This is a genomic window from Tsukamurella pulmonis (assembly GCF_900103175.1).
Taxonomy (GTDB): domain Bacteria; phylum Actinomycetota; class Actinomycetes; order Mycobacteriales; family Mycobacteriaceae; genus Tsukamurella; species Tsukamurella pulmonis.
This window is the reverse complement of sequence record NZ_FNLF01000002.1, coordinates 2,997,223-3,053,598: the sequence shown is the minus strand read 5'-3', so window position 1 is coordinate 3,053,598 and position 56,376 is coordinate 2,997,223. Positions and strand designations below refer to the sequence as shown.

At 69.5% G+C, this 56,376-nt stretch carries 55 protein-coding genes, 2 pseudogenes and 1 riboswitch (2 of these 58 cut by a window edge); of the genes and pseudogenes, 32 read left to right on the top strand and 25 right to left on the bottom strand.

The genetic code is table 11. The features are described 5' to 3' along the window. On the bottom strand, window positions 1-300 hold the 5' portion of the coding sequence (gene asnB, locus BLQ62_RS14945) for an asparagine synthase (glutamine-hydrolyzing) (protein ID WP_068568722.1). The gene continues 1,665 nt to the left of window position 1, outside the view; only the first 300 of its 1,965 coding nucleotides appear in the window; it begins with the start codon at window positions 298-300; its stop codon lies off the left edge, out of view. Between the two features lie 231 nt (window positions 301-531). Between asnB and ctaC the strand changes: the two genes are divergently transcribed. The 3 genes from ctaC (at window position 532) to BLQ62_RS14930 (ending at window position 2,907) form a co-directional block, all read left to right on the top strand. Continuing rightward, on the top strand, window positions 532-1,638 hold the full coding sequence (gene ctaC / locus BLQ62_RS14940) for an aa3-type cytochrome oxidase subunit II (protein ID WP_068530164.1): 1,107 nt from the start codon (window positions 532-534) through the stop codon (window positions 1,636-1,638). 3 nt (window positions 1,639-1,641) lie between these two features. Continuing rightward, window positions 1,642-2,073: a cytochrome c oxidase subunit 4 gene (locus tag BLQ62_RS14935; RefSeq protein WP_068530172.1), complete on the top strand. Its 432-nt coding sequence runs from the start codon at window positions 1,642-1,644 to the stop codon at window positions 2,071-2,073. 111 nt (window positions 2,074-2,184) lie between these two features. Further along, entirely contained in the window at window positions 2,185-2,907 is a 723-nt protein-coding gene (locus BLQ62_RS14930; RefSeq protein ID WP_068568720.1) for a hypothetical protein, read from the top strand. A gap of 1 nt (window position 2,908) precedes the next feature. Here BLQ62_RS14930 and BLQ62_RS14925 read toward each other — a convergent pair whose 3' ends face one another. The 5 genes from BLQ62_RS14925 to ctaE form a co-directional block, all read right to left on the bottom strand. After that, window positions 2,909-3,472, bottom strand: coding sequence for a nitroreductase family protein (locus tag BLQ62_RS14925; protein WP_068568718.1), 564 nt, complete (start codon window positions 3,470-3,472; stop codon window positions 2,909-2,911). 76 nt (window positions 3,473-3,548) lie between these two features. Then, window positions 3,549-5,174 carry a cytochrome bc1 complex cytochrome b subunit gene (gene qcrB, locus BLQ62_RS14920; RefSeq protein WP_068534165.1) on the bottom strand — a complete coding sequence of 542 codons (1,626 nt, stop codon included), beginning with the start codon at window positions 5,172-5,174 and terminating at the stop codon, window positions 3,549-3,551. Next, window positions 5,174-6,355 (bottom strand): cytochrome bc1 complex Rieske iron-sulfur subunit, encoded by a 1,182-nt coding sequence (gene qcrA / locus BLQ62_RS14915; RefSeq protein ID WP_068534244.1) that lies wholly within the window; start codon window positions 6,353-6,355, stop codon window positions 5,174-5,176. The genes qcrB and qcrA overlap by 1 nt, the downstream gene beginning before the upstream one ends. Next, the gene (qcrC, locus tag BLQ62_RS14910) at window positions 6,352-7,272 is read right to left on the bottom strand and encodes a cytochrome bc1 complex diheme cytochrome c subunit (RefSeq protein WP_068534164.1); all 921 of its coding nucleotides are present in this window, start codon (window positions 7,270-7,272) and stop codon (window positions 6,352-6,354) included. Before qcrC ends, qcrA begins: the two co-directional genes overlap by 4 nt. Before the next feature lie 38 nt (window positions 7,273-7,310). Next, complete coding sequence (gene ctaE / locus BLQ62_RS14905; protein ID WP_082756929.1) at window positions 7,311-7,925, bottom strand: aa3-type cytochrome oxidase subunit III; 615 nt, start codon at window positions 7,923-7,925, stop codon at window positions 7,311-7,313. A 149-nt stretch (window positions 7,926-8,074) separates the two neighbouring features. Here ctaE and BLQ62_RS14900 point away from each other — a divergent pair, with 149 nt between their 5' ends. The 4 genes from BLQ62_RS14900 (at window position 8,075) to BLQ62_RS14885 (ending at window position 10,978) form a co-directional block, all read left to right on the top strand. After that, the gene (locus BLQ62_RS14900; protein ID WP_139061842.1) at window positions 8,075-8,521 is read left to right on the top strand and encodes a hypothetical protein; all 447 of its coding nucleotides are present in this window, start codon (window positions 8,075-8,077) and stop codon (window positions 8,519-8,521) included. A 23-nt stretch (window positions 8,522-8,544) separates the two neighbouring features. Next, window positions 8,545-9,591, top strand: coding sequence for an anthranilate phosphoribosyltransferase (gene trpD, locus BLQ62_RS14895; protein ID WP_068534160.1), 1,047 nt, complete (start codon window positions 8,545-8,547; stop codon window positions 9,589-9,591). Next, on the top strand, window positions 9,588-10,055 hold the full coding sequence (locus tag BLQ62_RS14890; RefSeq protein ID WP_231857749.1) for an aminoacyl-tRNA deacylase: 468 nt from the start codon (window positions 9,588-9,590) through the stop codon (window positions 10,053-10,055). Before trpD ends, BLQ62_RS14890 begins: the two co-directional genes overlap by 4 nt. 71 nt (window positions 10,056-10,126) lie before the next feature. Beyond that, a complete protein-coding gene (locus BLQ62_RS14885) occupies window positions 10,127-10,978 on the top strand; it encodes an HpcH/HpaI aldolase/citrate lyase family protein (RefSeq protein WP_068534158.1) in 852 nt (283 codons plus the stop codon). Window positions 10,979-10,984: 6 nt separating this feature from the next. On the opposite strand, the gene BLQ62_RS14880 is transcribed toward BLQ62_RS14885, so the two are convergent. Together BLQ62_RS14880 and BLQ62_RS14875 are read right to left on the bottom strand one after the other, a co-directional pair. Continuing rightward, window positions 10,985-11,260, bottom strand: a complete 276-nt coding sequence (locus tag BLQ62_RS14880; RefSeq protein WP_068534156.1) for an Lrp/AsnC family transcriptional regulator — start codon at window positions 11,258-11,260, stop codon at window positions 10,985-10,987. Between the two features lie 33 nt (window positions 11,261-11,293). After that, window positions 11,294-13,123 carry a DEDD exonuclease domain-containing protein gene (locus tag BLQ62_RS14875; protein ID WP_068534238.1) on the bottom strand — a complete coding sequence of 610 codons (1,830 nt, stop codon included), beginning with the start codon at window positions 13,121-13,123 and terminating at the stop codon, window positions 11,294-11,296. A gap of 118 nt (window positions 13,124-13,241) precedes the next feature. On the opposite strand from BLQ62_RS14875, the gene BLQ62_RS14870 reads away from it, so the two are divergent. The 4 genes from BLQ62_RS14870 to BLQ62_RS14855 all read left to right on the top strand — a co-directional run bounded on the left by BLQ62_RS14870 (window position 13,242) and on the right by BLQ62_RS14855 (window position 16,671). Beyond that, on the top strand, window positions 13,242-13,454 hold the full coding sequence (locus BLQ62_RS14870; protein WP_068534154.1) for a hypothetical protein: 213 nt from the start codon (window positions 13,242-13,244) through the stop codon (window positions 13,452-13,454). Window positions 13,455-13,575: 121 nt separating this feature from the next. Beyond that, a riboswitch (cyclic di-AMP (ydaO/yuaA leader) is annotated at window positions 13,576-13,725 on the top strand. Window positions 13,726-13,814: 89 nt separating this feature from the next. Beyond that, window positions 13,815-14,420, top strand: a complete 606-nt coding sequence (locus BLQ62_RS14865; RefSeq protein WP_068568715.1) for a C40 family peptidase — start codon at window positions 13,815-13,817, stop codon at window positions 14,418-14,420. A 61-nt stretch (window positions 14,421-14,481) separates the two neighbouring features. Continuing rightward, complete coding sequence (locus BLQ62_RS14860) at window positions 14,482-15,525, top strand: NlpC/P60 family protein (RefSeq protein WP_068568712.1); 1,044 nt, start codon at window positions 14,482-14,484, stop codon at window positions 15,523-15,525. Between the two features lie 15 nt (window positions 15,526-15,540). Continuing rightward, window positions 15,541-16,671, top strand: coding sequence for a glycosyltransferase family 4 protein (locus BLQ62_RS14855; RefSeq protein ID WP_068534235.1), 1,131 nt, complete (start codon window positions 15,541-15,543; stop codon window positions 16,669-16,671). Between the two features lie 170 nt (window positions 16,672-16,841). On the opposite strand, the gene BLQ62_RS14850 is transcribed toward BLQ62_RS14855, so the two are convergent. Next, on the bottom strand, window positions 16,842-18,644 hold the full coding sequence (locus BLQ62_RS14850) for an AMP-dependent synthetase/ligase (protein WP_068534150.1): 1,803 nt from the start codon (window positions 18,642-18,644) through the stop codon (window positions 16,842-16,844). Between the two features lie 122 nt (window positions 18,645-18,766). Here BLQ62_RS14850 and BLQ62_RS14845 point away from each other — a divergent pair, with 122 nt between their 5' ends. The 11 genes from BLQ62_RS14845 to BLQ62_RS23400 all read left to right on the top strand — a co-directional run bounded on the left by BLQ62_RS14845 (window position 18,767) and on the right by BLQ62_RS23400 (window position 28,873). Further along, window positions 18,767-19,168 carry a hypothetical protein gene (locus BLQ62_RS14845; RefSeq protein WP_068534148.1) on the top strand — a complete coding sequence of 134 codons (402 nt, stop codon included), beginning with the start codon at window positions 18,767-18,769 and terminating at the stop codon, window positions 19,166-19,168. Then, window positions 19,161-19,625, top strand: a complete 465-nt coding sequence (locus BLQ62_RS14840; RefSeq protein WP_082756927.1) for an SRPBCC family protein — start codon at window positions 19,161-19,163, stop codon at window positions 19,623-19,625. The genes BLQ62_RS14845 and BLQ62_RS14840 overlap by 8 nt, the downstream gene beginning before the upstream one ends. Further along, window positions 19,625-20,851 (top strand): ArsA family ATPase, encoded by a 1,227-nt coding sequence (locus BLQ62_RS14835; RefSeq protein WP_068534146.1) that lies wholly within the window; start codon window positions 19,625-19,627, stop codon window positions 20,849-20,851. The genes BLQ62_RS14840 and BLQ62_RS14835 overlap by 1 nt, the downstream gene beginning before the upstream one ends. Beyond that, on the top strand, window positions 20,844-21,290 hold the full coding sequence (locus BLQ62_RS14830) for a hypothetical protein (RefSeq protein ID WP_068568710.1): 447 nt from the start codon (window positions 20,844-20,846) through the stop codon (window positions 21,288-21,290). Before BLQ62_RS14835 ends, BLQ62_RS14830 begins: the two co-directional genes overlap by 8 nt. Beyond that, the gene (locus BLQ62_RS14825; protein WP_068568708.1) at window positions 21,287-22,237 is read left to right on the top strand and encodes an ROK family protein; all 951 of its coding nucleotides are present in this window, start codon (window positions 21,287-21,289) and stop codon (window positions 22,235-22,237) included. The genes BLQ62_RS14830 and BLQ62_RS14825 overlap by 4 nt, the downstream gene beginning before the upstream one ends. Before the next feature lie 71 nt (window positions 22,238-22,308). Next, window positions 22,309-24,105, top strand: a complete 1,797-nt coding sequence (locus tag BLQ62_RS14820) for an ABC transporter substrate-binding protein/permease (RefSeq protein ID WP_414929937.1) — start codon at window positions 22,309-22,311, stop codon at window positions 24,103-24,105. Between the two features lie 44 nt (window positions 24,106-24,149). Further along, complete coding sequence (locus BLQ62_RS14815) at window positions 24,150-24,896, top strand: amino acid ABC transporter ATP-binding protein (protein WP_068568932.1); 747 nt, start codon at window positions 24,150-24,152, stop codon at window positions 24,894-24,896. Window positions 24,897-24,980: 84 nt separating this feature from the next. After that, a complete protein-coding gene (locus BLQ62_RS14810) occupies window positions 24,981-25,691 on the top strand; it encodes a lysophospholipid acyltransferase family protein (protein WP_068568706.1) in 711 nt (236 codons plus the stop codon). Between the two features lie 11 nt (window positions 25,692-25,702). Continuing rightward, window positions 25,703-26,179, top strand: coding sequence for a polyadenylate-specific 3'-exoribonuclease AS (locus BLQ62_RS14805; protein ID WP_068534138.1), 477 nt, complete (start codon window positions 25,703-25,705; stop codon window positions 26,177-26,179). Window positions 26,180-26,195: 16 nt separating this feature from the next. After that, complete coding sequence (locus BLQ62_RS14800) at window positions 26,196-27,593, top strand: class II 3-deoxy-7-phosphoheptulonate synthase (RefSeq protein ID WP_068568704.1); 1,398 nt, start codon at window positions 26,196-26,198, stop codon at window positions 27,591-27,593. A 350-nt stretch (window positions 27,594-27,943) separates the two neighbouring features. Beyond that, entirely contained in the window at window positions 27,944-28,873 is a 930-nt protein-coding gene (locus tag BLQ62_RS23400; protein ID WP_139184213.1) for a restriction endonuclease, read from the top strand. Between the two features lie 1,247 nt (window positions 28,874-30,120). Here the strand turns inward: BLQ62_RS23400 and BLQ62_RS14790 are convergent. Together BLQ62_RS14790 and BLQ62_RS24175 are read right to left on the bottom strand one after the other, a co-directional pair. After that, on the bottom strand, window positions 30,121-31,431 hold the full coding sequence (locus tag BLQ62_RS14790; protein ID WP_231857762.1) for an ATP-binding protein: 1,311 nt from the start codon (window positions 31,429-31,431) through the stop codon (window positions 30,121-30,123). A 342-nt stretch (window positions 31,432-31,773) separates the two neighbouring features. Then, window positions 31,774-31,971: pseudogene (locus BLQ62_RS24175) on the bottom strand (translation initiation factor IF-2 N-terminal domain-containing protein); the annotation flags it as partial. 168 nt (window positions 31,972-32,139) lie between these two features. Between BLQ62_RS24175 and BLQ62_RS23395 the strand changes: the two are divergent. Next, window positions 32,140-32,220, top strand: a pseudogene (locus tag BLQ62_RS23395) (3-deoxy-7-phosphoheptulonate synthase); the annotation flags it as partial. Here BLQ62_RS23395 and BLQ62_RS14785 read toward each other — a convergent pair. Next, on the bottom strand, window positions 32,217-33,191 hold the full coding sequence (locus tag BLQ62_RS14785) for a hypothetical protein (RefSeq protein WP_068568701.1): 975 nt from the start codon (window positions 33,189-33,191) through the stop codon (window positions 32,217-32,219). The pseudogene BLQ62_RS23395 and the gene BLQ62_RS14785 overlap by 4 nt on opposite strands. Before the next feature lie 138 nt (window positions 33,192-33,329). Between BLQ62_RS14785 and BLQ62_RS14780 the strand changes: the two genes are divergently transcribed. After that, on the top strand, window positions 33,330-35,204 hold the full coding sequence (locus BLQ62_RS14780) for an acetate--CoA ligase (protein WP_068568699.1): 1,875 nt from the start codon (window positions 33,330-33,332) through the stop codon (window positions 35,202-35,204). On the opposite strand, the gene BLQ62_RS14775 is transcribed toward BLQ62_RS14780, so the two are convergent. The 3 genes from BLQ62_RS14775 to pknB are packed head-to-tail and all read right to left on the bottom strand — an operon-like array spanning window position 35,201 to window position 39,281. Next, window positions 35,201-36,310, bottom strand: coding sequence for an ElyC/SanA/YdcF family protein (locus tag BLQ62_RS14775; protein WP_068568697.1), 1,110 nt, complete (start codon window positions 36,308-36,310; stop codon window positions 35,201-35,203). The genes BLQ62_RS14780 and BLQ62_RS14775 overlap by 4 nt on opposite strands. A gap of 41 nt (window positions 36,311-36,351) precedes the next feature. After that, window positions 36,352-37,050 carry a GTP pyrophosphokinase gene (locus BLQ62_RS14770; protein ID WP_082756983.1) on the bottom strand — a complete coding sequence of 233 codons (699 nt, stop codon included), beginning with the start codon at window positions 37,048-37,050 and terminating at the stop codon, window positions 36,352-36,354. A gap of 50 nt (window positions 37,051-37,100) precedes the next feature. Next, window positions 37,101-39,281, bottom strand: a complete 2,181-nt coding sequence (gene pknB / locus BLQ62_RS14765; RefSeq protein WP_068568695.1) for a Stk1 family PASTA domain-containing Ser/Thr kinase — start codon at window positions 39,279-39,281, stop codon at window positions 37,101-37,103. A gap of 97 nt (window positions 39,282-39,378) precedes the next feature. Here pknB and BLQ62_RS14760 point away from each other — a divergent pair, with 97 nt between their 5' ends. Next, window positions 39,379-39,759, top strand: coding sequence for an Rv2175c family DNA-binding protein (locus tag BLQ62_RS14760; protein WP_068534226.1), 381 nt, complete (start codon window positions 39,379-39,381; stop codon window positions 39,757-39,759). A gap of 167 nt (window positions 39,760-39,926) precedes the next feature. Here the strand turns inward: BLQ62_RS14760 and BLQ62_RS14755 are convergent, their stop codons facing one another. The 7 genes from BLQ62_RS14755 to BLQ62_RS14725 all read right to left on the bottom strand — a co-directional run bounded on the left by BLQ62_RS14755 (window position 39,927) and on the right by BLQ62_RS14725 (window position 47,147). Further along, window positions 39,927-40,238, bottom strand: coding sequence for a hypothetical protein (locus tag BLQ62_RS14755; RefSeq protein WP_068568693.1), 312 nt, complete (start codon window positions 40,236-40,238; stop codon window positions 39,927-39,929). Between the two features lie 285 nt (window positions 40,239-40,523). Further along, entirely contained in the window at window positions 40,524-42,044 is a 1,521-nt protein-coding gene (locus BLQ62_RS14750; protein ID WP_068534126.1) for an alpha-(1->6)-mannopyranosyltransferase A, read from the bottom strand. Window positions 42,045-42,101: 57 nt separating this feature from the next. Continuing rightward, window positions 42,102-42,914, bottom strand: a complete 813-nt coding sequence (locus BLQ62_RS14745; protein WP_414929936.1) for an iron ABC transporter ATP-binding protein — start codon at window positions 42,912-42,914, stop codon at window positions 42,102-42,104. Then, window positions 42,911-43,939: an iron chelate uptake ABC transporter family permease subunit gene (locus BLQ62_RS14740; protein ID WP_170842916.1), complete on the bottom strand. Its 1,029-nt coding sequence runs from the start codon at window positions 43,937-43,939 to the stop codon at window positions 42,911-42,913. The genes BLQ62_RS14745 and BLQ62_RS14740 overlap by 4 nt, the downstream gene beginning before the upstream one ends. After that, window positions 43,926-44,948, bottom strand: a complete 1,023-nt coding sequence (locus tag BLQ62_RS14735; RefSeq protein ID WP_231857748.1) for an ABC transporter permease — start codon at window positions 44,946-44,948, stop codon at window positions 43,926-43,928. Before BLQ62_RS14735 ends, BLQ62_RS14740 begins: the two co-directional genes overlap by 14 nt. Further along, window positions 44,945-45,952, bottom strand: a complete 1,008-nt coding sequence (locus BLQ62_RS14730) for an ABC transporter substrate-binding protein (protein ID WP_231857747.1) — start codon at window positions 45,950-45,952, stop codon at window positions 44,945-44,947. Before BLQ62_RS14730 ends, BLQ62_RS14735 begins: the two co-directional genes overlap by 4 nt. A 106-nt stretch (window positions 45,953-46,058) precedes the next feature. Then, window positions 46,059-47,147: a polyprenyl synthetase family protein gene (locus BLQ62_RS14725; RefSeq protein WP_068534120.1), complete on the bottom strand. Its 1,089-nt coding sequence runs from the start codon at window positions 47,145-47,147 to the stop codon at window positions 46,059-46,061. 23 nt (window positions 47,148-47,170) lie between these two features. On the opposite strand from BLQ62_RS14725, the gene metF reads away from it, so the two are divergent. Then, window positions 47,171-48,103 (top strand): methylenetetrahydrofolate reductase [NAD(P)H], encoded by a 933-nt coding sequence (gene metF, locus BLQ62_RS14720; protein WP_068568689.1) that lies wholly within the window; start codon window positions 47,171-47,173, stop codon window positions 48,101-48,103. Here the strand turns inward: metF and BLQ62_RS14715 are convergent. Genes BLQ62_RS14715 through BLQ62_RS14705 form a run of 3 tightly spaced genes read right to left on the bottom strand, consistent with a single transcriptional unit; the run spans window position 48,100 to window position 51,030 of the window. Beyond that, window positions 48,100-48,810 carry an LppM family (lipo)protein gene (locus BLQ62_RS14715; protein ID WP_139184212.1) on the bottom strand — a complete coding sequence of 237 codons (711 nt, stop codon included), beginning with the start codon at window positions 48,808-48,810 and terminating at the stop codon, window positions 48,100-48,102. The two genes, metF and BLQ62_RS14715, sit on opposite strands and share 4 nt — an antisense overlap. Next, window positions 48,807-50,402, bottom strand: coding sequence for a phytoene desaturase family protein (locus BLQ62_RS14710; RefSeq protein WP_068568685.1), 1,596 nt, complete (start codon window positions 50,400-50,402; stop codon window positions 48,807-48,809). Before BLQ62_RS14710 ends, BLQ62_RS14715 begins: the two co-directional genes overlap by 4 nt. Window positions 50,403-50,415: 13 nt before the next feature. Then, complete coding sequence (locus BLQ62_RS14705) at window positions 50,416-51,030, bottom strand: GNAT family N-acetyltransferase (protein WP_068534112.1); 615 nt, start codon at window positions 51,028-51,030, stop codon at window positions 50,416-50,418. A gap of 229 nt (window positions 51,031-51,259) precedes the next feature. Here BLQ62_RS14705 and BLQ62_RS14700 point away from each other — a divergent pair, with 229 nt between their 5' ends. The 6 genes from BLQ62_RS14700 to BLQ62_RS14675 all read left to right on the top strand — a co-directional run. Further along, a complete protein-coding gene (locus BLQ62_RS14700) occupies window positions 51,260-51,673 on the top strand; it encodes an SAV_6107 family HEPN domain-containing protein (RefSeq protein WP_082756915.1) in 414 nt (137 codons plus the stop codon). Between the two features lie 106 nt (window positions 51,674-51,779). After that, window positions 51,780-52,199, top strand: a complete 420-nt coding sequence (locus BLQ62_RS14695) for a DUF3040 domain-containing protein (RefSeq protein ID WP_068534218.1) — start codon at window positions 51,780-51,782, stop codon at window positions 52,197-52,199. A gap of 762 nt (window positions 52,200-52,961) precedes the next feature. Beyond that, window positions 52,962-53,393 (top strand): division/cell wall cluster transcriptional repressor MraZ, encoded by a 432-nt coding sequence (mraZ, locus tag BLQ62_RS14690; protein WP_068523171.1) that lies wholly within the window; start codon window positions 52,962-52,964, stop codon window positions 53,391-53,393. A 156-nt stretch (window positions 53,394-53,549) separates the two neighbouring features. After that, complete coding sequence (gene rsmH, locus BLQ62_RS14685; RefSeq protein WP_068568683.1) at window positions 53,550-54,557, top strand: 16S rRNA (cytosine(1402)-N(4))-methyltransferase RsmH; 1,008 nt, start codon at window positions 53,550-53,552, stop codon at window positions 54,555-54,557. Continuing rightward, on the top strand, window positions 54,554-55,384 hold the full coding sequence (gene ftsL / locus BLQ62_RS24020; protein WP_068534107.1) for a cell division protein FtsL: 831 nt from the start codon (window positions 54,554-54,556) through the stop codon (window positions 55,382-55,384). Before rsmH ends, ftsL begins: the two co-directional genes overlap by 4 nt. After that, window positions 55,381-56,376 carry the 5' portion of a peptidoglycan D,D-transpeptidase FtsI family protein gene (locus BLQ62_RS14675; RefSeq protein WP_115391340.1) on the top strand. 969 nt of this gene lie beyond the right edge of the window, so 996 of the gene's 1,965 nt are visible here — the first part of the coding sequence; its start codon is at window positions 55,381-55,383; its stop codon lies off the right edge, out of view. The genes ftsL and BLQ62_RS14675 overlap by 4 nt, the downstream gene beginning before the upstream one ends.

Here is a 56,376-nt window from a genome sequence, read left to right as displayed (position 1 = left end):
CTCGGCGCCGAACTCGTCGGCCAGCCGCTGCCGCAACTCGAGGTAGTTGTAGATCTCACCGTTGAAGGTCAGGGCGTACCGATCCGGGTTCTCCGGCGGGCCCCAGCGCAGCGGCTGATGGGCGTGCTCGATGTCGATGAAGGCGAGGCGGTTGAAGCTGAGCGCCAGGTCGTCGTCGTGCCACGAGCCGCCGAACTCGTCCGGGCCGCGGTGCCGCATGCACCGGCCGGCAGCGGTCACCGCGTCGACGACGTCGCCCGCGTGTCGATCGGCGGACAGGAATCCCAGGAGGCCACACACGGTTGACCAGTATGCCGGAACGCCTCCGACGACCGGAACGCCGCAGGCCCGCGCCCCGGGCATGCGAAACGACGCGCCATTTGCCGACCCCGCAGCGTGTACGCCGCCCCGTTGGTCTACGCTGCGTAGTACAAGGGGAACGTGCAGCCCCGGCCGTGAGTTCCCGGACTGGGAGATCGGTCCGGATCGGGCCCCGTAGCACTGACCGTGTTTCAGCAGGAAGGCGCGACATTGGCACCCGGAAGTAACGCCCACGGTGGGGCCACGTCCTGGCGTAAGCGCCTGGTTCTGGCCGCCGGGCTCGTCGTCGGCATGTTCGCTCTCGCGGGCTGCGACGTCGACGAGGTGATGCGTTTCGGTTGGCCCGAGGGTGTGACCCCCGAGGCCCGTGACATGACTGAGCTGTGGAGCTGGTCCGTCGTTGCCGCCCTGATCATGGGTGTGCTCGTCTGGGCCCTCACGTTCTGGACCATCACCAAGCACCGGAAGAAGGCGGATTCGCCCGACTTCCCGCGGCAGACCGCGTACAACGTGCCGCTGGAGCTGCTCTACACGGCGGTTCCGTTCCTCATCATCGCCGTGCTCTTCTACTTCACCGTGGTCGTGCAGACCAAGGTCGAGAAGATCGAGGACAACCCCGGCGTGACGGTCGACGTGACCGCCTTCCAGTGGAACTGGCGCTTCGCGTACCGCGAGGTCACCCTCGACGGCAACAAGATCAAGCTCGAGCGGGAGAACCCGTACGGCAAGCAGCCCGACATCGCGAAGCTCAACGAAGAAGCCGAGAAGATGAAGGAGCACGGGCACGTCGAGGCGCAGCCCGAGCGCGGCCCGAACCACGGCCGCTTCCAGGAGATCCGCGACTACCTGAAGTTCAGCACCGTCGAGGTGCAGGGCTCGTCGGCCGAGATCCCCGTTCTGGTGCTCCCGACGGACACCCGCGTGCAGTTCGATCTCGCGTCCGCCGACGTGGTGCACTCGTTCTACGTGCCGCAGTTCGCGTTCAAGCGCGACGTGATGCCCAACCCGGTGCAGAACCACACGCAGAACAAGTTCCAGGTCTCCAGCATCGATCGCCCCGGCGCGTTCGTCGGCCGCTGCGCCGAGATGTGCGGCGACTACCACTCGATGATGAACTTCGAGATCCGCGCCGTGACGCCGGAGAACTTCAAGAAGTACATCGAGGCCCGGCAGTCCGGCATGGACAACGTCGCCGCGCTCGAGTCGATCGGCGAGGTGGGCCTCTCCACGAGCACCTTCCCGTTCGACACCCGCCGCACCGGTCGTACCGCGTCGGGCAACAGCACCGCGCCCGTCAGCGCAGAAGGAGCGAACTGAGCCATGAAGGTCGAAGCGAAACTCTTCGAGTTCCTCACCGCGTTCTTCTTCCTCGCCGGCATCCTCTACACCGTCGTCACCGCGATCTGGGGCCCGGGCTACGGCTACGGCGCCGTCGAGTGGGTCGGCGTGACCGGCATGTTCCTCACCGGTGGCCTGACGCTGATCATCGGCACGTACTTCCGGTTCGTGTCCAACCGCGTCGACACCCGCCCCGAGGACTACGAGGACGCCGAGGTGTCCGACGGTGCCGGCGAGCTGGGCTTCTTCAGCCCGCACTCCTGGTGGCCGATCCTGCTCTCGGCCTCGGTCGCCATCGTCGGCATCTCCGTCGCCCTGCAGCTGTACTGGCTGTGGTTCTTCGGCGGCCTGCTGGTCGTGGGCGCCGCGTGGGGCCTCGTCTTCGAGTACCACAAGGGACCCGAGAAGCACTAGAGACACCCGTAGCGACGCCCGTCCCGGATTTCACCGGGGCGGGCGTCGCTTTTTCGTCGGTGTTCACCGCTCCGTCGTCCCGCGGACGTCTCCACCTGGTTGCATGCACCTATGACGCAGGCCAGAGCGGGGCTGTCCGTACGCAAGCTCACCGCCGACGAGGTGCGAGGGCGGGGCGGCCCCGTCGCCGCGCCGAGGGCCAAGTTCGACTTCACGGCCGCCGAGCCGGACGGGTACGGCGACGGTGATTACGGCACCGTCGGGCACATCGGGATCGTCTCAGCGCCTGAGCGCGCCTATCTCGCCGTCGACACGCACGGCAGCCCCCGCACCTCCGAGGACTTCCGCGCGGCCGCAGAGGCCCTCTACGCGGCCGCCTACGGCGTCAAGGTGCGCAACAAGGCCCTCGCCCGCCGCGGCACGCCGGGCGCCGACGACGCGGACCGCAGCGATTTCAGCATGCCGCCGCTCGAGCGCCTGCGCGGCGACGTCACCGCGCACGACACCGACGGTGCCCGGTGGACGCTCCTGCTGCGCCGGCCGGCCTGGATCGACGACGCGGAGGTCGGCGACGTCCTCGAGCAGCTCGAGGTCAGCAAGGGGCTGAGCCTGGCGCGCGTGCACTGCCTGGACCTGCCCGCATCGTCGTACCTGCAGACCCGCGTCGACGGGCGCTGGTCCGCCGCGCTGACCCCCACCGCCAAGGCCTTCGACGTGCAACTGCGCGAGCGCGGCCTGGACGCGGTCCCCGGGGCGTGGCACGAGGTCTGCCTCGGCGAGCCGGGTGCTCCGGTGGGGCAGAGCAGCTACCTGATGCGGCTGCGGCTGGCCTGACTCAGGCTCGCGCCCAGGTCACCTCGTCGCGTTCGCGACGCTCCCGGGAGACCCCCACGACGGCACCGGGAGAGTGGGCGGCCACCCCGAACGCGGTCATTGTCGTGACCTCCCACTCCCGCGGGACGTCGAACTCCGCGGCCACCGCATCCTGGTCGAAGGCGCGGAACTGGTGCGCGTCGACGCCGATCGACAGTGCCTGCAGGGTCATGTGCGCGACTGCCTGCCCCAGGTCGTAGTGCGCGAAGTCCGAGTAGATCGCGTCCGAGTCATCCAGGAGGACACGGGCGAGGTTCACGACGATCATCGAGGCGCCCGGCGCCCATCGGGCGGAGCTGCCCGCCAGATGCCGGACGATCCGGGTGTGCACCGCATCACCGCGGCGTCCGACGACGAACGCCCAGGGCTGCGAGTTGCCCGCGGAAGGTGCCAGCCGTCCGGCGTCCAGGATGGTGTCGACGGCCGCGTCGCTGATCGTCGCGCCGGAGTCGAAGAGCATCGGGCTGTGCCTCCGCAGGACGGCGGGATGCACCTCGGGGACGACGGGGATCGCACACGCGCTCATGCGTCCATTGTCGGGCGCAGACGACTGCGGCCCCTCCCCGGGGTAGGGGAGGGGCCGCAGTGGCGTGATGAAGGATCTAGTCGACGTCGAGCTTGCCGCCGTTGTCCTGGACCTTCTTGAGCGCCTCGAGCGCCTTGACCTCGTTGGCGTGATCCCGCTCGGCGTTCTCGCGCTGCTCGTCGGCCGGGTCGGCCCGCAGGAACGAGCCGGTGCCGGGCTGGCCGGCGGCACCGAGCTGGTTGGCCTTGGTCGGGACGACCGCGCCCTCGTAGGGGAGCGGCACGGCGTGGCCGTGCTCGTCGACCGGTCCGAGCGGCTGGTGGAGCTCGATGAACTCACCGTTCGGGCGGCGGACGATGACGCCCGTCTCGATGCCGTGCTCGAGCACCGCGCGGTCGGCGCGCTGCAGGCCGATGCAGAACCGGTAGGTCAGCCAGTAGGCGACCGGCGGCAGCACGACCAGGCCGATACGGCCGATCCAGGTCATCGCGTTCAGCGAGATGTGGAACTTCAGCGCGATGACGTCGTTCACACAGGAGAGCGTGAGCACGATGTAGAACGCCAGCGCCATGGCGCCGATCGCGGTCCGCACCGGCACGTCGCGGGGACGCTGCAGGATGTTGTGGTGCGCATCGTCGCCGGTGAGCTTCTTCTCGATCCACGGGTAGCTGAACATCAGGCCGACGATCACGCCGATGATGATCGCCACGAACGCGGCGCCCGGAACGGTGTGGCCCCAGATGTAGAGCTCCCACGCCGGCCACAGACGGGCCAGGCCGTCCGTCCACATCATGTAGACGTCGGGCTGGACGCCCGCGGAGACCTTCGCCGGATCGTAGGGGCCGATCGTCCACACCGGGTTGATCGTGAAGATGCCCGCCATCAGGGCGATGATGCCGAAGGTGGCAGCGAAGTACGCGCCGGTCTTGACCGCGAAGACGGGGAGGATGCGGACACCCACCACGTTCTCCTCGGTGCGGCCGGGGCCCGCGAACTGGGTGTGCTTCTGGTACCAGACGAGCGCGAGGTGGCCCGCGATGAGCGCCAGGATGATGCCCGGGAACAGCAGGATGTGCAGCACGTACAGGCGCGGGATCAGGAGCTCGCCGGGGAAGTCGCCGCCGAACAGCGCCCAGTGGACCCAGGTACCCACGACGGGGAGGCCGACGACGATGCCCGACATGGCGGCGCGGACACCGGTGCCCGAGAGCAGGTCGTCCGGGATCGAGTAGCCGAAGAAGCCCTCGAACATCGCCAGCAGCAGCAGTGCGCAACCGATGACCCAGTTCGCCTCACGCGGGCGGCGGAACGCGCCGGTGAAGAAGATGCGGGCCATGTGGATGATGATCGACGCGGCGAACATCAGCGCGGCCCAGTGGTGGATCTGGCGCACGAACAGGCCGCCGCGCACCTCGAACGAGATGTCCAGGGTGGTGGCGTAGGCGCGCGACATGGCGACACCGTGGAGGGGCTCGTAGGCGCCCTCGTAGTGGACCTCCGCCAGCGACGGGTCGAAGAACAGCGTGAGGTACACACCCGACAGCAGCAGGATGACGAAGCTGTAGAGCGCGATCTCACCCAGCATGAAGGACCAGTGCGTGGGGAAGACCTTGTTGATCTGGCGGCGGATACCGGGGGCGAGATGGTAACGCTGATCCATCTCGTTGGCCTGGTGCCCGACGCGATCGCCGAGTGTGGTCATCAGTGCGTCGCCTCCCAGAAGGCCGGTCCGACCTGTTCGATGAAGTCGCCGTTGGCGACCATGTAGCCCTGCTCGTTGACCGAGATCGGCAGCTGCGCGAGCGCACGGGCGGCGGGGCCGAAGACCGGCTTGCCGTACTCGAGCGCGTTGAACTGCGACTGGTGGCAGGGGCAGAGGATGCGGTTGGTCTGCTGCTCGTACAGCGACGTGGGGCAGCCGAAGTGGCTGCAGACCTTGGTGTAGGCCCAGTAGTCGCCGTAGTTGAAGCTCTCCTGGCCCTTCCGCTTGACGGCGCGGACGGCGTCCTCGGGACGCAGGCGGATCAGCATGACGGGGTTACGGATGCCCTTGAGGCCGTGGAGCAGCTTCAGGCGCGACTCCTCGGTCTCGCCGAAGCCGTCCGAGACGCGCCACGGGAAGACCGTCATCATGCCGCCGGCGTCGAGGTCCTCGGCGCGCACCAGCTTGACCTTGTACGGGTCGCCCACGTCGTTGCGCAGGAAGACGGGCTCGTGGTTGAGGTCGTTGGAGAAGTCGTTCTCCAGCGAGTTCCAGTACGGCGACCAGCCGGTGTGCCACAGCGGCGAGGCCTCGCGCTTGGCCCACGGGTTCTTGATCAGGCCGCCGAGGAAGCCGGCAGCGGCGCCGAGGCCGAGCACGCCGACGCCGAACCCGGCCGAGGCCATGATCATCTTGCGGCGGGGCAGGGTCGAGGTCTCCAGCGCGTCCTTGAACAGCGCGGCCGTGGTGGTGCGATCCACCTTGGACGAGCCGCCCGCGTCGTGGCGCTGCTGGACCGCGATCTCCTCGGGGATGAACTTCTTCGTGAACTGCACGGTGCCCGCGAAGACGCAGAGCAGCGACAGGCCGAAGGTGATGCCGAGCATCGGGGTGTAGAGCGTGTACCACCAGTAGTGGTCGTCGTCGATGCCCTGGTACTTCCACGGCCAGAACAGGAACACGCCCAGGAGCGCGGCGCCGAAGACGCCGGCCAGCGCGAACCACATGGCGACGGTGCGCTCGGCGCGCTTCTCGGCGCGGGTGCCGGGGACGGGCCACCGCGGCTCGCGGTAGACCAGCTCGACACCGTCGAGGTTGGTACCGAGCTTCACCAGCTCATCGTGGGACAGGTTGTCCAGTTCGTCGTCCGACGGGACGTTGTTCAACGGCTTGGCGGTCAATTCCTGCTCCCAACCCACATCGCGGCGCCGACGACGGCGATCATCCCGGTCACCCACATCACCATGCCCTCGGACGCGGTACCGAAACCGCCGAGGCCGTGGCCGCCGGGGGACTGGGTCTCGCCGACGTTCTTGATGAAGCCGATGATGTTCTTCTTCTCTTCAGGCGACAGTGCACGGTCCGAGAACTTGGGCATGTTCTGCGGGCCGGTCAGCATCGCGGCGTAGATCTCCTGCTCGTTGGCGGGATCCAGCGGCGGCGCGAACTTGCCACCGGACAGGGCGCCGCCCCGACCGGTGAAGTTGTGGCACGAGGCGCAGTTGAGGCGGAAGAGCTCGGCGCCGGCGCCGAGGTTCTTGCCGCGCAGCGACTCCTGCGCGATGACGCGGTTGCCGTTCTCGTCGCGCTTGATCGAGCCGTCGGGGTTGTACTCCCACACGATCGACGGTCCGCCGCCGATCGACTGGATGTAGGCACCCATGGCGTCGATCTGCTTGGCGTCGAACTTGGCGGGCTTGCGCACGATCTGCGACGAGTTGATCGTCGCGGGCATGCGGCCCGAGTGCACCTGGAAGTACACGGCCGAATCGCCGACGCCGACGAGGCTCGGACCGCGGTCCTTCACGCCCTCGAGGCTGGCGCCGTGGCAGCTGATGCACGAGGTCTCGTACAGGCGCTTGCCGGTCTCCACCTGCGCGGCGTCGAAGTCATCGGCGATCGCGACCTGCGGGGTGGGGCTGGCGATCGTGGCGACACCGCCGGCGGCGAGGAGACCACCGACGAGCAGTGCGGCGCTCGCGAACTTGCGGCGGAGCTTGCGCTGCTTCCGGGCCTTCTGTGCCGAGGCGACGGGGGCGCGCCCGGCACCGTCGGGCTCGCCTCCCTCGCCGGCGGGCTCAAAGTTGGCTGAACTCATCTGCTATCCCTCTGTGATGGCGACTGAGATAAACGTCTTTAGCGAATGATGTAAATGACGGCGAAGAGGCCGATCCACACCACGTCGACGAAGTGCCAGTAGTAGCTGACGACGATCGCCGAGGTCGCCTGGGCGGGCGTGAACTTGGAGGCGCGGCTGCGGGCCAGGATGAAGATGAACGCCACGAGGCCGCCCATCACGTGCAGGCCGTGGAAGCCGGTGGCCATGTAGAAGACCGAGCCGTACACCGACGAGCTGAGCGTGAGGCCCTCACCGATCAGGGTCTTGTACTCGTTGAGCTGACCCGCGATGAACGCGGCGCCCATGAGGAACGAGATGAAGTACCAGATGCGGAACTTGAAGACGTCGCCCTTCTCCGCGGCGAAGACGCCCAGCTGGCAGGTGACCGACGATGCGATCAGCACGATGGTCGGCGGGAGGGCCGCCCACAGGCTGACGTTCGTGTCGACGGGGGGCCATCCGTTCTCCCCAGCACCGGCTCGCGCCACGAAGTACATGGCGAAGAGCCCGGCGAAGAACATGAGCTCGCTCGACAGCCAGACGATGGTCCCGACGCTGACCATGTTGGGCCGGTTGAGTGAGTGCACGCGCTGGGTGATGGCTGTAGCTGAGGTCGGTGCGGCGCTAGTCACCTCGCAAGTATGACCGGTCGTAGTATCGAATGCCTACCCGGGTCGCAGATTGGGCGCGTCGAATCTCACGGGCAGGCGGAGAGCCTTCCGTCCCTATACTCGAAACACCACGTCAACGGCCTTCTCGACATCGGAAGATAAGGCAGACCTTGCCCTACGACCTCAACGGCAGACCCGAGCAGCGCACCCGGCTGGGCCGTCTGCTGAGCCACCTCTCCACGCGCACCGTCGAAGAGTTAACGCCCGGGCACCCCGGTTTGGTTCCCGTGGCGCAATCGGACGACGACGCCGCCGCCTCCTCGGCGGTCCTCGACGCCGCCGAGGGCTTCGATCCGGAGGCGCAGAGCGTGCTGCTGCACGTCCTCGAGCTGCCTCCCGCCGCGGTCGACGAGGTGCTGCGGCTCGTCGCGCAGGACCGGTACGAGCGGATGCCCGACGGTGCGCCCGCGGGCGACGGACTGGAGACGGTGGCGGTGGCGCGGGTGCAGAGGGTCGATGCGCTGCACGTCTCGCAGGAACGCTCGCGGATGGCGGGGGTCACCGCACGGCACGGCGGGCGGGCCGTCCTGTGGCAGGTGCTGCAGATACCCGCTTGACCGCCCCGATTACAGTGGCGGCCATGGATTGGCCGACGGTTCTCACCGAGCTCACCTCACAGCGCGATCTGAGCGCGGAGCAGGCGCGGTGGGCGATGTCCGAGATCATGAGCGACGGGGCGACCCCGTCGCAGATCTCCGCGTTCGGCGTGGCCATGAAGATGAAGGGGCCGTCGCCCGTCGAGGTGCGCGCCCTGGCCGACGTGATGCTCTCGCTCACCACGGCCGTTCCCTTCGCGGATCGCGCCGTCGACATCGTCGGTACCGGCGGCGACCGGTCGCACTCGGTGAACATCTCCACGATGAGTTCGATCGTGGTGGCCGCGGCGGGCGTGCCCGTGCTCAAGCACGGCAACCGGGCGGCGTCGTCGAAGTCGGGCGGCGCGGACTGCCTGGAGGCGCTCGGCGTGGCGATCGGACTCGACGCCGACGGGGTCGCGCGCACGACCACCGAGCTCGGCATCGGCTTCTGCCTCGCCTCCGTCTTCCACTCGGGCCTGCGGTTCGCCGGAGCCACGCGCAAGGAGATCGGCATCCCGACCGTGTTCAACGTGCTCGGCCCGCTGACCAACCCCGGTCGGCCCTCGGCCGGCCTCATCGGTTGCGCGTTCGCCGACCTCGCGCCCGTCGTGGCGCAGGCCTTCGCCGACCGCGGCGGCGAGGACCACGTCATCGTCGTCCGCGGCGACGACGGCCTCGACGAGCTGACCACGACCTCGACCTCGACGGTCTGGCGGGTGCAGGAGGGAGGGGTGGGCGTCGAATCCGTCGATCCCCGCGAGCTCGGCCTGCCGCGCGTGGCGATCGAGGATCTGCGGGGCGGCGACGCGACGGCCAACGCCGCCATCGCGCGGGCCTTCCTCGGCGGCGAGACCGGCCCGGTGCGCGACGCCGTGCTCCTCAACTCGGCCGGCGCGGTCGCCGCCTACGAGGGCCTGACGGCGGGGGAGACCGTGCAGGACGCGCTCGCCGCGCACCTGCCCAGGGTTGCCGAGGCCGTGGATTCGGGCGCCGCGGCCGCGCTGCTCGACCGCTGGGTCGCGCTGTCGCAGGAGATCGCGGGCTCGTGAGCGAGTCGGGGCTGGACCGGATGCGCGCCGACGCCGCCGCGCGGGGCCTGACGGTGACCGTCCGCGAGCGCCCGGCGGCGCGGAGCCTGGAGGAGGCGGCCGCGCTGATGGACCTGCCGCCGTCCCAGTTGGTGAAGTCGCTGGTCGTGCGGCGCGGTGAGGGCGACTACCTGTTCGCGCTGGTTCCCGGTGACCGGTCGATCGCCTGGCCGAAGCTGCGTGCGGTCGTGGGCGTGAACCGGCTCGCGATGCCGCCCGCCGACGAGGCCCTGGAAGCCACCGGGTACGAGCGCGGCACGATCACGCCGATCGGCGCCCGCGGGGACTGGCCGGTCTACGTCGACGAGCGGATCGGCGGAGTCGAGGTGGCGCTCGGTGCGGGCGCGCACGGCCACAGTGCGCTGGTCGACGCGGATGCGCTCATCGCCGCGTACGGCGCGATCGTCGCCGACATCTCCGAGTAGGCACGCGCGAACACAACGCACAAAATTCCATTCCGCGGAATCGGGCGTTCCACGCGCCTAACCTTGGTGGTGTGAGTAAGCGCACCGTCTCCCCACAGATCGCCCGTTCCTGGCTGCTCGTGCCGGCCTCCCATCCCGAGTCGTTCGCCGTCGCGCAGGACAGCGAGGCCGACGCCGTGATCATCGACCTCGAGGACGCCGTCGCCGCGAAGGACAAGGATCAGGCGCGGGCGGACACCGTCGAATGGCTGTCGACCGGGCACCGCGCGTGGGTACGCATCAACGACGCGGCGAGCGAGTACTGGAGCGCCGACTGCGCCGCGCTCAAGCAGTGCGAGGGCCTCGAGGGCGTGATGCTGGCGAAGTCCGAGGGGTCGAGCCACCTCGACGACACCGCCGACCGGTTGCCCGACGGTACGCGCATCCTCGCGCTCGTCGAGACGGCTCGCGGGATGCAGAACGTCGAGCGGATCGCCTCCGCGCCGTCCACCTTCCGGATCGCCTTCGGCACCGGTGATTTCAAGCGCGACACCGCCGTCGGCGAGGACCCCATCGCCCTCGCCTACGCGCGCTCGCAGCTGGTCATCGCCTCGCGGGCCGCGCGCCTGCCCGCGCCGATCGACGGACCGACGCTGAACATCGCGCACCTGCCCACCGGGACGTCATTGGCGAAGGAGATGGGCATGTCCGGCAAGTTGTGCCTCACGCCGGAGCACGCCGCCGTGATCAACGCGGGCCTGAGCCCGAGCGAGTCCGAGGTGGCGTGGGCGCACGGGTTCATCGACGCCTTCGAGAAGTCGGGCGGCAAGATCACCGACGGCTCCGACCTGCCGCGCCTCGCCCGTGCGCAGAAGATCGTGCAGCAGGCCGTCGACTTCGGCATCGACGTCGAGGCCGCGGAGGTCAGCCACAGCGGCTACTGACCGAGGTCAGTTCCCGATGTCGAAACCGGCGTCGACGTCCGCCGAGGCGTACTCGCGGAAGGCGATGTGGGTGGAGGTGCTCGCGACGCCGTCGATCCGGTTGATCTTCTCCGTGACGACCTCGGCGATCTGATCGTGCTCGCGCACCCGCACCTTGGCGACGAGGTCGATGTCGCCGGCGCAGGAGTACACCTCGGTCACGCCATCGATGTTCGCGACGGCCTGCGCGGTCTCGGGGATGCGGTGCACGTCGGCGTTGATGAGGACGATCGCGGTGATCACTGCGGGGCCTTCCGGTCGATCTGGCGCTGGCGCTCACGCGGCATGCGTGGCCTCCTCACTGTATTGCCTGGCGGCACCGCGCGGATGCGCCGCCGCCGCACGGGCGTCACGGCCCGCCTCCGACGCCCGGGCCGCCCACTCGATCCACCGGCCCGCGCCGTGGAGCGGTTCGCCCCAGGCACCCTGGACATCGACGATGCGGGTCCCGGGCCGCAGCGCCCAGCGGCGCAGGAGCAACGCCTCCTCGGGGCTGGCGCCGTGCAGGACGTCCGCGGGGAAGAGGGCGTCCGGCACGTCCGGCGCGGCCAGGGGATCGCCGCCCGCTTCGTACACCGATTCCGCTCCGGCGCGCAGCCGCTCGAACACCGGCATCGGTGGCACCCCGCGCGGCGCGACGCCGGCCGCCGCGAGTCGGCCGTGGCGGACGATCGACAGCTCCCAGCCGCCGCTGCCGTCCGGGTGCGCGATCGACAGCTCCGGCACGTCCGCGAAGCCGGCGAGGGCGTGGGCGCGCGCCACCGCTTCCACCAGCCGGGCGGTGCGGTCGCGCAGCCGCGCCGCCGACTCGAAGAACTCCTTCTCGGCGAGCACCGCCAGGCGTTCCTCCAGCGCGTCGAAGACATCGGACGAGCGGCCGGTGAGCGCGGCCGCCGCGAGGTCCGCCCGCGGGCGGTAGAGCGCCGCGGGTTCGGGGGTCGCGACGGCGGCCTGGCACCCGCCGAGGGGGCGCGCACCGTCGGGCCCCAGTGCGCACGCGTGGAGTGCCCCGGCCCGCAGCCGGGTGGTGCAGGTGCGCAGGCCGCAGGCCTCGGCGAGCAGCTCAGCCAGGTCGGCGGCGTCCGTGCGCGAACGGACGGGGCCGATGCACGCGGCGCCCGCCGGCGCGGAGCGCTTCACGGCGAGGCGGGGGAAGGCCTCCGCGGTGAGGCAGATCCACCACCCGCGTTTGGGGTACTTCGACCGCCGGTTGTACGGGGGAGTGTGCGCGGCGATCAGCCGCAGCTCCCGCGCCGCCGCCTCGAGCGCGTGCGCGCACTCCACGTGATCCACCCGCTCCGCGAGGCCCACCATCTCCTTGATCCGGCCGCGCGTCTCCCCGGAGGTGAAGTAGCTGCGCACCCGGCGCCGCAGATTGCCCGACGTGCCCACGTAGAGCACCTCGTTCCCCGGACCGCGGAACAGGTACACGCCGGGGCGCTCCGGTAGCGGGTCGGCGAGGTGGCGCTTGGCGCGCTGTTGCGGCGTGACGGACGGGAGGTGCCCGCGCAGCTCCCCGAGCGTGTGGATGCCGAGGTTGCCCACCCGTCCGATCAGCCCGTGCAGCACCTCGACGGTGGCCCGCGCGTCGTCGAGCGCGCGGTGGTTCGGCGTGGTCTCGGTGCGGAACAGGCGGGCGAGTTCGCTGAGCTTGACCGACGGCGCCTCGTCCCGCGTCAGCACGCGCCGGGCCAGCTGCACGGTGCACAGGGAGGCGGGCTTCGGCCAGGGGGTGCCGGTGGCGGCCGCGGCGGCTTTGAGGAAGCCGAGGTCGAACCGGGCGTTGTGGGCAACCAGGACGGCGCCGTGCGCGAACTCGAGGAAGGACGGGAGGACGGAATCGATCCGGGGCGCGCCGGTGACCATCGCGGTGGTGATCCCGGTGAGGTGGGTGATGTGCGGGGAGATCCCGCAGCCCGGATCGACCAGTGTGGCGAACTCTCCCAGGACCTCGCCGCCGCGCACCTTGACCGCGCCGATCTCGGTGATCGCATCGCCGCCGCGGGGTGATCCGCCGGTGGTCTCCAGATCGACCACGACGAAGGTCACCTCCCGCAGGGGCGGGTCGACGACGCCCGACTCGCAGTCGTCCAGGCTCAGCTGCATGGCGCGACCGTAGAACACCCCACCGACAGGTTCTCGCGGACCGAACGGGCGCACGAAACTTGTCAGCCGCCGCGCCTAGCGTCGCCGGCATCGAGACCGACGACGAAGGGACGCCGCCATGGCGCTGCACATCGACTGCTCCACCTGCCCCGCCAAGCCCCGTGCGTGTGGCGACTGCTCGGTGGGCTTCCTCCTCGGGCCGCTGGAGGTGCCCGCGGACCCCACGGTCACGGCGGATCCGGACCTGAGTGACGCAATCGCCGCGTTCGCCGGCGAGGGAATGCTGCCGCGCCTGCGCGTCGTGCCTGACCAGGCCAAACGCGCGGGCTGAGATGCACCGTGGGTTGTGCGTTTCTGCCCACACCGGCGCGTCCGGCTAGACAGGTGCGTTTCCGTTTCGTAATCTTTCTGAGACCTTGCGGAGGTGCCCGGGGCGAAAGCCGCCCCGTCTCCCGAGGTCACCGCCTAAGAAGCCCCAGTGCTTCGCCGGGGACCCACACACGTTATCCGGGGTGAATCGCCGGAGGCTCACGCCTCCGGGGTAGGGCATCTTCCTCGCCCGAACCCGTCAGCTAACTCGGTCGGCGGTCGGGAAGAAACTTAGGAGAATCGCTTCGTGGCGAAACACCGACTTCAGCCGCAGCCCAGCCGAGGTGCCACCGCCGCTCGCGGTGCCTTCGCAGCAGGCGCCGTGACCATCGGTACCCTCGCGGCTCCGGCCGCCGCGTTCGCAGCGCCCGCCCCCGCGGCGCCGGCCCCCGTCGCACCGAAGGCGAAGCCCGCCCCCGCGCCGGCCGCGAAGCCCGCGGCGAAGGCGAAGCCCGCGGCGAAGCCGGCCGCCAAGCCCGCGCAGACCGTCGCGACGCACAACACCTCCGCGCGCCCCGGCGTCGTCAGTGGTGTGGCCGTCGCCCCCAAGCCCGGCGTCACCACGGTTGCGGGTGCGCGCCCCGGCGGTGCGAAGGCGAAGGTCGTGCAGGCCGCGCTGTCGCGCACCGGCCTGCCCTACTCGTACGGCTCCGCCGGCCCCAATTCGTTCGACTGCTCGGGCCTGGTCTACTGGTCCATGAAGCAGGCCGGCATCACCGTTCCCCGCGACAGCTACGGCCAGCTCGGCGGCGGTCGCTCGATTCCGATCTCCGACCTGCAGGCCGGCGACATCGTGATCTACAACGGCGGCAGCCACGCCGCGCTGTACATCGGTAACGGCAAGGTCGTCCACTCGGTGAACTACGGCATCCCGGTCAAGGTGAGCCCGCTCAACGAGATGTCGGTCTACTCCGCCCGTCGTTACTGACGTAACCTGGCAACGGTTGCTTTCGCAATCGTGCTCCAGCTCTGGAAGGACCTGCTCGGCCGTGTCATCGACCTCCCACACCCGCTCCCTGGCGCTGCGCGGCTCCGCCGCGTCCGCGGCGCTCGCCCTCGTGGCCGGGCTGACCGTGGTCGGCAGCGCCACCGCGGATCCCGACACGGCCGACGCCGCGCTCAAGCAGTACGAGAAGCTCTCCGAGCAGGCTTCGGGCACGAACGAGGCGGCCAAGGCGGCGCAGGAGGAGGCCGAGAAGGCCACCGCCGCCAAGCGCGCGGCCGATGCCACGCTGGTCGCCGCGAAGCGTGAGGTCGCCGCGGTGAAGGCACGGCAGGCGGCGTTGCAGCCGCAGATCGACGCCGTGGTGGTGGCCAACTACAAGGGCTCGCGCACCAACCGCACGTACGCGCTGCTCGTCAGCGACTCGCCGCAGCAGATGCTCGATCAGATGTCGACGCTCGACTTCATCAACCGTGACGTCGTGGCCACCGTCGACGCCTACAAGAAGTCGAAGGCCGCGGCCGATTCCGCCGCCACCCGCGCCGCCGAGGCCGCGACCGCGGCGGAGAACACGCGCACCGACGCCGAGCGCAAGGCGACGGACCTCAAGCAGAAGAAGTCGCGCCTCGCGCAGGAGGTCGCGCGCATCAAGGCCATCTACGACCGGCTGACCGGCGCGCAGCGCCAGTCGCTGATCGGGCCGCCCACGCCGTTCGATCCCAGCAAGGTGCCGCCGGGGAGCACGTCGGAGCTCGCGGCCGTGCGCGCCGCGCTGACCCGCGTCGGCATGCCCTACGCCTGGGGCGGCACGGGCCCCGGCCAGTTCGACTGCTCGGGCCTGATGGTGTGGGCCTACCAGCAGTCCGGCAAGTCGCTGCCGCGCACCTCGCAGGCGCAGCTGAGCGGCGGCCGCCCCGTCTCCCGCGGCGAGCTGCAGCCGGGCGACATCATCGTCTACTACTCGGCCGCCACGCATGTCGGCATGTACGTCGGCGACGGAAAGGTCGTGCACGCCTCCACGTTCGGCGTCCCGGTGCAGGTCGTGCCGATCGACGCCGCGGGGCCGTACAACTCGGCGGTGCGCTTCTAGCTAGGCTTGGGCACCATGCCGCGCACGCTGCTGGTCACCAACGACTTCCCGCCCCGCCCCGGAGGCATCCAGACCTACCTCCAGGCCTTCGTCCGGCAGTTGCCCGCCGATGAGCTCGTCGTCTACGCCTCGCGGTGGCGCGACAGCGAGGAGTACGACGCCGCGCAGCCCTTCGAGGTGGTGCGCCACCCCACGACGCTGCTGTTGCCCACGCCCGATGCTCTTTCCCGCGCCCGGGACCTGGTGCGCTCCCGCGACATCGAGACCGTCTGGTTCGGCGCCGCCGCGCCGCTGGCCCTGCTCGGTGCTCCACTCAAGGACGCGGGTGCGCTGCGCACCGTCGCCTCCACGCACGGCCATGAGGTCGGCTGGTCGATGCTGCCGCCCTCGCGCGCCTGCCTGCGCCGGATCGGCGACACCACCGACGTGATCACGTACGTCAGCAAGTACACCCGCGGCCGGTTCGCCGCCGCGTTCGGCCCGCGGGCCGCGCTGGAGCACCTGCCGCCCGGCGTGGACACGGACGTCTTCAAGCCCGACGACGCCGCCCGCGCGAGCCTGCGCGCCCGGTACGGGCTGGGGGACGACGAGCCCGTCGTGCTGTGCCTGTCGCGGCTCGTTCCCCGCAAGGGCCAGGACATGCTGATCCGGGCGCTCCCGCGCATCCGCGCGCAGGTGCCCGGCGCGAAGCTCGTGATCGTCGGCGGCGGGCCCTACGCCGAGACGCTGCACAAGCTGGTGCGGCAGGTGGGCGTCGAGGAGCAGGTGATCTTCACCGGCACGGTCCCGTTCGACGAGCTCGCCGCGCACCACAACCTCGGCGACGTCTTCGCCATGCCCTGCCGCACCCGCGGCGCGGGCCTGGACGTGGAAGGGCTCGGCATCGTCTTCCTGGAGGCCTCCGCGACCGGCAAGCCCGTCGTGGCAGGCGACTCCGGCGGCGCCCCCGAGACCGTGTGGGAGGGCGAGTCCGGCCACGTGGTGCCCGGGCGCGACGTCGAGGCGATCGCCGACGCCGTCGCCGGCGTGCTCGCCGACCCCGAGCGCGCCGCGAAGATGGGCGCCCGCGGGCGCGAGCTCGTCGCCGAGCACTTCGACTGGCGCCGCCTCGGCCACCGCCTCCAGACCCTCCTCAACCCGTACTGATCCGTGGGCTGATCCGCACCGCCGGGCGATCCTCGGTGCGTTCCGTCGGTCGCTCCCCGGCGTGTCGCCGACGGAACGCACCGAAGACCGGGCTCCGGGCGGGCACCGTCGGGCAGGAGAAACGACACCGCCGCACCGGAAGTCCGGTGCGGCGGTTCGACGTTCGGTGACTACTTCGCGTAGATCTCGGCGATGTCGTCGGCGTACTTCTGCGAGACGACGTTCCGCTTGACCTTCATGGTGGGCGTCATCTCACCGGTCTCCTCGGAGAAGTCCTCGGGCAGGATGCGCACCTTCTTGATGGCCTCGGCCTTGGAGACCGTGTCGTTGGCGACGGCGACGGCCTTGTCGATCGCGGCGACCAGGTCGGGATCGTTGCGCAGGTCGGCGACGGTGGCCGACTCGGGCTTGCCGTTGGCGGACTTCCACTGCGGGAAGGCCTCCGGGTCGATGGTCACCAGTGCGGCGATGAAGGGCTGCGCATCGCCGACGACCATCGCCTGCGAGATCAGCGGGTTGCTGCGCAGGGCGTCCTCGAGGCCGGCGGGGGAGACGTTCTTGCCGCCCGCGGTGACGATCAGTTCCTTCTTGCGGCCCGTGATCGAGAGGTAGCCGTCGTCGTCGATCGAGCCGAGATCGCCCGTGTGGAACCAGCCGTCCTCGATCGCGGCCTTGGTGGCCTCCTCGTTGCGCCAGTAGCCGCGGAAGACGACGGAGCCCTTGAGCAGGATCTCGCCGTCCTCGGCGATCTTCGCGGCCTGCCCGGCGAGCGGTCGCCCGACGGTGCCGATCTTCTGCGCGCCCTCGACGTTGACGGTGATCGCCGCGGTGGTCTCGGTGAGGCCGTAGCCCTCCATCACCGTGACTCCGATGCCGCGGAAGAAGTGGCCGAGGCGGGCGCCCAGGGGAGCGCCACCGGAGATCGCGACCTTGCAGTTGCCGCCGAGCGCGGCCTTGAGCTTGCCGTAGACCAGCTTGTCGAACAGGGCGTGCTTGGCCTTGAGCAGCAGGCCGGCGCCGCCCTCGTCCTGCGCCTGGCTGTACTCGATGGCGGTCTGCGCGGCGGCCTCGAAGATCTTGCCCTTGCCACCGTCGACGGCGCTCTGCTGCGCCGAGGCGTAGACCTTCTCGAAGACGCGCGGCACCGAGAGGATGAGCGTGGGCTGGAAGATCGAGAACTGCGGCACCAGGTTCTTGGTGTCGTTGAAGTGGCCGACGACCGCGCCGCCCTTGAAGCAGGCGATGTTCACGGCCCGCGCCAGCACGTGCGCCAGCGGCAGGAACATCACGTTGGAACCGCCGCGGATGGCGTTGCCGAAGGGCGAGGCCAGGATCGCGTCGGACTCGCTCATCAGGTTCGAGTGCATGAGCTCGCAGCCCTTGGGCCGGCCCGTGGTCCCCGAGGTGTAGATCAGCGTCGCGAGGTCGTCCGCCTTGACGCCCGCGCGACCGGCGTGGACCTGCTCGTCGGTGACGCCCTCACCCTCGGCGGTGAGGGTCTCGACGGCACCCTTCTCACCGTCCTTCGGCTCGATTTGCAGCACCCGCTGCACCTTGTGCAGGTTCGTGAGCTCGGCGACCTCGGCGGCCTGCTTCTCTCCCTCGATGATGAGGAGCGTCGCATCGGAATCCTCGAGGATCCAGTCGATCTGGCCCGACGAGCTGGTCTCGTACACGGGCACCGTCACCGCGCCGATCGCCCAGATCGCGAAGTCCATCAGCGGCCACTCGTACCGGGTGGAGCAGACGAGGGCGACGCGGTCGCCAGGCTTGACTCCCTGCGCGACGAGGCCCTTGGCGACGCCGAGGATCTCCTGCTCGTACTGCTTGCACGTCACCGGCTCCCAGGTGCCCGCGACGAGGCGCTTGACCCGGACGCCGTCCGGGTCGGTGCGGGCCGCCTCGAAGACGACGTCGACCGTGGTCGCCGCGGGGTCGATGGTGTAGTTGGCGGGAACGCTTATCTCGCGCACGAATCCTCCGGGTCGCAAACGGTGGTGTTGTGGTGAACCTTACACCGCGGTTCGTCACGCCTTCCGGGCCCGAACCGACCCGGCACCGTCCGCCCCGGAGGCGGATGTGTGAAGCTTAGGAGGTGAGCACCATCCAAGTGGCCGACGTCGCGTTCGTCGCCGCCCACCCGAGTGCCGTGGCCGCCGCGATGGCGGGCGCGCAGCGGTGGCGCGGTTGGTTCCCCGACCTGCGCCTGACCGTCACCGAGGACCGGGGCGAGCTCGGCATCCGGTGGAAGGTCGACGGTGCCGTCACCGGGACCTCGGAGTTCTGGATCGAGCCGCACCTGGACGGGAGTCTGCTGCACTACTTCCTGCACGCCGAGCCGGCCTCGCCGATGTCGCCCGAGCGGATCGTCGCCGACGTGCGCGAGCGCCGGGTTCGCGGGCACGACGTGATGTTCGACGTGAAATTCACCGCCGAGGCCGACCGGGTACTCGGCGGCCCGGCAGCGCCCGCCGTCGGGGAGGTGAACGGTGTCTGACGCGGAGCGCACCCGTGAGTCCATCGTCATCGCGGCGCCGCCCGAATCGATCATGGCCGCGATCTCCGCGTTCGACCGCTACCCCGAATGGGTCTCCGCGGCCCGCGAGGTGACGGTCCTGGAGACCACGGCCGACGGCCGGCCGCGGCGCGTGCGGTTCGTGCTGGAGGAGGGTTTCCTGCGCGACACCTACGAGCTCGAGTACCGCTGGGCCCCCGGCGGCCGGTCGGTCGAGTGGGACCTCGCGGCGAGCACGCTGCAGAGCACCCAGCACGGCCGCTACGACCTGACGCCCACCGCCGACGGCGCGGGCACCACGGTCACCTACACGCTCGAGGTCACCCTGCAGATCCCGATGCTCGGGATGCTCCGGCGCAAGGCCGAGAAGGCCATCACGGACACCGCCCTCAAGGAGCTCAAGCGCCACGTCGAGGGCGAGTCGGCGGCGCAATCCTGATGTCCGGGGAGGGTTCCGCGACCCGCCTGCTGCTGGTGTCCGGTGCCGGGGGAGCGGGCCGCACCACCGTGGCGACCGCGCTCGCCGCGTCGGCCGCGGCGCGCGGGCGCACCCTGCTGGTCACCATCGGACGGACGGTCGATCCGCTCCTCGCCGACGGTGCCGGGCCCTTCGATCACGTGCACCTCAACCCCGTCGAACTGCTGGCGCAGTGGTGGGACGGGCTGTCCACGACGGTCCGCGCGGGCCGCGGAATCGCGGGCGGGAACAGCGATCCCGCAGGCGGCTTCGATCCTTTCGCCCTCGAACCGCCCGAGCTGACGGGCCTCGCGGACGCCGAGCACCTCCTCGTGCTGCGCGCCGTGCGCGGGCACGTGGACGCGGGGGAGTACCGCACCGTCGTCGTCGACGGCCCCGCGTTCGACGGCCTGGTCTCCCTGCTCACGGCACCCGCGTCGCTGGCCGCGTACCTCGAACGGGTCTGGCCGCGGCACGTCCGGCTCTCGGGCCCCGCGTCCGGGCCCGCCGCCGGTTCGCTGGCCGCGCTCCTGCTCGCCGAACCGCTGGCCGGCCTCGCCGATCAGCTGGCGGCGTTCGTCGCCGACCGCGCGGCGCTCGAACTGGTGCACGTCGTGACCGGCGACGGCGGCCGTCCCGCCCTCGCGCGCGCCGAGCTCGCGGCGCTCGAGGTGCTGGGCCTGCGGCCCGTGGCGCTCGTGCTCAACCGCCTCATCGAGGTCGACGACCGGTTCGCGCTGGACCTGCCCCACCCGGCGGTCCGGCTCGTGGGCGCGCGGGTCGCCGCGCAGGACGATGCGCGGGAGGCGCTCGCCGCGGTGGCGACGGTGCTCGAGCGCCCCGTCATCGAGGCGGCCGAGGCGACGGAGCCGCTGCTGACCGCAGCCGCGGCGGCAGCCCTGACCTGGGACGTCGCGGCGATCCTGGACGCCGCGCCCGCGGTGGTGCCCGAGCCCGTGGTGCGCGCCGTCGGCGGCGCGGGACTCGACGCCCGCTACGAGTGGTCGATCGCGCTGCCGCTGGTGGACCCCACCACGATCGGGCTGGGCCGGGTCGAGGAGGACGTCGTCGTCGAAGCGCAGGGTGTGCGGCGCCGGATGCGGCTACCGTCGGTGCTGCGTCGCTGCGTCGTCGCCGGTGCGACCTACGAGGAAGGGGAGTTGCGCGTGAGCTTCGTCCCCGATCCGGAGGTGTGGCCCCGTGGTTGATCCCACCCCCGACCCGTCCGAGGAGTTCCTCTCCTCCGCGGCCCGCCTGTTCGAGACGGTCCGGCCCTGGATCGCGGCCGCGCTCGCCGAGCACTCCGCCCACCCGGAGGGAGATCCCGGCGCGTGCCGCCTCTGCGCGCTCGGGGGCGTCGTGGCCCGGCACATCGAGCCCTTCGCCGCGGAGGCCTCGAAGTCCTTCGGGCACTTCGCCGACGAGGTGCTCGCCGACCTGCTGCGCCTCGCCGAGGAGCTGCTGGGCAGCGCCCGGATCACCGCTGCCGCCGTCGCCGCCGACTACCTCTCCACGGTCGGTGCGACGCCCGCGGAGGAGGCCCAGGAAGCACCGGACCCCGCGCCGCCCGCACCGTCGTCGCAGGCGGGCGGCTACGAGCGCATCGACATCCGGCTGACCGGCTCCGAGGAGGACCCGCCCGCATGACGCTGACGATCGGCATCGACATCGGCGGCACCTCCGTCCGGGCCGGCGTCGTGACGGACGACGGCACCGTCATCGACACGGTGCGGGCCGAGACCCCGCGCAGCGCAGCGGCGCTGGAGAACTGCCTCGATCGTGTGGTGCAGGAGCTGTGCGTGGAGCACGACGTGCGGGCCGTGGGCCTGGCCGTCGCCGGCTTCCTCGATCCCGCGCGGCAACGGGTCGCCTTCGCGCCGCACCTGCCCTGGCGCGAGGCTGCGGTGCCCGCCGAGATGTCCGCCCGGATCGGCCTGCCCGTGATCATGGAGCACGACGCGAACGCCGCCGCGTGGGCCGAGTACGTGCACGGCCCCGCCCGGCAGTCGCAGGTGACCTGCGTCGTGGCCCTCGGCACCGGAATCGGCGCGGGCCTGCTCATCGACGGTGAGCTCTACCGCGGGGCGTTCGGGGTCGCTCCCGAGCTCGGGCACCTGCAGGTGGTGCCCGACGGTCGGCCGTGCGACTGCGGCAAATCCGGGTGCTGGGAGCGCTACTGCAGCGGGACCGCGCTGGTGGAGACCGCGATCGACCTGATGGGTCCGAAGGGCTCGCGCGGCGTGCTGCTCGCGCGCGAGCTCGCCGACGACCCGGGCTCGCTGACCGGGCGCAAGGTCGCGGCGGCCGCCGAGGCGGGCGACCCGGTGGCGCAGGAGGCGGTGGGCGAGCTGGCCCGCTGGCTCGGCATCGGCCTGGCGATCGTGAGCGACGTCTACGACCCGGACCTCATCGTGCTCTCCGGCGGCGTGGGCGCGTCCTCGCGCCTGTTCCTCGACGACGCCCGCGAGCACTACGCCCGGCAGGTCACCGGCGGCAAGTACCGGCGCAAGGCCAGGATCCGCGCGACGGAGCTCGGCGAACGCGCCGGCATGCTCGGTGCCGCCGCCCTGGCCCGGGACGCCGTCCTCGCCTGAACAACCGCGGTGTGCGATCTCCGGTGATCCCATCTCTCGTCCAGCGCCCCGCCACACCGTAAGGTTCACGCGTGATCGCACACAGAACCGCCCGGGGTCTCCGGCTTCTCGCCGTGATTCCGCTGCTCGGCCTCCTCCTCGCGCTGGTGTCGCCGCTGGGCATCGCGGGCGCCGCGCCCGATCCCGGTAAGTGCGTCCCGCCCGGCGAGGCGTCCGCGTCGGCCGCGCCGCTCAACCTCGCCGCCGCGGGCGACCAGGACGTCGACAAGTACACGACGCCCGGCGTGGTCCCGCTGGAGTCGATCGACCGCAATGCGCTGGGGCTGATCAAGCCGGGCACGATCACCGTCGGCACCCTCGGCGACGCGCCGCCGAGCATCTGCCTGAACCAGGCCACCGGCACGTACACGGGCTTCGACAACGAGTTGCTCGCCGCCATTGCGGCGAAGCTGGGCCTGCAGATCGAGTTCTCCGGCACCGAGTTCTCGGGCCTGCTCTCGGCCGTGGCCACCAAGCGCTACGACGTGGGCTCGTCGTCGATCACCACGACGGACGCGCGCCGCCAGACGGTGGCGTTCACCAACGGCTACGACTTCGGCTACTTCTCCCTCGTGGTGAAGGCGGGCTCGCCGCTGACGGGCTTCGACAAGCTCGGCGCGGGCAACCGGATCGGCGTCGTGCAGGGCACGGTCCAGGACGAGTACGTCAAGAACGTGCTGGGGCTCGAGCCGGTGAAGTACCCCGACTACGCGACCGCGTACGCGAACCTGCGCTCGGGGCAGATCGATGCGTGGATCGCACCGTCGGCGCAGGCCGAGGGACAGGTCAAGCCCAGCGACGGCACCGCCATCGTCGAGAACACCTTCTCGGTCAACAACTTCGTGGGCTGGGCCGTGGCGAAGGGCAACCAGCCGCTGGTCGACGCCTTGAACTCCGGACTCGACGCGATCATCGCCGACGGCACCTACTCCCGGCTCTACTCGGACTGGGCGCCGCGCGAGATGCCGCAGGGCTGGAAGCCGGGATCGAAGGCCGCGCCCGCGCCGCAGCTGCCCGACTTCGCGGCGATCGCCAAGGCGAACGCGAAGGACGCGCCCGCGCCGGGCGCCGCCGAGCAGAAGGGCACCCTCGCGCAGCTGGGCGACACCTTCTTCAATTGGAGTCTGTACCGCGAGGCCTTCCCGTACCTGCTCAAGACCGGCCTGCCGAACACGCTGATCCTGGCGCTGGTCTCCGGCCTGATCGGCACCGTCATCGGGCTGCTCCTGGCGGTGGCCGGCATCTCCCGCACGCGCTGGCTGCGCTGGCCCGCGCGGGTGTACACCGACGTCTTCCGCGGCCTGCCCGCGGTCGTGGTGATCCTGCTCTTCGGATTGGGCATCGGGCCGATCGTCAAGGACATGACCGGCAACAACCCCTACTGGCTCGGCGCGATCGCGCTCGGCCTGCTGGCCGCCGCGTACATCGGCGAGATCTTCCGCTCCGGCATCCAATCGGTGGAGGCGGGGCAGATGGAGGCCTCGCGGGCCATCGGCTTCAGCTACCGGCAGTCCATGTCGCTGGTGATCATTCCGCAGGGCGTGCGGCGCGTGCTCCCGGCGCTGATGAACCAGTTCATCGCGCTGATCAAGGACAGCTCGCTGATCTACTTCCTCGGCCTGCTGGCCTCGCAGCGCGAGCTGTTCGCCGTCGGCCGTGACCTCAACGCCAACACCGGCAACCTGTCGCCGCTCGTCGCCGCGGGCCTGTTCTACCTGGTCCTGACGGTGCCGCTGACCCACCTGGTGAACTACATCGACGCGCGGCTGCGCTCGGGCAAGCGGGAGCAGACCCCCGTCGAGCTCGACCTCGCCGCGGAGAAGGGCTGACCGCCGTGACCGAGAACCAGAGCGCCGCACCGACCACCCCGTCGGTGCCCGGCAAGACGCCCATCGTGCCCGTCTCCCTCGAGGGCCGGGGCCTGCACCTCGCGTTCGGCGCGAACCACGTGTTGCGCGGCGTGGACATCGACGTGCCGGCCGGCACCACCACGACGGTGATCGGACCGTCCGGCTCCGGCAAGTCGACGCTGCTGCGGGTGCTCAACCGGCTGCACGAGCCCCAGTCGGGCGACATCCTGCTCGACGGCCGCTCCGTCCTCAAGGACGATCCGGACGAGCTGCGTCGCCGCATCGGCATGGTCTTCCAGCAGTTCAACCTGTTCCCGCACAAGTCCGTCGTGGACAACGTGGCGCTGGGGCCGCGCAAGCTCCGCGGCCTGAGCGCCGAGGAGGCTCGCGAGCTGGCCCTCGCCGAACTCGAGGTCGTCGGCCTGCGGGCGAAGGCGGATCAGCGTCCGGCCAGCCTGTCCGGCGGCCAGCAGCAGCGCGTGGCGATCGCGCGCGCCCTGGCGATGCGGCCGCAGGTGATGTTCTTCGACGAGGCCACCTCCGCCCTGGATCCGGAGCTGGTCAAAGGCATCCTGGCGCTGATGACCGAGTGCTCGGCCGAGGGCATGACGATGGTGGTGGTGACCCACGAGATGGGGTACGCCCGCACCGTCTCCGACAACGTCGTCTTCATGGACGCCGGGAAGGTGGTGGAGGCCGGCACGCCGGACAAGCTGTTCGAGGACGCCGAGAGCGAGCGCCTGCGCGCCTTCCTCTCCCAGGTGCTCTGACCCCGCGCATCGGGGCGCGGTGCGCGGCCCTCCTCGGTAGAGTGAGGAGCAGCACGACGGGCGGTAGATGGAGAGCTGGGCGACATGTGGTGGATGGTCTTCAAGTGGATCCTGATCGGGCCGGCGCTGCGCCTGCTGGGGCGCCCGCGCGTGGTCGGACTCGAGAACCTGCCCAAGGACGGCCCGGCGATCCTGGCCAGTAATCACCTGGCGGTCATGGACTCGTTCTTCCTGCCGCTCATGGTGCCGCGGCGGATCAAGTTCCTGGCCAAGAGCGAGTACTTCACCGGTAAGGGGCTCAAGGGCGCCTTCAAGAAGTGGTTCTTCTCGTCCGTCGGGTGCATCCCGATCGTCCGCGGCAGCGCGAACGCCGCGCAGGACGCACTCAACGCCGGCGTGGGCGCACTGCGCGACGGCCAGCTCCTCGGCCTGTACCCGGAGGGCACCCGCAGCCCCGACGGCCGTCTCTACAAGGGCAAGACGGGCATGGCCCGCATGGCCCTCGAGACGGGTGCCCCGATCATCCCCGTCGCAATGGTCGACACCGAGAAGTTCAATCCGCCCGGCTCCACCCTGCCGCACCCGACGAAGGTGCAGATCCGGATCGGGAAGCCGCTCGACTTCTCCCGGTTCGAGGGCATGTTCGGCAACCGGTTCATCGAGCGCGCCATCACCGACGAGGTGATGTACGAGCTGATGAAGCTCTCCGGCCAGGCGTACGTGGACGTCTACGCGCAGGACGTCAAGGACGGCGTGGTCGTCCCGGGCGAGGAGCGCGAGGCCGGCGCAGCGTAGCCTCGTCCCCCGTGAAGTACTTCTACGACTCGGAATTCATCGAGGACGGAACCACCATCGAGCTCGTCTCGATCGGCATCGTCGGCGAGGACGGACGCGAGTTCTACGCCGTGTCCACCGAGTTCGACCCCGAGCGCGCCGGGCCGTGGGTGCGGGCGAACGTGCTGCCCAAGCTGCCGCCGCCCGCGAGCAAGACCTGGCGCTCGCGCGCCGCGATCCGCGACGGCGTCTTCGAGTTCCTCTCCGCCGGCCCGGGCGACATCGAGCTGTGGGCGTGGGTCGCCGCGTACGACCACGTTGCGTTGTGCCAGCTCTGGGGCCCCATGACCGCGCTGCCGCGGTCGATGCCGCGGTACACCCGCGAGCTCAAGCAGCTCTGGGACGAGCGCGGCCGCCCGGCGCTGCCCGCCGCGCCCGCGGACGCGCACGACGCCCTCGCGGACGCCCGGCACAACCTCGCGAAGTACCGGGCGATCGTGGGCGCGTAATCTTGCTCACGTGGCAGTGAACTGGACCGTCGACGTCCCCATCGATACCCTCCCCAAGCTCCCGGCGCTGCCGGGTGACCTGCGCGAGCGCCTCGACGACGCGCTGGCCAAGCCCGCGCTGCAGCAGCCGAGCTGGCCCCGGGAGCAGGCGGACGCGATGCGCACGGTGCTGGAGTCGGTGCCGCCGATCACCGTGCCGCCGGAGATCCAGTCGCTGCAGGACCAGTTGGCCGAGGTCGCCATGGGGCGGGCCTTCCTGCTGCAGGGCGGCGACTGCGCCGAGACCTTCGTCGACAACACCGAGCCGCACATCGCCGCGAACATCCGCACGCTGCTGCAGATGGCCGTCGCGCTGACCTACGGTGCGTCGATGCCCGTGGTCAAGGTCGCGCGCATCGCCGGCCAGTACGCCAAGCCGCGCTCGTCGGACACCGACGCCCTGGGGCTGACCAGCTACCGCGGCGACATGGTCAACGGCTTCCCGCCCGAGGAGGCCGTCCGCAAGCACGACCCGTCGCGCCTGATCCGCGCGTACGCCAACGCGAGCGCCGCCATGAACCTGGTGCGCGCCGTCACCGGCTCCGGCATGGCGGACCTGCACAAGGTGCACGAGTGGAACCGCGAGTTCGTCGCGAACTCGCCCGCCGGCGCCCGCTACGAGGCGCTCGCCGCCGAGATCGACGGCGGCCTGCGGTTCATGGCCGCGTGCGGCGTGGAGGACCGGAACCTCAAGTCCGCCACCATCTTCTCCAGCCACGAGGCGCTGGTGCTCGACTACGAGCGCGGCCTGCTGCGGCTGGCGGACAACCCGGACGACCCCGAGGCCCAGCAGGTGCTCTACAACCTGTCGGCGCACTTCCTGTGGATCGGCGAGCGCACCCGCCAACTCGACGGCGCGCACATCGCCCTGATGGAGCTGATCCACAACCCGATCGGCGTGAAGATCGGCCCGACCACCACGCCCGAGCAGGCCGTGGAGTACGTCGAGCGGCTCGATCCGCACAACAAGCCGGGCCGGCTGACGCTGATCTCCCGCATGGGCAACGGCAACGTGCGCACTGCGCTGCCGCCCATCGTCGAGGCCGTGGAGGCGACGGGCCACAAGGTGATCTGGCAGTGCGACCCGATGCACGGCAACACCCACGAGTCCTCGACCGGCTACAAGACTCGGCACTTCGACCGCATCGTCGACGAGGTGCAGGGCTTCTTCGAGGTGCACCGCGCCATCGGCTCGCACCCGGGCGGCGTGCACGTCGAGCTCACCGGTGAGAACGTCACCGAGTGCCTGGGCGGCGCACAGGACATCTCCGACGCCGATCTCGCCGGCCGCTACGAGACCGCCTGCGATCCGCGCCTGAACACCCAGCAGAGCCTCGAACTGGCCTTCCTGGTCGCGGAGATGCTTCGGGGCTGACTATAGTGTCCGATCCGCGCGTGAAAGAGTTCTCGGATGCGATCGATCGAAGTAGTGCGTATCGAAGTTGGACATGTCCGAGATGTCTGCTTGATTCGATATCGCCTCCGGCGCTCTCGCACGTTCGCGGGGTAGAGACAGAAGACCAGTACATATGTTCGGACTGCGGCGAAGACGAGTCATATCAGATCTTTTTCGAGAACGACCGTCCGACGCCGTCGCATGAATGGCCTATTCGTCGTGCGCTGAATTCGTTCGCCAATAGACGCGTTCGTCCACCGTCGCAGGAATTGGTCAGTCAATTGACAACGAATCGACGGCCGAAGGTGGGGCACTACTGGGATGGTAGGTTGATCGAATGGACTGCCTCTGTGTTGGCAAAGGGAAACTCCAATCTTGTTGATGAGACCGCCTTGGTGCAGTCTTGGTCCTTCCCGACATTGCGATTGTTGGATGAGTACCTTTCGACTGTGCATCAAAAACCGCCGGAAGAAGTTCGCGGGCTGCTGCGCGAACTTCTCTTTGAGAATCAAACGTTCGTATTCGATGACGCAACCGAGTTGGAAGATGTTGTCGGCGCTTCACTAGGCCCGTCGTCTGAATATCTAGGTCGTCTGGCGAACTCAAAATTGACGGATTGCGCTGCCCATCCTGGCGTTAGGTGGGTGCTCGATCTTGTCGACCAGTCTCCATCGGCTGCGATAACGGTGATCAACGCATACCAGCGTGCGCACGCAACAACGTTGCCACAAGGGCGACTAGATGGGTTGTCGGACGCGATGAGCGTGATCAATTCGTATTACATCTACCGAGAGGACGAAACTTGGCGCGATGTGCTGAATAGGTTGTCGCCACGGGAATTCGAGTATTTAACTGCACGACTATTTCTCGCCATGGGGTGGGGTGTCTACATTACGCCGGATGGTCCTGACGGCGGTCGTGATCTCATTGTGTATCGCGCCAATTCCGGAGAGCGGTCTCGGTTCGTGATCGAATGTAAGCGTTATCGCAAAGTAAAGGTTGGGGTTAGCCACGCGCGAGCGCTACTTGGTGTGGTGTCGAGTGAGAAAGCCAGTGGTGGTGTGCTAGTGACAACGGGTAGATGCACACGTGGGTTTAGGGAGTTTGCTGAGAAGGATGATCGAGTTTCCTTCGTCGAAGGCGACCGTCTACTTCGATTGTTAAACAGGTACTTCGGGCCGCGCTGGTTGGGAAATCTTGGAGCTTTGTCGGTACCTCCTAGGCCAGGATGGAACGAGTATCGACCTGAGTGGCTGTAAGAACAAGCAGTCGGGACAGTCTAGGAGCGGGCCTGGACGGTATTTGAGGGATTCGCTCACTAGGACTATTGGCGGTTCCAGAGCATGCTCGTCGTGTTAGAATGGACGAATCTTGTCCTGAATGGTTCGCCTGCGACAACGGGTATTTATCTAATTCGGCAGTCTCGCCTCGAGGACTCGTCGCCACTTGACTGCATTTGCTTCGTCCTCTGGATGAAGAGTACGCATGTGAGCGAGGCGGTTCCGGATTGGCATGACTTGATCGCGAAATTGTCGCCACTGCGGCGGCTCGAGGCCGAGACGCCCGATCTTCGGGTTTTCAGTCAGCTGAAGAAGCTCTCCGAGCGATAGCCACTCCAATGGATCGCGCACTTGTTTGATTGTGGTTGCTGCGATATACGCAGACTCGGTTGCCCGCTCAAGAACCTTTCTCTTGAGATCCTCGTTCAAACACTGTGTTCTCCAGTTTCTGGGCCATGAATCGACCGCCATTCTCCGAACCTCGCGGCGAATTAACCGTTCGATCTTCCACATTGCATCACTAATATTGGCAAGGCGATGTTGAGCGTCAGTTGTACTCGCTATCGTGGTGTCAAGTGCCATCTTGAGTGGAGAGAGGTGCCAGGGGATATTCCAAAGTCGAGCACCAGATTCTGGCGAGGTCAGGCCAGCTCCGTCTAGGGCCTCTAGTTCTCTGGCGCTCAGGAGGTTAAGCGCTTCTTGGTCAGTAAGCTGTGCCTCGTAGACAACGCGGTCCAAGGAAGCGCATACTTCTGGACCCAGTTCTACCAATGATCTGTGCAGCACTTCTTCGGGGCCTAGGCCATCCTCAGAGCAAGTCGGCCACTCGTCGACGCCATTAAATCTCTGAGCAGGCGCACGTGCGAAACTTGCGTCATCGAGTAGTGAGCTTCCGACGACAGCAGGGAAGGCGACGCGTGGAGCGCGGGATAGGAGGATCACTCCAATGTTAGCTTTGAGGTCTAGGAAAAGTTTCTCTCTTAGTTGGCCCATATGGGCTGACTCATTCCTCCCCGTAAGGGACTCAAATTGATCGAGAATCAGTGTCCCACAATCGATTCCTGCTCCACCTTCCAAATAACTCTGTATGGTTAACAATTTGGAGTTGGACCCGAGAAGGGCGCGGCGTGCAGGCTCGTTGCTCGCACCTATCTGAAGGAAGACGAGACGAAATATCTTGACTTTTGCGTGTATTTCTCCTACCCACTGAGAATAGTCCGTTGCGCTCATGTGAGTTCCAGAATGACACTCGCCTCAAATTGGCCGTCAACTTCAACTATTAGGCCTAGGTCCTTTAGGCGCCTGACGGCGACGTGTTCAGAGGGCGCCAATTCTCTAAAATCGTCAGCGCTTTCCATCAAGATCTCCAGCATAACGGACTCGTTGGGATAATATCGCTTAACGTGCTGAACCATCTCATCGACGTTGCCTTGTATCCGGCTTTTCCAGTCGTTGATCTCCCTGAGAACGGCCGACCGAGACATTGTTCTCTTAAAGTCGTCGGCAGGAAGATGACCGACGACGGCGGAGCTTAGACTTCGGTAGAGAAATGCGTGGCCGCCAGAGGCCTCGTGTAGCGCTTCCAAAGCGCCTGAAGTGATTTCGATGCCCATCTTGCCGCCGACTGTACTTGCTAGGTCGTCGGCCTCGTCTCGGTCAAGAGGGGTAACGTATACGGCTCGTGCCCAAGAGAATAGTGGATTTGGCCTTCCGTATAAACGACCACCCTCGACGATCGCGCTTGTCAATCCCGAAATTGTGAAGGTGAAATTGTCGGATTCTTGGACTATGCTCCGAAACGCCGACAGCATTTGGGCGATGCGTGGCATATCGCCCTCGGCGATATCGATTTTGTCAGCTGGCGTTAGGTACTCGATTTCATCGAGTAGTAGCAGAATCCGAGTGTCGTTTGCATGCAGTCGTTTCAGAAGAGTCTGTAATGCGTTTTTAAGCTCAAGGATTGAAGGTTGAGGATTCAGTTTCTGAAGTTCCACTGCTCGTAGTCCTCGGGCTGTCAGCTCTTCGATAAGTCGGCGCCGCAACTCCGATAGGATGTCGTCAGTTGGATCGATCGGAGGTGAAGGGAAAGCTTCTAGATCCATTAGAATAGTAACGACATTGTCAAATTTTAGTTCTTCGCTAAGTTGAGTTAAGATGCTGGTTTTGCCTGACTTGCGGAGCCCGAATATCCCTGTGACTCGTTGTTTGAACACGTCGTCTCGCATGGATTGTAGGAGCGTTCTTCTGCCGAAGAAGCTGGCGCCAGACACGGGGGTGGTGACATAGAAGAGGTCCCGAGCATATATGTGGTCCCTCAGAATTGTAATCAGTGAAAGATCGTCGTCCTCGTCGATCAGCAGCGGGATTGCAAGATTGGAAGGCCGCGACCAGTCGTAGAGTTTGGTGCGTAATCGCGGATCGGGTGACCACAGGAAAAATGTGTCAGGGGTGACCGACCGGTAGGTTTCTTGCAGCTCGCGTACGGCGGCCTTGAATGTTCTGCCTTGAAGGTCGTCGTGGGGGCTGTAGAAGATCATTACTTCGCGTGTGAAGCCAAACCCGGCCTCGATGGCGCCGCTAAATCGAACGTGAACGACCGCTGCGCTGTTGAAGCCTTCTTGGCGGCAAAATCCGGCGTAGACTACCTGGGAGCCCAGCCTACGGAGCGCTTCGACATGCTCCCCGAGTACGGGGTATTTCCTGCGGACGCGATCAATGTTTGCGAGAAGATCTGGGTGTTGAGGTTGCGCAACTGCGCCTGCGCGCCAACCATATTGGCGCGCGGAGGGTGTACTCGGGTCAAAGGTGAGAGTGGTAGTCGATTCCCTATCGGAATTGTCTGGAGGGTCGTACTGAATCGCGGATGGCGTGATCTTGATCCCAAATGACTCGCGGACGCGCCTGGCAGCCGGAGCTTCGACTGCGGACGATGCGCTACGGACGAACTCTCCTTGCTGGCGTAAGCGCACTAGAATTTGCTTCGATGTGGTTCCTAGCTCTTTCGCTAGCTCATGGACGCGAATTTTTCCCAAGTTGAGTGACCTCCGTCGTGTTGCACCGACCGCGCGTATGTGCATGAAGCCTGAATTGCCTATTTCCGACCATCGTACGGATATGAACGGTCGATGGCTCTGGATTGGCTAGAACGACTCGGCGATTGGAGACCGGCGCCCGAATGGTTCCGTATGGCGGATGTTGATCGCTAGCGTGGCTGCCCTGTCATCCTAAGCTTGTTTAGGTTGGACGAAACCACCTGCGATCCGCGCCTGAACACCCAGCAGAGCCTCGAACTGGCCTTCCTGGTCGCGGAGATGCTGCGCGGCTAGGTCGTGTAGCGGATCTCCCGGGGCGCGGGGTGCGCGGCCTGCGCGCCGTCGTCGCCGTTCTCGTCGCGGGCGCAGGGCACCACGGAGAGCGCGTCGCCGTGCGCGACGCCGAGGCGGATGTCGGAGAGCTCGCGCTGCGACCACGGCTCGCGGCGCAGGAACATGTCGTCGAGACCCTTGACGAACCACGACGCCGAGAACGCCAGGATGCCCACGACCTCGGCCACCCACAGCGGGCCCAGGTGCAGCGGTAGGGCGGCGCCGCGCAACGAGGCGAGCAGGCACAGGCCGCCGACCACCACGATCGTCACCGCGCAGCCCAGGTGGAAGCGCCACCCCGCCCGGTTGGCCACCCGGGCGAGGAACCTGCGCCAGCCGCGGCCGGTCGGCGGCGCGACGGCCGCACGCAGGAACGGATTCCTGCGGTCGTGCACCGCGGTCGTCACGCACATCAGCACGAACATCGCGAACACCACGAGTGCTGCGACCGCGTGCACCAGGCCCGCCTCGTCGACGCCGACCGCGATCTGCAGTGGGGTCGCCACCGGCGCCGCCGCCCCCGCACCGCACTCGCCGGCCGGGATCGGCCCGGGCAGCCGGGTCGGGAAGGCCGCCACGGTCACCGCCGCCAGCCCCGCGACGGTGCTCAGCGCATTGGCGACCGAACGGCGGCCCTGCTTGTAGGAGAAGAGCAGGAAGCCGACGATGCCGAGCCCGATGACGAAGACGTCGCGCGCGCCCGAGTGGTAGTAGGCGCTCAGCGAATCCCGCACGCGCACGCAGTACTCGCCCGACGTGGCGAAGTCCACGGCGATGAGCGCGAGCGGGAGCAGCAGGCCGACGGCGCCGCCGTAGAACCGGATGATGAGCAGGGACCGGACGGAGTTCGACTCCTCGATCGCCCGCCGGTCCTCAGCGGGCATGGTGTCCAGTGCACATCGCCGGCGCGCGGCGCCGTTGGTCTCCGTCATCGCGACTCCGTCCGCTGTACCGGCCCGTGTGCCCGGAGGCTAACAAGGCCGCGCCCCGGGCGCCCGGCTTGCCGATGACGCGGGCCACAATCGCCTCAATCACCTGCCGCGCCCCCGGCGCCCTGGGACCATGCCCCCATGGGTGCCTACGCCGACGAGTACCGCCGCAGCATGACCGATCCCGAGGGGTTCTGGGCCGAGCAGGCCGCCGCGATCGACTGGATCGTCCCGCCGTCTCGGGTGCTCGACGATGCGGACGCCCCGCTGTACCGGTGGTTCCCGGACGCGGAGCTGAACACGTGCGTGAACGCGGTGGACCGGCACGTCGCCGCGGGGCGCGGCGATCAGCCCGCGGTGATCCACGATTCGGCGATCACGGGCGAGGTGCAGACCCTCACGTACGCGGAGCTGCTGGAGCGGGTCGCGAAGTTCGCGGGCGTGCTCGCCGGCCTCGGCGTCACCAAGGGTGACAGGGTGGTGATCTACCTGCCGATGATCACCGAGGCCGTGGTCGCGATGCTGGCCTGCGCGCGGATCGGCGCGGTGCACTCGGTGGTCTTCGGCGGTTTCGCGGCGCCGGAGCTGGCGGCGCGCCTGGACGACGCCCGGCCGAAGGCGATCGTCACCGCGTCGTGCGGGCTCGAGGGCTCCAAGGTGCTGCCGTACCTGCCGATCGTGCACGCGGCGATCGATGCGGCGTCGGCGAAGCCCGACGCAGTGGTGGTGTGGCAGCGCCCGCAGTTGACGGCGGAACTGGGCCCGCGCGATCACGATTGGGCCGCGGCGGAGGCGGCGGCGCAGCCCGCCGGCCCGGTCGCGGTGAAGGCCACGGACCCGCTGTACGTGCTCTACACCTCGGGGACCACCGGCAAGCCGAAGGGCGTGGTGCGCGACAACGGCGGACACGCGGTGGCGCTGGCGTATTCGATGCGCGCGATCTACGACGCGCACCCGGGCGAGGTGTGGTGGACGGCCTCGGACGTGGGCTGGGTCGTCGGTCACAGCTACATCGTCTACGCGCCGCTGCTCATCGGCGCGACGACCGTGGTGTACGAGGGCAAGCCCGTCGGTACCCCGGACGCGGGCGCCTTCTGGCGGGTGATCGAGCGGCACGGCGTGCGCAACCTGTTCACCGCGCCGACGGCGCTGCGCGCGATCCGCAAGGAGGACCCGGACGCCGAATTCCTCACGCGCTCCGACGTCTCCGGCCTGCGAACGCTGTTCATGGCGGGGGAGCGGCTCGACCCCGACACCTACGAGTGGGCGTCCGCGAAGCTCGGCGTGCCGGTGATCGACCACTGGTGGCAGACGGAGACGGGCTGGCCCATCGCCGCCAACCTGCGCGGGGTGGAGCCGATGCCGGTCAAGCCCGGCAGCGCCACCGTCCCGGTGCCCGGGTTCGGCGTGCGGATCGTCGACGATGCCGGTCGGGACGTGCTCGCGGGAGCCGAAGGCGCGGTGGTCATCTCGTTGCCGCTCCCGCCCGGCACGCTGCCCACGCTGTGGGGCGCCGACCAGCGGTACGTCGACTCGTACCTGACCACGTACCCGGGCAACTACCTCACCGGCGACGGCGGCTACCTCGACGCCGACGGCTACCTGTTCGTCATGGGCCGCACCGACGACGTGATCAACGTCGCCGGCCACCGGCTCTCGACCGGCGCACTGGAGGCCGCGATCGCCGGACACCCGGCGGTCGCGGAGTGCGCCGTGATCGGCGTGGCGGACCAGCTCAAGGGCCAGCTGCCGCGGGCGCTGGTGGCGCTCAAGGCCGGTGGCGACTGGGACCACGACGCGGTGCGCGCCGAGATCGTGCAGCAGGTGCGCGATCGGATCGGCGCCGTCGCCGCCCTCAAGGAGGTCGCGATCGTCGCGGCGCTGCCGAAGACCCGCTCCGGGAAGATCCTGCGGCGCAGCATGCGCGCCATCGCCGAGGGGCGGGACGAGGCGGTCCCGTCGACCATCGAGAACCCGGCCGTCCTCGACGACCTGCGCGGGGTGCTCCGCGGCTAGCGCTGCAGCAGCGGCGCGCTGCGGTAGCTCCACAGCCCGATGGTGCTCAGCGCGTCGCGGTGGATGCTGCGCAGCTCGTCGGCCGACGGCGTGGACAGGTCGGCGAGCGGCTTGTCCACCGCCGCCACCGAACTCACCGTGAAGGTGGCCGGGAGGTTCTCCCGCGCGGCGAGCAGCAGGTCGACGGTGCCGCGCCGCACGTGGCTCGCGGAGCTGATCAGGATCGCGTGGTCCACCCGCTGCGTCGCGAGGACGTAGGAGCTGTAGAGCGCGTTCTCGACGGTGGTGCGGGCGAAGTTCTCGTCGGTGATCCGCGCCGCGTCGACGCCGCGTTCGACGAGCCAGTTCTTCATCAGCGCGCCCTCGGTGTTGCCGGACTTCTCGACGCCGCCGGTCACCACGATCGGCGCTGCGGGCAGGGCCCGTGCGACCTCGAGCGTCTTCTCGAGGCGCTGCACGAGCGGCGCGTCCATGGTGCCGTCGTTCTTGAGCGCGTAGCCGAGCACGACGATGCCGGTGTTCGGTGCCGCGCTCTCCGGCGCGCGCTCGGTGATCGGGGTGCGCACGGCACCGTCGATCGCGGCGAACAGGGCCTCGACCTGCGGCACCCGGTCGGGCGCGACGCGCCGCAGCTGCTCCACCTCGGCCGCCGAACCCGCGGCGTCGCCGAGGAAGCGGTTCCACACCGCGAGGTAGGTGTGCGCATCGTCGTCGTCCGGCGCGAAGGACAGGACCTTGCGGTACAGCTCGAGCGCGCCGGGCACGTTCTTCTGCGCGATGCGCGCCGACGCCGCGCTGAACAGGAGATCGGCCCGGTAGGGGGCGAGCGCGGACGCCTCCAGCAGTTTCTGCTCGACGACCGCCATGTTGTCCACGGTCTTGTCGGTGTTGCCGGCGGTGGAGGTGCGGGTGGGGGAGTCGAAGGCCTCCTTGGCCTCCGCGAGCAGCGTCGCGACCTGGCCGGCGACGCCGCGGGCCGCCGCGGACGAGGACGCCGGGCTCGGGGGTGCGGCGCCGTCGTCGGACGGGTCGGTGCAGCCGGCGAGGGCGATCGCGCCGATCGCGGCCAGGGCGACCGCACGGGTGAGAACGGAGGTCCGGTTCATGGGGCACAGGCTATCCGGTGCGCCGGGCCCGCGCCGGGGGATCAGCCCGCGCGCTGGGCGAGCTTGAGCAGGCGGCCGAGCAGCTCGTCGCCGGCGAGCTCCGTCTCCGCGGCGTCGCGGTCGCGGGTGAGCTCGGCGTCGTGCTCGCCGTGCACCTGGGCGTGCAGCTGCTCCATCCGCCGGTCCAGCTGTTCGGCGACCGTCGCGGCCGCCGAGAGCTCGTCCCGGAGCCGGTCGGGGACGGCACCGTCGAACTTGTAGAAGATCTTGTGCTCGAGGCTGGCCCAGAAGTCCATCGCGATGGTGCGGATCTGCAGCTCGACGGGCACGTGCACGGGGCCGGTCGAGAGGAAGACGGGGATCTCGATGATGGCGTGCAGGCTCTTGTAGCCGTTGGGCTTCGGGGCGGCGATGTAGTCCTTGACCACGACGACGCGCACGTCGTCCTGCGCGGTGATGGTCTCGAGGATCCGGTAGGTGTCGGCGATGAAGCTGCATGTGATCCGGATGCCCGCGATGTCGGTGATCGCCTCGCGGATCAGCGGCAGCTCCGGCGCGATGCCGCGGCGGGCCACCTTTTTGACGATGCTCTCGGGCTTCTTGATCCGCGAGGTGACGTGCTCGATCGGGTTGTAGCGGTGCAGCTGCAGGAACTCCTCGCGGAGGATGGTGACCTTGGTGAGCACCTCCTTGACCGCGAACTGGTACTCCATCAGGAAGCGGGTCAGCTCGTCGCGCATGCGACGCGCCTGCGCCAGCGTCGCGGCGTCGGGGACGAAGGCGGGCTCGTTCACGGCAGGGCCGTGACGGTCACCGTCGATCCGGCCTGCACGCGCGAGCCGCCGCCCGGGTCCTGCCAGATGACCTGGGACTTGTCCGAGGCGAAGATGCCGTTCACCTTGACCTGCAGGCCGGCGTCGCGGAGCACCGAACGGGCCTGGCCCACGTTCATCCCCGTCACCGACGGGACGGTCACGCGGGAGGCCATCGTGACCGTCACCCGCTTGTTCGACGGGTCCACGCGGCCGCCCGCGCTGGGGCTGGTCGAGGTGACCACCGAACCCGAGCCGGTCTCGCCGGTGAGCTCGGCGACGAGACCCGCGCGCTGGAGCATCTGGGTCGCCTCGGCGGAGGTCTTGCCGATCACGTCGGGCACCGTCAGCGCGTTGGAGACGAGCAGGGTCACGCTGCCGCCCTTGTTCACCTGACCGGACGGGTCGGTGCCGAAGACCTTGCCGGCCTCGGTCCCGGCGTCGAACTGCTGCTTGTTCTCCTTGACCGACAGGCCCGCCGAGCGCAGCAGCGCCGTGGCCTCGTCGGGGGACTTGCCGCGCACGTCGGGGATGTCGACGGGCTCGTTGCCCGCGGAGGCGACGACCGTCACCGTCGAGCCGACGGATACGCGGGTGCCCGGCGTCGGCGAGAGGCCGATGACGCCGCCCTGCGCGATGTCGCGGCTGAACTGCGCCGGCCCGCGCTTGGACTCGAGGCCGTTCTCGCGCAGCAGCTTCTCGACGTTCTCGGGGCTGTCGCCGGGGCGGAACTGGGGCACCGTCGGCCGGCCGCGCGAGTACTGGATCGTGACGGTGCCGAAGCGGCTGATGCGGCTCCCGGCCGACGGATCGAGGCCGGTGACGGTGTTCTCGGTGATGTCGTTGCTGAAGCTGCCGGCGAGCTCGACGTCGAGGCCCGCGTCCTTGATCGTCTTCTCGGCGGCCGCGCGGTCCATGCCCGCCACGTTCGGCACCGAGGTGAACTGGCCGGACGCGAACCACCAACCGCCGAAGGCCAGCAGCATCGAGATCACCGCGATGATCGCGACGATGATCCAGGACTTGGCCCGGCTCTTGCGCGGGGGCACCCACTGCGGCGGCGCCGTCTCGGCGGGCAACGACTCATGCATCGTCTCGGCGCGGGTGTGCTGCATCGCCGCAGCGGGCGCGGCGGGCTGCGCCAGGGTGCGCGGCGGCGCCACGGGCGGGACGCCCGGCATCGGCTGGCCCGGCATGAGGGCGCCCGTGGGTTCCGCGGCGGCGGGGATCAGCGGCTCACCGCGCTGCGCGTACATGGCCGCGGCGGCGCGCTGTTCGGCGCTGGACTGAGGGGCGGGCACGGTGAACGGCGGCAGATCGAGCTCGTCGGCCATCGTGCTGAGCGCCTCCGCCATGGCGAAACCGTCGGCGTAGCGCTGCGCGGGATCGCGGTGCGTGGCCCGGGCGACGAACTCGTCGAACTCCTCGGGCACGCCGGCGATCGCGGCGCTCGGCGGCGGGACGTCGTTGTGCAGGCGCTGATAGGCCAGCGAGATGGCGGTGTCGCCGGTGAACGGCACCTGCCCGGTGAGCAGCTCGTAGACGAGGATGCCGCTGGAGTAGACGTCGGAGCGCGGGTCGGCGTTGCCGGACTCGACCTGCTCCGGCGAGAGGTAGGCGGCTGTGCCGAGGATCACCGACGAACTGGTCACCGATGCCGCCGCGATCGCGCGGACGAGACCGAAATCGGCGACCTTGACCTCACCGCCGTCGGAGATGAGGACGTTCTCCGGCTTCACGTCGCGATGCACCAGGCCGGCGCGGTGGGCGGTGCCCAGCGCGGTGAGCACCGGGCCCATCACGGCGGCGACGGCGTGCGGCGGCATGGGGCCGCGCTCGCCGAGGAGCTCGCGCAGCGTGCCGCCCGTGACCAGCTCCATCACCAGGAAGGCCAGCTCACCGTCGACGCCCTGGTCGTACACGGCGACCAGCCCGGGGTCCTTGAGCTTGGCGACGGCGCGCGCTTCGAACTCGAAGCGCGAGACGAACTGCGCGTCGGCCGCGTACTTCGGGTCCATCACCTTGATCGCGATCGGCCGGTCGAGCCGCAGGTCGAGCCCCATGTAGACGGTGGACATGCCGCCACGCGCGATCACCGCATCGATGCGGTAGCGGCCCTCGATGCGGGCGCCGATCAGGCGGTCGCGCGGCGTGTTCACCTTCTCCGGTTCCTCTCGATGTGGGCGGTGTCGACAGTTCAGCCTAGCGACCCGAGGGGTGGAAGGGCCGAATCCACTCGCTGGGTACAGTGTGACGGTGAGCTCCGTCCCGCATCTCAGCGACGATCTGCTGCCCGAGGGCACCGCTACCTACAACCTCTCGACCGTGTCCAAGGGGCTCGGCGTGTCGCAGTCGAAGGTCCTGCAGTTGCTGCGCGATCGCCAGTTGCTCGCCGTGCGTCGCGGCGGCGAACTGCACATCCCGCGGCTGTTCTTCGGCGAGGTCGACGGGCGCTTCGCCATCGCCAAGCACTTCACCGGTCTGCTCGTGGTGCTCCACGACGGCGGTTTCCACGACGACGAGATCCTGCGCTGGCTGTTCGAGCCGCAGGAGGATCTGGGCGACTGCCCGGCCGAGCTGCTGCACACGGACTCCGCCCGCGAGATCATCCGCCGCGCGCAGTCGATGGCGTTCTAGCCCGGATCCGAAGGGCGCGATACGCGGTCGGCGAGCCCACTGGGTGCGCGCGGCGACGCGGTGTGGTTCTGCCGCGCAGGGTATGCGGATATCGCATAGCTGAATACGTGCAGCTCAGGATGCCTTTGCGCGGTGTGGGGTATGTCGTTCCGGCATAGCCCCGCACCTCACGACAGGTGGTCGACGACCGCGCGGGCCTGCGACCGCAGATCCGGCCGGTTCAGGAACTCGACCCGCCGGCCCCGCGACCACACTCGCACGGGAACCGCCTCGAACTCCTCCGGGCTCGGGCCGGTCACCAGGGCGACGGCGAGATCGGACTCGCCGCAGCGCAGCGTCGCGACCGGGTCGTCGACGACGACCTGCTGGATCTGCAACTCGTGCTCCCGGTTCCACCGATCCCGTGCGCGCGTGCTGCCATGTTCATGCTGCGCGTGCGGGCCAGCGTCGCGCCCCCGGAACCGCTCGATATCCGACATGTCCGGACGGTAGCTCCGGGCACCGACAGGTCGGGGCAACGGACATGGCGGGCGGGAGCGGGGCGTTCGGCGCCCGGCGTACGCGGTACTGAGAGACGGTGCCGCGCCTGGAGCCCAGAGCGACGCGGGACTATGCGGAATCCGCATGACCGTTTGTGGTTTCGGCCGTCTGACCTGGGCATTCATGGTATGCCGACAGTGCATGACCTTTTCGACGCGACACGTCACGCGTCCCGGCGGGGAGGTCCGTTCCCCAGCCGCCAGGCGCTCTCTGGGAAGTCGCGCCTACACCGCGGGGGCCAGCCCGAGCCTCGGCCGCACCTTGAGCGGGTCCGCCGTCAGCAGCGACCAGCCGGCCAGCGCGCCCAGGGCGGCGGCGAGGGCCACGTTCCACAACGAGTACAGGCCGATGGAGCCCGTGGGCATGAAGACGACCATGAGCCACACGGACAGGCCGGCGATGATCGCCAGGGTGCGCCGGGACCAGACGAACGCGCCCGCCACGGCCAGGGGCCAGGTGTAGTACCAGGGCAGTGATGCGGGGGAGAGCACGCACACGGCGAGCAGACCCAGCAGGATGCCCATCACGTTGCGCCGCTCGTTCTGCCGGAACCGCCACCACAGCACGACCAGGGTGATCGCCAGCAGGGCGACGCCCAGGGCCCGTGTCACCACCAGGATCGGCGCGAGGTGCAGGTCCGTGAACGGCGCCGCCACGAAGGCCGTGATCTGCGCGATCGCGGTCGGCAGCGTGATGTAGTTGATGATCTTGATCGACCCTGCCAGCGCCGTGGTCCACCCCAGGCCCACGCCCGCGATGAAGGAGAACGCCGCGAACAGCGCGACGAAGACGCCGATCGACGCGGCGAGGGCCGTGCCGAAGGCCTTCGCGACGGACTCCTGCGGGTCCGCCTCGCGCCGGTGGTGGAACCAGATCCACACCACGAAGGGCAGTGCGATCGCCGCGGTGCCCTTCACGGCCACGGCCGTGACGATCACCGCGACCCCGAACAGGTGGCGACGATCGAGCACGAGGGCGATGCCCGCGACCATGAGGCCGACCATGAGCGCCTCGTTGTGTACGCCTCCGACGAGGTGCACGATCACCAGCGGGTTGAGCACCGCGAACCACAGCGACACCGCCGGCTTCGCGCCGAAGTGCCGGGCCAGCTTCGTCACGCCCCACACGGACAGCGCGATGCCGGGCAGCATCACCAGGCGCAGCGCGATCACGCCGGCGAGTACGTCGTCGCCGCACAGCTGTGTGATCCACTTCGCGATGAGGATGAACAGCGGCCCGTACGGCGCCGTGGTCGTGGTCCAGATGCCGCTCACGTCGTCGAGCAGGCCGTTGGGGTTCACGACGGGGCCGTCGACGTAGGGGTCGAAGCCGTCGCGCAGCAGCGCGCCCTGCGCGAGGTAGGAGTACGCGTCGCGCGAGTACAGGGGAACGGCCACCAGCAGGGGCACGATCCACAGGGCGACGGTCCCGGCCACCTGTGAGACCTCCAGTCGCCCGGCCAGTGCTCCGCGCCCGAGCCGGATCCACGCGATCACCAGGACGGCGATGCCGGTCCAGAACAGGATCGAGCTGAGCACCAGCCCGTGCCCGAACCGCAGCCACGACAGGTGCGCCGCCTCGAGCGTGGTGTCGTGCACGCGGATCGCGCCCGCGCCGAAGCTGCCCAGGGTCGTCAGGACGGCGCCGAGCAGCCCGAGAAGTGCCGCGCGGCCCTCGGGGACATGCGGGGCGGACCGCAGGAACGTGCTGTAGCCGCGCAGCGCGGACTGAACTGATCCGGACATCCCCGCCAGTCTAGTGAAGGCCACCGGCGCCCTCCGCGCTTCGGTCGCGTGCCGCGGTCAGAGCCCCGCGTACACCGCGACGGGGCCGCCCTCGAGCACGTGCACGGCGACGGGGGTCTCGAAGATCTCGGTGAGCAGCTCGCCGGTCATGATCTCCGACGGTGCGCCCGACGCCGCGATCGTGCCGTTCTTGAGCGCCACGATCCGGTCCGAGTAGGCGGCGGCGAAGTTGAGGTCGTGCACCACCAGGATGATCGTCTTGCCCAACTCGTCGGCGGCACGGCGCAGCCGGCGCATCATGCCCACCTGGTGCCGCATGTCGAGGTTGTTGAGCGGCTCGTCGAGCAGGATCACGTCGGTGTCCTGGGCCAGCGTCATCGCCACGTAGGCGCGCTGGCGCTGTCCGCCGGAGAGCTCGTCGAGGAAGCGGTCGGCGAGCTCCGTCAGGCCCAGGAAGCCCAGGGCGTCCTCGACGTGCCGCACGTCCTCGGCGGTCATCCGGCCCCGGCTGTGCGGGAACCGGCCGAAGGCGACGAGGTCGCGCACCGTCAGGCGGGCGTTGACGCCGTTCTCCTGCCGGAGGATGGCGAGCTTGCGCGCCACCTCGGTCGGCTTCATCGACCGGATGTCGGTGCCCTCGAGCAGCGCCGTGCCCGAGTCCTGGGTCAGCAGCCGCCCGAGGATGGTGAGCAGCGTCGACTTGCCGGCGCCGTTGGGGCCGACGAGCGCGGTGACGCCGCCGCGGGTGAACTCGCCGGACACCGGGCCCAGCACCACGGTCTCGGCGTACTGCTTGGTCAGGTCCGTGAAGGCGATCGCGGGAACGGTGCCGGTCGCGGTGGTTGTGGTGTCTTTCACGATGTCGTTCACATCGTCCCCCTTCGGCGGAACAGCATGGCGAGGAACAGGATTCCGCCGACGAACTCGATGATCACCGTGAGCATCCCGTTGGCGTAGAAGATGTTGTGCAGGATGAACTGCCCGCCGGCGAGCATGATCACGCCGATCAGGAAGGCCATCGGCAGTGTCGCGCGGTGCCGCCAGTCGCCGGCGAGTTGGTACGCGAGCGTGGCGATGATGAAGCCGAAGAACATCATCGGCCCGACCAGTGCGGTGCTCACCGAGACGAGCACGGCGATGAGGACCAGCGCCAGCGTCAGTTCGTACCGGTGCCGCAGGCCCAGGGCCACGGCCGGATCGCGTCCCAGCAGGAGGACGTCGAGAACACGCCGGCGCTGCCAGACGATGACGCCCACGATCAGGCACGCGGCGCCGGCGATGGGCAGCAGGTCGGCGTTGACCGCCGTGAGCCGGCCGTAGAGCTTGATGGAGAGCGCGTCGAAGTCGGTGGGGGAGAGCAGTCGCTGCAGGAACTCCGAGATCGACCGGAAGGCCAGTCCCAGCACGACGCCGGCGAGCAGGAGTAGGAACATACTCGCGAACCGGCCGGAGAACAGCCAGCCGTAGAGCACGGCCGCGAAGAGCACCATAGTGGCGGTCTGGGCCAGGAACTGCGGCACCGAATCGCCGTTGTCGACGAACCGGCTGCCCGCCACGTACACGCCGACGGTCTGGATCAGCACGTACAACCAATCCAGGCCGATGATCTGCGGCGTCAGGATCCGGTTGTGCGTCACGGTGTGGAAGAGCACCGTCGAGATCGCCCCGGCGAAGGCCGCGATGAGGATCGCGGTGGCGGTGCGCATCCGTCGCTCGAAGGACAGCCCGAACTGGAAGTCCCAGCGCAGCACGTCGTCCGCGCCGGTGCGCATGAGCAGGTACAGGGCGAGGCTCAGCACCGCGAGGGTCGCTGCGATCGCGAGTCGGGCGCGCCAGCCCACGCGGGTCGTGCGGCCGTCGATCGCCGGTGCCGATGCCATGTCAGAGAGCGACACGATTCCTCCTCGACAACACGATCGTCAGGAACGTGACCGAGCCGATCACACCCATGATGACGGAAACAGGGATCTCCATCGGGCGCACCACGATCCGGCCGATCAGGTCGCAGCCGATGATGAGGACGGTGGCGAGCACGGCGACCCACGGCAGGCCACTGCGCACGTCGTCGCCGCGCAGCGCGCTGATCAGGTTCGGCACTACCAGTCCGAGGAAGGGGATGAAGCCGACGACGACGCTGGTGACGCCGGAGGCCAGCGCCACCATCGTGACGCCGATGCCCATGGTGAGGCCGTAACGCAGGCCGAGCGAGGTCGCGACGTCCTTGCCGAGCCCGGCGATGGTGAAGTAGTTCGCCAGGAGGTAGGTCGCCACCGCGATGAACGCGATCGCCCACATCGGCTCGTAGTAGCCGCGCACGATGTGCGCGAAACCGCCGGAGCGCCAACTGGTCACGGCCTGTAGCAGGTTGGCGCCGATCGCCAGGTAGGTGGTGATGGCGCTGACGACGGCGCCCAGCATCAGGCCCACCAGCGGCACGATGGCCGAGCGCCGCGCGCGGATACGGGAGACGAAGCCGAGGAAGATCATGGTTCCGATGAAGGCGGTCGCGGTGGCGAAGACCATGCGCACCATCGGCGACGCGCCCGGGAGGTAGAGCATGCACAGCAGGACGCCCAGTCCGGCCCATTCGGCGGTGCCGGCGGTCGTCGGCTCGACGAACCGGTTCTGGGTCAGCCGCTGCATGATGACGCCGGAGAAGCTCATCGCCAGGCCCGCGAAGACCAGGGCGGCGGTGCGTGGAACGCGGGAGATGAAGAACATGCGCCACATCTCGTCGTCGCCGGCGAGGAGCCCGGCGAGGGTGATGTGGTACTCGCCGGTCATCAGCGAGGCGAACAGCAGCGCGACGCAGGCGAGCGCGAGCAGGGGGAGCGCGACGCGCCCCAGGCGGGCCCCCTTCCGGGGACCCGCCTGGGGCGGCGCGACGGTGTCGGTCGTCGTCACTTCTTGGCGGCGATGGCCTCGGCCAGAGCGGCGTAGTTCTGCCCGTAGTCCTGGATGCCCTCGCGGAGGTAGAAGTCGTTGTCCAGGTAGAAGATCCGGTCCTTCTGCTGGAACTCGACATTGGCGAAGGCCTGCTGCGCCTTGAAGGTCTGCGCGGCGGTCTGCGGCGTGCTGCCGTCGGTCGGTGGGACGGCGGCGTCGCGGTCCATGACGATGACCCACTGCGGGTTCGCCTGGGCGATGGCCTCGGGGGTCAGGCCCGAGTTCTGGTGGTGATCGCCGGCCTGGCCGGCGAAGACGTCCTTGAGGTTCAGCGGCGCGACGAAGGGCTGCATGCGCTTGGCGCCGTTGTCGATCTTGCCGCCGTTGACGATGGACAGGAAGACGCTCTGGCCGGTGGCCTGCGCCTTCGCCGCGTCGAGGCTCTTGTCGAAGTCGGCGACGATCTGCTTGGCCTGATCGTCCTTGCCGAAGATCTTGCCCAGGGTGACGGTCGAATCGCGCATGGTCTCGACGCGGCCCTTGGGCGCGCCGTCCTCGGCGGCGATGTCGATGAAGGCGGCGCCGGTCTTCTCGGCGATCTTCTTGATGTCGCCCTCGGACTTGGCGAAGCGGTAGCCGCCGATGATGAGGTCGGGCTTGACGTCCTCGATCACGTCGAACTTGGGCTCGGCGTGCGTGCCCGTGTCCTTGATCTCGGCGTTGTCGATCCAGTCGCCCAGGACGCTCTTGGCGAACAGGCCCTTCGGGATCGCCACGGGCGTGATGCCCATCGCCTTGACGGTCTCGGCGCTGGTGTTGTCGAGGACCACGACCCGCTTCGGGTTCTTGGGGACCTGCACCTCGCCCTTGTTGGTGGTGACGGTGATCTTCTCACCGGAGGCGGGCTTGTCCTCGTCGGCGCTGGTGGTCGAGCAGCCGGCGAAGACGAGGCCGGTCGCCAACAGCGCGGCCGCCACGGGCGTGGCCTTGCGGAAGCGGGTGAACATGCGGGGTGACTCCATTCTCGTTCTTGCTTCAAGACGGGCACCGTAAGCCGTCGGTAAAGGGCTTAGGTAAACGGAACCATACCGAGGGGTGGCTAGGTTTGCCTAACTCGGGCGATCGCGATCACGCCGCGCGGTCGACGAGGACGGCCGCGAGCCGGGCCAGGACGGGCCGCGCACCGTCGGCGATCGGGGCCACCGCGATCGCGGAGGTGGCCCGCGCGGTGAGCTCCTCGACGCGGGACTGCATCGCCGCCGGCGCCCCTGTCTCCCGCAGTGCGGCGCGGGCCCGCTCGACGCCCGCGTCGTCGAGGTCGGTGCCGACGAGTGCGCGCAGCTCCGCCGCGGCGTCGCCGCCCGCCGCGAGGGCGTGCGCGAGCATGGGGGTGTGCTTGCCGGAGCGGAGGTCGTCGCCCGACGGCTTGCCGGTGACCGCGGGATCGCCGAACGCGCCCAGCAGGTCGTCGCGCAATTGGAAGGCGACGCCGATGTCGACGCCGATCGAGCGCAGCGCCGTGATCGCCTCGTCGGAGGCGCCGGCGAGCGCGGCGCCCACGTGCAGTGGCCGCTCCACGGTGTAACCCGCGGTCTTGAACCGCACGACCCGCTCCGCCGCCGCCTCCGACTCGTCGCGCGAGGCCTCGCTGACGATGTCGAGGAGCTGTCCGCCGAGCACCTCGGTACGCATCGCGGCCCAGGCGCGGGCGGCGCGCAGGTACCGCTCGGGCTCGAGCCCGGCACCGAGGAACATGTCGTCGGCCCATGCGAGCGCGAGATCGCCGAGCAGGATGGCCGTCGCCTCGCCGAACTTCTCCGGCGACCCCGACCAGCCGCGCTCGGCGTGCAGCTGCGCGAACTCGCGGTGCGTGGTCGGGAAGCCGCGGCGCGTCAGCGAGGCGTCGATGATGTCGTCGTGGATCAGCGCGCACGCCTGGACGAACTCGAGCGAGGCGCAGGCCCGCAGCGCGGCCCGCGCGACGTCTCCGTCGGCCGCGCCGCCGCCCGCCAGCCAGCCCGTCCAGGCGAAGGCGGGGCGAATACGCTTACCGCCGCGCAAAATGAATCGCTCGAGCCCCGCGGTGGCCTCGGTGAACACCGGACCGACAGGTTCGACCAGGTCACGGCGCTCGTCGAGGAACTTCTCGAGGGTCGGCTGCACCGCCGCTGCGATGTCCGTCAGGGAGGTCTGGGGCGGGGCGACGGGCAGCGTCATACCGGCAAACCTATTCTGAAAGCGTGACCGAACAAAGCCGGACCGTACTCGACCGCCTCGACGCCGTGCGCGCGAGCGGCCGAATGCCGTTCTCGGTGGAGTTCATGCCGCCGCGTGACGAGGAGGGCGAGGCGCGGCTCTGGCGCGCCGTGCGCACCTTCGAGCGGATGGATCCCGCGTTCGTGTCCATGACCTACGGTGCGGGCGGATCGACCCGCGACCGCACGGTCCGCGTCACGGGCGAGATCGCCGCGTCGACCACACTGCTGCCGGTGGCGCACCTGACGGCCGTGAACCACAGCATCGCGGAGCTGCGCGCCCTCATGGGCTCCTACGCCGATCAGGACGTGCGCAACGTGCTCGTGCTGCGCGGCGATCCGCCCGGGGACCCGCTGGGCAAGTGGGTGCGCCATCCGCAGGGGCTCAAGTACGCCAGCGAGGTCGTCGAGCTGGTCCGCGAACTGGGCGACTTCCACGTGGGCGTCGCCGCGTTCCCGGAGGGGCACCACCGTTCGCCGAACCGCGAGTCCGACGTCCGCTACTTCGCGAACAAGCTGCGGGCCGGCGCCGACTACTCCATCACGCAGATGTTCTTCGACGTCGACGACTACCTGCGCTTGCGGGACGAGGTCGCGGCCTTCGACCCGGAGCAGGGCGCCAAGCCGCTGATCCCGGGGATCATGCCGATCACCTCGCTGAAGTCGGTCTCGCGGATGGCGGAACTGTCCAACGCGAAGATCCCCGACGCGATGCGCGCCGAACTGCGTGCCGCCGCGGGCGACGGCCCGGAGGAGAACCGCGCCGCCGTGCGCGCCGTCGGCATCGAGATCGCCACCCGGATGGGGGAGCGGCTCATCGCCGAGGGCGCCCCGGCGCTGCACTTCTGCACCCTGAACTTCGCCAAGGCGACCTCCGAGGTGCTCGAGAACCTCGGCATGATGCCGGTCGGCGTCTAGCGGTTCAGCTTCTCCCGCAGCCACTGCGGCAGCTCGACGAGCGACTGCGGCTCGTCGGACTCCTGGCCGGGCTTGGGGCTGCGGTCGCGGCGCACGTAGGCGATCGCGGCGACGATCGCCGCGGCGAGGAACGAGACCAGGGCCGTGATCCACGCCCACGTCGTGAACGAGGCGATCGACGGGTCCGCGTAGTCGGCCTCGGCGGTCAGCGCCGCGGAGGTGCCCGCGTTGAGCGTCCAGGTCACCAGGTCGTCGGCCTCCTGCTGGCCGTTGGTGGCGGTGACCGGCCCGGGGAACTGCAGCGAGACGACGATGACCGCGGAGTTCGGTGCCAGCGAGGACAGGTCGGCGGTGCCGGAGAGGATCACCGTGCCGCCGGTGCGCTGCACGCGCATCTTGATCGACGCCGCGGAGGTGTCGAAGGCCTGCGAGACCACGTCGCCGACCTGGTTGAACTGGCCGAAGGTGATCTCCTGGAAGATCATCTGCGTCCCGACCTTGCCGTTCGAGTCGTACGCCTTGACCTCCGCGAGGCCCTTGAGCTCGCCCGGCGCCGCGATCTGCGGTCCCTGCGGGTTCGACGCCGGGGTCTGCGCGGCGACGATCTTGCCGGACATGCGATCGCCGGGGCCGGGGCTCGAGCACGCCGCGGGGGCGGCCACCAACAGCAGGACCGCCAACGCCGCGAACATCCTTCTCAGAGTCACGGACGCCATCGTGCCAGGTGCCCCAGGTCGCGGGCGAGCAGCCGCGCCGCGATCCGCCCGCTCGATCCGTTCACCCCGCCACCCGGGTGCATCGAGGCTCCCGCGAGCGCCAGCCCGGGCGCGCCGGGGACGCGGCCGCCGGCCAGTTCCGGTATCGGGCGGAACAGCAGCATGTTGTGCAGCGCCATCTCCACGTGCATCACGTTCCCGCCCAGGAGACCGAGCTCGGACTCCAGGCTCGACGGGGTCTGCACGAAGCGGTGCTCGATCGTCGCGCCGAAACCCGGTGCCCACCGCTGCGTCTCGGCGACGATCCGGTCGGCCTCCGCCTCCGCCACCGCGGCCCAGTCGCCGGGGCCGTTCACGGCGTACGGGTACCACTGCGCCCACAGGGTGGTGTTGTGCCGGCCCTCGGGTGCGATGGACGGGTCCAGGCCGGAGAAGGTCATCGCCAGCACCGCGGGCCGACGGGGCGCGTCTCCTGCGAGCATGTCGCCGCGGGCCCGGGCCAGGTGGCCGCGATCGGCCACGAGCAGGCCCAGGCCCGCCTGGTCCGCGAGCGGCACCCCGTCGAAGGCGGGCGGTGCGGTGGTGCCCAGCCGCAGCACCATCCCGACGCCGGGGCCCACCTGGATACCGCGCCGCCAGCCGGGGAGGCGGGCGGCGTCGTAGCCGCCGCGCTCCAGCAGGTCCAGGGTGGTGAGCACGTGGCAGCCGGCGAGCACGGTGCGGGCCCGGACGGTGCGCGCACCGTCGGGCGTGGCGACGGTGACCTTCCACGCCCGGTCCGTGCCACGCCCGCCGGGCGGGTGCAGCGCCGTGACGGGCGTCCCGAGGGCGACGGTGCCGCCGTCGGCGGTGAGGCGGGAGAGGAGGGCGGCCGTGAGCGCCCCGCTGCCGCCGACGGCCCGGCCGGGCGGGAGGGTGTGCATGAGGGCGGCGAAGCCGATCATGGGCGCGGTGCCGGGCTCGCTCATCGCGGGGCCGGACTGCGCGCCGAACCAGGCGAGGGCGGCCTTGAGCCGCTCGTCGTCGAAGTACTCGTCGAGCAGCTGATCGCCCGAGGCGAGATAGGTGCGCGACATCCGTGTCAGGCTCGCGCGGCCCTTCGTGGGCCAGAAGGCGCGGCCGAGCCGTGGCGCGCTGGGGGAGGAGCCGAAGGCGGCCATGGTCGCCTTCGCGCGCGGCGTCCACTCCGCGACGAACCGGCGGTACGCCGCGGCCTCCCGGGGGCCGCAGGCGGCGCCGATCGACGCGACGGTGGCGTCGAGGTCCGTACGGAAGACGATCGGCGGGGCGGTGGTGCCCGGCGGGGTGGGGGCGAAGGCCCACGGGTCGCAGTCCAGGTAACGCAGCCCGTGTGCCGCGAGGTCGAGCTCCTCCGCGATGCCCGTGTGCCGGAACATCAGGTGCGCCGACGAGCCGCGGTCCACGCGGTAGCCCGGGAACCGTTCGACGGTGCTCACCGCGCCGCCCGGCACGGTGTCGGCCTCGAAGACCGTCACCGAGTGGCCCTGCGCTGCCAGGTACGCAGCACCGACCAGGGCGTTGTGACCGGACCCGACGACGGCGACGTCGACCTCGGTGCTCATCGCGCGGCCCCGTTCACCGCGCGGGCGCGACGAAGGGCAGGTCGTGGCCCAGGACGGCGAACGGGCGCGGATCGCCCGAGAAGCGGAACTCGCGCAGCACGTCGTAGAAGCCGGTGCGGCGGTAGAGCCGCCAGGCCCGGTTCTGTTCGGCGGCGACCTCGGGGGTCGAGAGCAGCACGCGCGGTTCGGGGCGGTCCGTGAGCAGGGCGTGCAGGAGCGCGGAGCCGACGCCGTGGCCCTGCGCGGCGGGGTGCACGTGCAGCTCGGTGAGCTCGAAGTAGTCCGCGGCGACGGCCTCGACCTCCGAGGGGGAGAGCCCGCGACGGCCCAGCCCGATGCGGAGCTGTCGGTTCCACCACTGATCGCCCGCGCCGCTGTAGCCGTAGGCGATGCCCACCAGGTGATCGACCATGCGCCCGTCCTCGGTGGGCAGCGCCTGTACCGCACCGAACGCCGCGTAGCCGGGCCGGTTCAGGTGTTCGCGCCACATCGGCAGCCGGTGCGATTCGGTGCCGGCGGGATAGTCCATCGCCGCCACGTAGATCTGCAGGGCGGCGGGCAGCCACAGGGTGGCGTCCTGCGGCGACAGGGCGTGGATCCGTGGTTGCTGCGTCGGCACTGCGGTCACGGACTTCCTTCCCTTGACGTGTCGGACACTCACGCTATATTAGAAGTGATCGAATGATTGTTCGATCACGGACCATCGGATGGGCGCACATGTTCTGGCGCCGGGGCGGCGCGTCGATCCCGGTCCGTCCGGCGGGACTGGCGCGGAACGAGGGAAGCGTTACGTGTCAGTCCCGTCCGGTACAACACGCAGTAACAGCGGAGAAGTTCCACGGAGCAGGAGGAAGGTCATGGTCGAATCGAAGACGCGGATCGATCACGTCGGTTCCCGTCGTCGCATGGGCGAGTCGGGTGCCGCACGCATCCTCGATCGTGCGGATCAGTTCCTCGCCCGTGCCGGCGGGTCGCCGGCCCCGGCCGATCAGTACCGCGAGATCTATCACGCGGCGCTGCGCGGTGCGGCCGCTCTCCTGGCCGAGCGGGAGACCGGTGTGCGCCGCCCCACGCGCAACGCCTGGCTGCGGCTCGCCAAGGCGGCGCCGGGGTACGCGGAGTGGGTCGCCTACTTCACCGCGGTCTCGGGTGTGGTCGCGGCGCTCGAGACCACGGCGCGCTCCGTGAGCGCCGAGGAGGTCGCCGTTCTGCACGGTCGCGTGCAGACCTTCCTCAATTCCGTCGAGTCGGACCTGAGCCGCGCCGCGTGATTTCTCACAGCAAGTGCTGAATGTTCGACGGATGGTGGTCGCGGGGTCGCAAGCCTCGTATCATGAGAGGAGGAGTTGGACCCCATGAGTGCTGAAGGAGGGGAACGTGCCACTCTCCGAGCACGAGCAGCGCATGCTCGACCAGATCGAGAGCGCGCTCTACGCCGAGGATCCCAAGTTCGCGTCGAACGTGCGCGGCGGCCGGTTCGCCGGCGCGTCGGGCAAGCGCCGCGTCATCGCCGCGATCGGCTTCGCGGTCGGATTGATGCTGCTCATCGCCGGAATGCTGCTGCCCAGGGTTGAATACACCGTGATCGTGGGGCTCATCGGCTTCCTGCTGATGTTCGGCTCCGTGGTCTACGCGCTGTGGTCGGGCCCGTCCGCCAAGGGCCCGCGCGGCACCGTCGAGGAGGACGGATCGGTGCGCAACCGATCTGGCCGCGGACGCTCCGCCGGGAGCGCACGCGCCTCCGGGCAGTCGTTCGTGCACCGCATGGAAGAGCGCTTCCGCCGCCGCTTCCCCTGATCCGTAGCGCCTGACAGAGCCGCCGACCTGATGGTCGGCGGCTCTTTTCGTTGCGCTGTGAGCGAAATCAACGGGCCGTCGCGGTGCGCAGCGAGCCCTCGGCGTCGCCGCGGACCGGTTGCGTCGTGTGCGCTCCGTCGTGGTTGCCGGCTCCTTGACGTCCGGCACTCCCGCGGGCGTTTCCGCCTCGTCATGCCGTTGCAACGCAATGACGAGGCGGAAACGTTCGCGGGAGCGGATGCGTGCGATCCGACGGGGGAGAGCTGGCGTCGTGCGTCGCCCATTGCGCCGCACCTCCAGTTGCACAGCCGACCCCGTCGCTACGCCCCCGCTGTGAAGGCACGGCTCGGCTCGACGGAGGGCCGGATTCGGTCTCCTGTGCTTCTGAGTCGCGGATTCGCCGGAACGGGCTGTGCCGGACCGTCCCGTTGTCCGTTCCCCACATCGCCCCACCGCGATTCCCCACTTCTCCCCACAGGCGGCCATCTCAGCGTCCAGAACGTCTCAGAAATCTCAGGCGTCGCGGCGGTACCGCGTGATCGCGCAGGTGTGACGAAGTCCGCCACGCCGGGGCGCGCCGCGTCCCCCACTTCACGCCACGCATCTGACCTGCTTTGACTCTGAGAATTCGCCGCGAAACGCGCGACGATGTGGTTGAAAGTGGTGAATGGTGGGGTAATGTGGGGCGCACTGGAGAAAGACGCGCTAGTCTGAAGTCTCGATCCAGTGACAACCCCTCGGGGTAGGCGGGAGGTGACCGTGATGTTCACGGGTACCTACACGCCGAAACTCGATGACAAGGGACGGCTCACCCTCCCCGCGAAGTACCGCGAGGAACTGGCGGGAGGGCTGACGATCACGAAAGGACAGGATCGAAGCCTCACGGTGTACCCGAAGGCGGAGTTCGAGCGCATCGCCGAGAAGGCGGATGCCATTGAATGGACCGACCCGGCGGGGCGCGCCTTCTACCGCAACTTCTTCGCCAGCTCGGACGACCAGCGTCCCGACTCCCAGGGTCGGATCTCGCTCTCGGCCGATCACCGCCGCTACGCAGGCCTGACCAAGGAATGCGTGGTGGTCGGATCGCGGAGGTTCCTGGAGATCTGGGACGCGGAGGCGTGGGAGCACTACCAGGCACAGCACGAAGACGACTACGCACAGCCGCAGTCCGAATCGCTCAAGGCGATCTTCTGACAACCGCGCTCGCGCGCGGCCCGGTCGAGGTGGACCGAGGCCTGCGCCCGAACCGGCCCTGACGTACTTCCCCAACGCCAGGTACGGCTCGGGCGGGGACCCCGCTCCATCCGCCACGAATCCATCTTCAACGTCACCGTGTGCCCTGGAGGAGTCATGTCCGACGAGTTCTTCGGCCACGTGCCGGTCCTCGCGACCCGCGTGCGTGAGCTCCTCGCCCCGGCCCTGCAGCACGACGGTGCCGTCTACGTGGACGCGACGCTCGGCGCCGGCGGACACTCCGAGCTCATCCTCGAATCCTTCCCGCAGGCACGCGTCGTCGGCCTCGACCGCGACACCGACGCCCATGCGATCGCGGGGGAGCGGCTGGCCCGCTTCGGCGATCGCTTCATCCCGGTACACACCCGCTACGACGGGATGGCCGACGCCCTCGACGATCTGGGGCTCTCGCTGTCCTCCGGCGGACCCGGCGTGGACGCGATCCTGTTCGACCTCGGGGTGTCGTCGATGCAGCTCGACCGCCCCGAACGGGGCTTCGCCTACTCCGTCGACGCCCCGCTCGACATGCGCATGAACGCGGAGGACCCGCTCACCGCGGCCGACGTGCTCAACACCTACTCGCACGGCGAGCTCGCGCGGATCCTGCAGCGCTACGGCGACGAGCGGTTCGCGGGCAAGATCGCCTCCGCGGTGCTCAAGGAGCGCGAGAAGGAGCCGTTCACCACCAGCGGCCGCCTCGTGGAGCTGCTCTACGCCACGATCCCCGCGCCCGCGCGCCGCACCGGCGGGCATCCGGCCAAGAGGACCTTCCAGGCCCTGCGCATCGAGGTCAACGCCGAGCTCGCCTCGCTGGAGGCCGCGGTTCCGCAGGGCCTCGACGCGCTCGCCCCGGACGGACGCATCGTCTTCCTGAGCTACCAATCGCTCGAGGACCGGATCGTCAAGGCCGCGCTCGCAGAGCGCACGCGCTCGAGCACCCCCGCCGGGCTCCCCGTCGACCTGCCCGGCACCGGCGCGACCTTCGAACTGCTCACCCGCGGCGCCGAGCGCGCCACCGACGACGAGATCGCCGAGAACCAGCGTGCGGCGCCCGTGCGGATGCGCGCGGCCCGCCGCCTCGAGACCCCCACCGACCGGACCCGCAGCACGAGGAGCGCGCGATGACCGCACCGAACGCGACCCAGGCACCGTCGAACCCGGACACCCGGACCCGGCGGGCTCCCGCGCGCCGCGACGACCGCGACACCTCCCGGCCCCGGTCGAGCTCCGCCCAGCGGGCCCTCGACCGCCGCCAGAAGCGGCTCGAGCAGCAGCGGGCCGTGCTCGCCTCCGGCGGCACCCTGCGCGAGACCCCGGCCGAGCGCGCCCTGCGCCGGCACCGCGACGGCGCCGAGTCCGCCGGGCTCATGGCGCGGCTGCCGCGCCCGCGCGCCGTGGTGCGCCGGGTCCCGTTCGTGCTGACCCTGATCGCCCTGGTGTGCGCCGGGCTGGGCATGACGCTGTGGTTGTCGACGGGCAGCGCCGAGAACTCCTACGAGTTGACCCGCCGCGAGGCCGCCAACACCGCGCTCGCGGAGAAGAAGGCGGCGCTCGAGCGCGACGTGAAGTCGGGGGAGAGCGCCCCCGGCCTCGCCGAGCGGGCGACCGCTCTCGGCATGATCCCCGCCGGCACCGTCCCGGTCCTCGTCGGCAAGGAGGGCGGCAAGGTCGTCGTCGTCGGTAAGCCCGAGCCCGCGACCGGGGCCGCCAAGCCCGCGCTGAACCCGCCGGCGCCGCGCACGGGCGATCCGAGCGGCGCCACCTCCAACGGATCCGGCACGCCGGTCGCCGGGAATTCCGGGCCCGCGCCTGCGGGCGGGGAACAATTGGTCACCATGAACCCCGGCAGCCCGACCGTCGTGAACGCGCCGACGACCGCACCGTCGCCGGCCGCGCAGAGTCCCGCTCCGAGCCCGGCGCCCCAGACGCCGGCCCAGGGGACGCCCCGGTGACCCGCGCCCAGCGCCCGCCGACGAAGACCCGGCCCACCGCCCGCTCCGGCGCACCGCGCACGCCCGCTCCCAAGCCCGGGCCCCAGTCCGCGCGCGCCCGGGTCAAGGGCGGTCGCGCCCCCGAGGCGTCCGCCGCCTTCAACGGTCGTGCCCGCGTCGGCGGCTGGGTGATCGTGGCGGTCTTCGCCGTCATCGCCGTGTGGCTCGGCGTGGTCCAGTTCGTGCAGGCGCCCTCCCTCTCCGCGAAGGCCGAGAGCCAGCGCCAGGTCAAGGAAGTACTGCCGGCGGTCCGCGGCTCGATCACCGACCGCGCCGGGCAGCCGATCGCCTTCACGATGGAGGCCAAGTCGCTGACCCTGCAGCCCGTCGCGGTGCGTAAGCAGATCCAGGAGAAGTACGACAAGGACGTCGAACTCGTCAAGGAGGGCGGCGACGCCGCGAAGGGAGTCGAGCCCGTCGGCGTCGACGACCGGCTGCAGGAGATCGCCAAGAAGATCGTCTCGGTCCTCGGCGACTCCGTCAGCGAGGACAAGCTGCTCGAGCAGATGCGCAGCAACGACACCTTCGTCTACCTGGCCCGCGGCGTCGACCCGGCCAAGGCGTCGGCGATCACCGACGAGTACGACGAGGTCGGCGCCGAGCGGCAGTCGATCCGCAACTACCCCGGCGGATCGCTCGCCGCGAACATCGTGGGCACCACCGGATTCGAGGGGCAGGGCCTGATCGGACTCGAGTCCTCGCTCGACTCGATCCTGGCCGGTAGCGACGGCTCGCGCACCTACGACCGCGGCTCCGACGGTGCGATCATCCCCGGCAGCACCCGCGACATCCATCCCGCCGCCGACGGCGCGCGGGTGGTGCTCACTCTCGACAACGACGTGCAGTTCTTCGTCCAGCAGGCCGTCGCGCAGGCGAAGGCCAAGTCCGGCGCCAAGAGCGTGCAGGCCGTGGTCCTCGACGCGAAGACCGGCCAGGTGATGGCGATGGGCGTC

What these genes read in the sequence shown, in the direction of transcription:
- BLQ62_RS14935 (WP_068530172.1), top strand. Translation starts at nt 1,642, where the DNA reads ATGAAGGTCGAAGCGAAACTCTTCGAGTTCCTCACCGCGTTCTTCTTC.
- BLQ62_RS14930 (WP_068568720.1), top strand. Translation starts at nt 2,185, where the DNA reads ATGACGCAGGCCAGAGCGGGGCTGTCCGTACGCAAGCTCACCGCCGAC.
- BLQ62_RS14925 (WP_068568718.1), bottom strand. Translation starts at nt 3,472, where the DNA reads ATGAGCGCGTGTGCGATCCCCGTCGTCCCCGAGGTGCATCCCGCCGTC.
- qcrB (WP_068534165.1), bottom strand. Translation starts at nt 5,174, where the DNA reads ATGACCACACTCGGCGATCGCGTCGGGCACCAGGCCAACGAGATGGAT.
- qcrC (WP_068534164.1), bottom strand. Translation starts at nt 7,272, where the DNA reads ATGAGTTCAGCCAACTTTGAGCCCGCCGGCGAGGGAGGCGAGCCCGAC.
- trpD (WP_068534160.1), top strand. Translation starts at nt 8,545, where the DNA reads ATGGATTGGCCGACGGTTCTCACCGAGCTCACCTCACAGCGCGATCTG.
- BLQ62_RS14875 (WP_068534238.1), bottom strand. Translation starts at nt 13,123, where the DNA reads ATGCAGCTGAGCCTGGACGACTGCGAGTCGGGCGTCGTCGACCCGCCC.
- BLQ62_RS14870 (WP_068534154.1), top strand. Translation starts at nt 13,242, where the DNA reads ATGGCGCTGCACATCGACTGCTCCACCTGCCCCGCCAAGCCCCGTGCG.
- BLQ62_RS14855 (WP_068534235.1), top strand. Translation starts at nt 15,541, where the DNA reads ATGCCGCGCACGCTGCTGGTCACCAACGACTTCCCGCCCCGCCCCGGA.
- BLQ62_RS14835 (WP_068534146.1), top strand. Translation starts at nt 19,625, where the DNA reads ATGTCCGGGGAGGGTTCCGCGACCCGCCTGCTGCTGGTGTCCGGTGCC.
- BLQ62_RS14825 (WP_068568708.1), top strand. Translation starts at nt 21,287, where the DNA reads ATGACGCTGACGATCGGCATCGACATCGGCGGCACCTCCGTCCGGGCC.
- BLQ62_RS14810 (WP_068568706.1), top strand. Translation starts at nt 24,981, where the DNA reads ATGTGGTGGATGGTCTTCAAGTGGATCCTGATCGGGCCGGCGCTGCGC.
- BLQ62_RS14790 (WP_231857762.1), bottom strand. Translation starts at nt 31,431, where the DNA reads ATGATCTTCTACAGCCCCCACGACGACCTTCAAGGCAGAACATTCAAG.
- BLQ62_RS14785 (WP_068568701.1), bottom strand. Translation starts at nt 33,191, where the DNA reads ATGACGGAGACCAACGGCGCCGCGCGCCGGCGATGTGCACTGGACACC.
- BLQ62_RS14780 (WP_068568699.1), top strand. Translation starts at nt 33,330, where the DNA reads ATGGGTGCCTACGCCGACGAGTACCGCCGCAGCATGACCGATCCCGAG.
- BLQ62_RS14775 (WP_068568697.1), bottom strand. Translation starts at nt 36,310, where the DNA reads ATGAACCGGACCTCCGTTCTCACCCGTGCGGTCGCCCTGGCCGCGATC.
- BLQ62_RS14770 (WP_082756983.1), bottom strand. Translation starts at nt 37,050, where the DNA reads ATGCGCGACGAGCTGACCCGCTTCCTGATGGAGTACCAGTTCGCGGTC.
- BLQ62_RS14755 (WP_068568693.1), bottom strand. Translation starts at nt 40,238, where the DNA reads ATGTCGGATATCGAGCGGTTCCGGGGGCGCGACGCTGGCCCGCACGCG.
- BLQ62_RS14750 (WP_068534126.1), bottom strand. Translation starts at nt 42,044, where the DNA reads ATGTCCGGATCAGTTCAGTCCGCGCTGCGCGGCTACAGCACGTTCCTG.
- BLQ62_RS14730 (WP_231857747.1), bottom strand. Translation starts at nt 45,952, where the DNA reads ATGGAGTCACCCCGCATGTTCACCCGCTTCCGCAAGGCCACGCCCGTG.
- BLQ62_RS14725 (WP_068534120.1), bottom strand. Translation starts at nt 47,147, where the DNA reads ATGACGCTGCCCGTCGCCCCGCCCCAGACCTCCCTGACGGACATCGCA.
- BLQ62_RS14710 (WP_068568685.1), bottom strand. Translation starts at nt 50,402, where the DNA reads ATGAGCACCGAGGTCGACGTCGCCGTCGTCGGGTCCGGTCACAACGCC.
- BLQ62_RS14700 (WP_082756915.1), top strand. Translation starts at nt 51,260, where the DNA reads ATGGTCGAATCGAAGACGCGGATCGATCACGTCGGTTCCCGTCGTCGC.
- mraZ (WP_068523171.1), top strand. Translation starts at nt 52,962, where the DNA reads ATGTTCACGGGTACCTACACGCCGAAACTCGATGACAAGGGACGGCTC.
- rsmH (WP_068568683.1), top strand. Translation starts at nt 53,550, where the DNA reads ATGTCCGACGAGTTCTTCGGCCACGTGCCGGTCCTCGCGACCCGCGTG.
- ftsL (WP_068534107.1), top strand. Translation starts at nt 54,554, where the DNA reads ATGACCGCACCGAACGCGACCCAGGCACCGTCGAACCCGGACACCCGG.